Here is a 57671-nt window from a genome sequence, read left to right as displayed (position 1 = left end):
CCGCCGGCGCTGGCGCAGGCCGAAGCCCGGCAAAAACGGCTCCAGCGCACGGTCCAGGCGGACGCCGTCCGCGTCCTGATCCACAATGAAATCCCGCGTAAGTCCCGCGTCGGTCTGAGTTGTCATATGACGACTCTACGCGGTGGCCGGTGCGAGCGCAACCGCAAGCAGCCACGCCGGCAACGGCTGCGGACGCCAAACGTTTTGACGAATTGGCGGAATAGGCCTACTACAAAATCGTTCCAAGTACTCATACGATTCAGGAGACATGCATGCCCTTTGACGTGCTTTGGCTGTCCCGGGCGGACATTGATTCCCTCGGGATCTCCATGCGCGAAATCATGGACGTGATCGAAGAAGGCTTTGCGGCGCTGGGTCAGGGCGAGGTCGAACTGCCCGCCAAGATCGGCGTGCACCCGCGCGAAAACAGCTTCGTCCACGCCATGCCCTGCTACGTTGGCGGCGACCTCGACATGGCCGGGCTCAAATGCGTTTGCGGCTATCCGCAGAACAGCAAAAAGGGCCTGCCCGCCATCACCGGCATCTGGACGCTCATCGACCCGGAGACCGGACTCATCCGCGCGGTCATGGACGCGGGCTGGATCACCGCCTGGCGCACCGGCGCGGCCTCCGGGGTCTATGCGCGGCACTTCGGCGATCCCGAGACCGAAACCGTCGCCATCATCGGCCTGGGGGTGCAGGGACGCATGAACCTGCGCACCATGGCCGAGGTGTTCCCGCACATCAAGGAAGTGCGCCTGCTGGGCCATGCCCCGGCCCACGGCCCGCGCTTTGCCGACGACATGGCCCCGCTCTTGCCCAAGGCGCGCTTCGTCACCGGCGCCGATGCCAGGGAGGCCGTCACCGGCGCGGATGTGGTCATCACCTGCACGCCCATTTCCGACGACCCGCAACGCTTCGTCAAAGCCGAATGGCTGAAGCGGGATGCCCTGGCCATCGCTGTGGACTATGACGCCGCCTTCGAGGCTGAGGTCATGAGCGAAGCGGACTGCTTCACCACGGACGATACGGCCCAGTATCTGTGGACGCGCGAACACGGCAAGTATTTCAAGAACGGCTACCCCGGCGAAACGGGTCTGCACTCGGACATGGGCGAAATCTGCGCGGGCAGGAAGACCGGCCTGCGCACGGGGCGCAGAGCCGCGGTGCTCATGGGCATCGCCCTGCACGATGTCATGACCGGGCATCTCATCTACGAAAAGGCCCTGGAGCGCAAAGTCGGCTCCTGGGTTGAGTTGTAAGGCGGCGGCGTGAAGTATCAAGGCTACATCTACGTTTTGTGCGCGGCGTTCCTCTGGGCGCTCATCGGCCCCCTTTCCAAGCAGGTCATGGCCCTGGGCGTATCGCCCCTTGAGGCGGCCTTCTGGCGCTCGGCCTTCGGCTGGACCTTCTTCGCCACCCACGCCTTCTGCACCGGAGCCTGGCGGCTGCAGCGCAAAGACGCGCCCGCCGTGGCCTCCTTCGGCATCATCGGCGTCTCCACGCTGTTCGGCGCGTACATCCTGTCCATCAGCATGGTGGGCGCGGCCATGGCCTCGGTGCTGCTCTACACCGCCCCGGCCTGGGTGGCGGTGCTGGCCTGGCTCACCCTGGGCGAGAAGATGCACGCCCACAAGCTCATCGCCCTCAGCATGACCCTTATTGGCGTGGCCTGCGTCAGCATCGGTCCGGCATTCGTCTCCGGCAAGGGCCTGGGCGCGGTGAACCTGCCGGGCATTCTGCTGGGGCTGTTGTCCGGCTTCAGCTACGCCACGTATTATATTTTCGGCAAACGCTACCTGGGCCGCTACGCCACGCCGACACTGTTCCTCTATGCCCTGCCCGTGGGCTGCCTGGGTCTGCTGCCCTTTGTGACCTTCACGGCAAAGTCGCCGGAGACCTGGCTGACCCTTGTGGCGCTGGCCGTGACCACCACCTACGGCGCGTACAGCGTCTATTACGCGGGCCTGCGGCGGCTTTCCGCCACGCGCACGGCCATTGTGGCCACCCTGGAGCCGGTGCTTTCCGCCCTGTTCGCCTATGTCTGGTGGGGCGAGCGCTTCGACGGCATGGGCTATGCGGGCAGCGCGCTGATTCTGGCCGCGGTGCTGTGCACCATCCTGGGCGGCAGCAGGCAAGGCGCTCCCCAGCCGGCGGCGGCCGCCAGCCCGGAGACAAGCTCGTGAGCACGCCCTTCCGCCAGGTGAAGGCCTCCGCCGGTTCCGGCAAGACCTACGCCCTCACCCTGCGTTTTCTGGACCTGCTGGCCGGATCGGCCGAGGACGAGGGCCAGAGCCTGGGCTACGCCTGCGTGGCCGGACAGGGCAACGCCGCCCAGCGCCGTTACACCTGGCCGGAAATCCTCGCCGTAACCTTCACCAACAAGGCCGCGGCCGAAATGCGCGAGCGCGTGCTCAAGGCCCTCAAGCTGCGCGCCCTGGGCGACGCCACCGGCCCCGGCCAGGGCCTGGACGCGGCCAAGGCCCGGCGGCTGCTCATGGACATTCTGCGCCACACCGAGCACCTGGGCATCCGCACCATCGACAGCCTGCTCTCGCTTTTGGTGCGGCTCTTCGCCCTGGACCGCGGCCTTAAGCCGGACTTCGACACGGTGTTCGACGAAGGCAAGGCCATTGGCGACCTGCTGGAGCGTTTTCTGGCCCGCTGCGAGGCGGGCGGCCCGGAACGCGCGCTCTTTGAGCAGGCCGTGCGCACCATGATCGACCACGAGGACAAGGACGGCTTCTGGCTGCAGGAATCTTTGCGCGAGCGGCTCATCGAGCTGACGCGCCTGCTGCTCTCCCTGGCGCCGCAGCTCGCCATGCCGCTCACCACAGACCAGACCCGCCTGGCCGATCTTTTGACCCTTTCTTACGCCGAGATGCAGGCCGCGCGCGACGCCCTGGCCCATGTGCTGGACCACGGCGACTTGGCCTGCCACGCCAACTTCTCCAGCCTGCTGCGCAAGTGCGAGGAGGCCGAGCTGTTCGGCGGCTTGCCCGACTCCGCCTATTTGAGCAAAGAGACCCTGGCGGAATGCCTGCTGGCCAAGAGCCGTCCGCGTTGCGGCGACGAGGCCGAACGGGCCTTTGCACAGTTCAAGGCCGCCTGCGCGGAGTACGCCCGCAGCCAGACCATCCTCCGGCCCGCCTACGCCCTGGCGCCGAGCGTGCAGATTGGCCAGCAGCTGCTGCGCGACCTGGACGCCGTGCAGCGCGAGAAAGGCTTCGTCTTCGGCTCGCAGATGGCGGGCATCGTGGGCGAGGTGCTGGATGGGGAATTCGGCGTGCCCGACGCCTTCTGCCGCCTGGGCGACCGTTTGCACCACCTCCTTGTGGATGAATTTCAGGACACCAGCCGCGCTCAGTGGAGCGCCGCCATGCCCTTGGCTTCGGAGTGTCTGGCCAAGGGCGGCAGCCTTTTCTACGTGGGCGACGTGAAGCAGGCCATCTACGGCTGGCGCGGCGGTGACGCCCGGCTCTTCGACGAAGTGGCCGACGACGGCGAACTGCTCGCCATGTCCGGCGGGCTCACCCAGGACAACCTGCCGCACAATTGGCGCAGCAGCGCGGAAATCATCGGCTTCAACAACGGCGTGTTCGGCCGCATGGGCAGCGAGACCACGGCCCGAGACCTGGCCGATGCGCTGCTGCAGGGCGCGCCGGAAGACGTGGCTGACGGCTTTGTGCAGCGCCTCACAGCGGCCTTTGCCGACTCCCGCCAGGAGGTGCCGCAAAAGGACGACCGCCGCCCCGGCCGCGTGCAGGTGCGCCTGCTGCCCATGGGCAAGGCCGACGAGGTGCTGGAGGCCGGGCTCGACGCCCTCGTGTCCACGCTCAAGGAGGACATTCTGCCCCGCCGCCGCCTGGGCGATGTGGCCGTGCTGGTGCGCACGGCCGCGCACTCCGACCTTGTGTGCGAACGCCTTGTGCGCGAGGGGCTGCCCATCATCACGGAAAACAGCCTGCAACTGGCCCGGCACCCTGTGGTGCGGCAGCTGGTGGCGCTTTTACGTTTGCTCGACGCCCCGCCCGATGACGTGAGCTTTCTGACCTTCCTGTGCGGCGGCGAGGTGTTCCTGGCCGAATCGGGCCTGAGCGTCGCGGAGATTCTGGACTGGGCCAGCCGCGACCGGCGCGGGGGGCTGCTCTCCCGCTTCCGCGACGACTTCCCCGAGGTCCACACGCGCCTACTCGCGCCTTTTCTGCGGCAAACCGGTCTCATGCGGCCCTATGACTTGGTGCAGGCCGCGCTGCATACCTATCAGGTGCTGGCGCGCCACCCGGAGGCGGAGCTCTACGTGCGGCGCTTCCTCGAGGTGGTCCATTTGGCCGAAACCCAGGGCATGGGCTCCTTGCCGCGCTTTCTGGAGTTCTGGGACGAGACGGGCGTGGAGGAGAAGGTGCCCCTGCCCGAAGCCGCCGACGCCGTGCGCATCCTGACCATCCATAAATCCAAAGGCTTGCAGTTCCCGGTGTGCGTCATTCCGTTCCACAACTGGTCCGCCGGGCCAAAAGCCGAACTCGGCGTTGTGGAGATCAACGGGCACAACGTGCTCACGCGGCTCACCAAGACCTTGGGACGCCCATATTACGCCAACCTGGCCCAGGGGCTGGCCGAACAGGCGAACCTGCTCTACGTGGCCTGGACCCGCGCCGAGGAGGAGCTGTACGCCTTTGTGCCCGCCACGGGCGACAAGCAGCGCCTGGGCCCGGTGCCGGTGATGCTGCACCACCTGCTGGACATTGCGCCGGAAGACGCCGGGCTGGACATCGGCGCCGCGCCGGTCTGCGCCCAGGCCGCGCCCTGCGAAACCACGCCGCTTGCTACCCCGGCCTTGCCGGACGTGCCCCGCGGGGCGCAGACGCCGGACTTCCGGTCCTGGCTGCCGCGTCTGCGGGTCTTCCGGCACTCGGTTGAGGACGCGGGCTTTGACGAACGCGCGCGCGGCAAAGTGGCGCACAAGGCCGTGGAGCTCCTGCGTCCCACGGGCGAAGACACGGCCGACGCCCTGCGCGCAGCACGTCTTGCTCTGGGAGAATTTCCGGAATTGCGGGCACTTGCGCAATCACAGCGAACAGAACTTCAAGCTCAGGTTGAGGAAATGCTCTGCTGGCTTCTTTCCCGGCCCGAGGCCCGGCAACACCTGGGCCATGCGGGCTCGGAGCTGACCATCCTGGCCGAGGACGGCAGCTTTCTGCGTCCGGATCTGCTGAATTTCACGGAGGAAGGCCCTGTGGTGCTTGAGTTCAAGACCGGGCAGGCCTCGCCGGAGCACGCCAAACAGCTGCGCACATACCTGCGCCTGGCCGCGGCCATTGCGCAAGGCCGCGGGCACGCCTCACAGACGCGGGGCTTTCTGGTCTACCTGGACCGCCGCGTGGTCGAGCCTGTGCTGCTGGTGGAAGGAGGCGCGGCATGAGCGGCCGGCTGATCCACATCGTTCCCTGGAACGCGGATTTCATCACCGCCCTGGCAGAGCGCCTGACCGAACCCGCGCGCCTGCCGGACCTGGCGCGCACGCGCATCGTGTTTCCGCACAACCGCCCGGCCCGGCACCTGCGCGCCGCTTTGGCGGAGCGCCTTGCCGCACCCGCGCTGCTGCCGCGCATGCAGTCCCTGGACGAATTCGTGCACACCCTGCGCCAAGATCTGGCCCCGGACGCCACTCTGCGCGCAGGCAAGCTGGACCGCATCGGCGCGCTGTACGCCATTGTGCGCGAGCTGGGGCTGCAGGGCGGCCCTCTGGCGGCGCTGGACGCCACGGCCCGCGATTTCTTCCCCTGGGGAGCGCGGCTCTCCGCATTGCTTGAGGAAATGGCTGGGCAAGGCGTGCGGCCCGCGGCCATCCACAACCTCGCGGGCGAGGTCTCGCCCTGGGCCGAGGCCCTGCTCGGGCAGCTCGACGCCATCGGCGCGCGCTACCACGAGGAACTCGCCACGCGCGGCTGGACCACCTCCGGCCAGGACAGCCTGTGGCTCTCCGAGCATTTGGACGAGGTCGGCGAGGCGTTCACGCGGGAGCGGCTCATCTTCGCCGGGTTCCACGCCATGAGCGGCACAGAGGACTTGCTGCTGCGCAGGTTGTGGGACCGGCAGGCTGCGGAAATTTACTGGCACACGGACCCGGCCCTGGCCTCCGGTGGAGAAACCGCCTGGGCAGCGCGGGAGCACAAACGCTGGCTGGAGCGCTGGCATGCCCGCGCCGTGCTGGTGCCCGATGCGCCGCAGTGCGCGCCGCAGTCCGCCTCCCAGGTGCGCCGCTTCTTTGAGGGCTTTGATCTGCACTCGCAACTTTCCGTGCTGGAGCGCGAGCTGGCCGCCCTGCCCGACACCGGCTCCACGGCCATCGTCCTGCCCGATCCCGGCGCGCTGGTGCCCGTCATGCACCACCTGCCCGCCGTGGAGGCCAACATCAGCATGGGCTATCCGCTGGCGCGCTCGGCCTTGTCGCAGCTGGTGGAGACCGTGCTCACCCTGCACGAGAACGCCGACGCCCACGGGCGCTATGCCTGGCGCGACCTGGTGGCCCTTGTTCGGCACCCGCTGTTGCGCATGCTGCGCGTGCAGGCTCCGGGCAACGACGCCGAGGCGGACACAGGCGAGATGCCCCTCAAGAGCGCCTATGTGGCCTGGGAGCGGCACATCCGCTCGTCCGGGGCCATGCAGGCGCCGGAGGAATGGCTGCTGACGTACGACGCCGACAATTTCAGCGCCACTGAAGACGAGGTGCGCGCCCTGCACGCGGAGGTGCTCACCGCCTGCTTCCACAATTTCCGGGGCATGACGACCCTGCGCCAGACGGGTCAGGCCCTCGACGCCCTGTGCTCGCTTTTGCGCAACCGCGGGGGCGACACCTGGCGCACGCATCTCATCGACGCCGAATGCCTGTTGCGGCTGTGGCAGTCCGTTGTGCCGGAGCTCACCGGCAGCATTCTTGCGGATGAGCGCTACGACCAGGGCCTGCTCTTCATGATCCTGCGCCACCTCATCGACGCCGAGCGCGTGTCCTTTGAGCCGGAGCCCCTGGCGGGCATGCAGGTGCTGGGCATGCTGGAGACCCGGCTGCTCACCTTCACACGCTTGTTCATCCTCGACGCCACAGAGGACAAACTGCCCGGCGCGAGCCCGCCGGACCCGCTGCTGCCCGATCCCTTGCGCCAAGCCCTGGGCCTGCCCGGCCGGCGCGAGCGCGACAACGTGGCCGCGCACAACTTCTTCCGTCTGCTCATGGGCGCGCGGGAAATCACGGTTCTGTACCAGGCCGGCGTGCGCCCCGGCGCGCTGGAGGGCAAAAGCGAACGCAGCCGCTACGTGGAGCAGATGCTCTGGGAGCTTGAGCAGCGCCAGGGCGGCCTCGTCAAACCCCAGCCGCTGGGCAAGGCCGGAGCTCCGCTGCAGGCCGTGAGCTTTCCGGTCAGCCCTATCCTGCCGCACCAGCCGCCCATAGCCGCAACGCCGGCCCTGCGCGCCAAGCTTGCGCGCCGCCTGGCGGACAAGGGCGTGACGCCTTCGCACCTGGAGGTCTGGCTCGCCTGCCCCAAGAAGGCGTTCTACGCCCAGGTGCTTGGTCTGCGCCCCTTGCAGGAGGTGGCCGACGACGGCGACCGCGCCCAGTTCGGCGACATCGTGCATCGCGTGCTCAAGGACTTTTTGGCCCCGCACCTGGGCGCGGCGATATACGGCGGCATGCTGGACGCCAAGGCCTTGCTCGCAAGCTTCGAGACAGCTCTCGACGAGGGCGCGTTCTCGCTCCAGATGCCCTACGACGCCCGCGTGGCCCTGCTTGCGGCCGGACGCGAGCGCCTGACCCGCTTTCTGTCCAACGTTCCCGCAACCACGGTGGTGGCGCTGGAGCTTCCCGTCTTGACCAATCTGCCGCTGGCGGGCATTGACGGGCAACCGCTGATAGTTTCCCTGCACGGGCGCATCGACCGCGTGGACATGCGCGCGGGCGGGCATATGGTGCTGGACTACAAGACCGGCGGATTCAAGTCCGGCGGCGCGGAAACCTGGCTCGACGAGGCGCTGTTCAACCGCCTGGCCGAGGCGCCGCCCGGCTCGCCGGAGGCCGCGCTGCTGCTGGATGAAATTTCGGAATCAGGCCTGGACCTGCAACTGCCCTTGTATCTGCATCTGCTTGCTGCGGAGGCGGCGTACAAGCCCAGCGACGCGGCCTGGATCGAACTCAGAAGCGACGGCTCGGAACGGCCGTTGTTCGGCGACAAGGCGACGCCGGAAGAACGCGCCCTGGTCATGACGCGGCACGCGCCCACGCTTGCCCGTTTTGCGCTGGAGCACGCCCTGGCCGCGCCGGAGTTTGCGGCGCGCCCTGGCCGCCACTGCCAGTGGTGCGACTTCAAAGGCCCCTGCTGCGCCTAGAATTCAGGAGGAACTGTTCATGAAAGTTGCGGAAGGAACCATCGGACGCGTGTTCGTGCTCCGGTTGGAGGACGGCGACAGGCTGCCGGACTGCGTGGAGCAATTCGCGGCGCAGCGCGGCGTGTCGCAGGGCTTTTGCGCCCTGGTCGGCGGCATCGGCGGCGGCACCATCGTGGTCGGCCCGGAGGACACGGTCAGCATGCCCCCGGTGCCTGTGCTGCTCGGCCTTGTCGGCGGGCACGAGGCCGCGGCCGTGGGCACGCTCTTCCCCGACGAATCCGGCCAGCCCAAGCTGCACATGCACGCCACCTTCGGACGGGGCGAAACCGTCAAGACCGGCTGCATCCGCCCCGGCATCGACATCTGGACCATTGGCGAATTCGTGCTTATTGAATTGCTAGGCACCAATCTCATCCGCAAACGCGACACGGCAACGGGCTTTGAGCTCCTCGCCCCCAAATAGTTATTGTCCCCCAAACAAATGGAAGCATGAAATGATCACGGCAAGCATCCTCATCTGCGGCGCGGGCATCGTGGGCCTCACCGTGGCCCGCGACCTGGTGGCCTCGGGGTTCGACGACATCCTCATCATCGACAAGGAGCCCGAGGCGGGCAAGCATGCTTCCGGCCGCAACAGCGGCGTGCTGCACGCGGGCATCTACTATGCGCCGGGCACCCTGCGCGCCAAGTCCTGCCTTGAGGGCAACTTCCGCATGAAGCAATACTGCGAGGAACGCGGTCTGCCCCTGCTCAAGACCGGCAAGGTCATTGTGGCGCGCGACGAATCCGAACTGCCCACCCTGCGCGAGCTTTACACCCGCGCCAGCCAGAACGGAGCCAAGGTCGAGCTCATCGACGACAAGCAGCTGGCCGAGATTGAACCCAACGCCAAAAGCGCGGGGCAGGCGCTTTTTTCCCATTACACGGCCGTGGTCGACCCCAAGGCCATTCTCAAAAGCATCCAGGCCGAGCTGCTGGGAACCGGCAAGGTGCGCATCCTGTTCGGCGCGCGCTTCACGGGGCTTGGCCAGCGCGAGGGCAAGCGCCTGAACGTGCTGACCACCGCCGGGCCCATCTCATGCGCCTTCTTCCTCAACGCCTCCGGCGCGTATGGAGACGTTGTGGCCCATGCCTTCGGCCTGGGGAAGAACTACCAGCTCATCCCGTTCAAGGGCATCTACAAGAAGGTCAAAGCGGAAAAGGCGCACATGATCCGGGGCAGCATCTACCCCGTGCCCAACATCAAGAATCCGTTCCTCGGCGTGCACTTCACGCGCGGGGCGCACGGCGACGTGTACCTCGGCCCCACGGCCATTCCGGCATTCGGCCGCGAGAACTACGGCATCCTGTCCGGTCTCGACGCCGAAGCGCCGAGCATTCTGTTGCGCGATGCGCTGCTTTTCCTGCGCAACAAGAAATTCCGCGAGGTCGCCCTTGAGGAACCGCGCAAATACAATTTCATGTATTTCTTTAACGACGCGAAAAAACTTGTGAAAGAACTCAAGCCTTCGGACATCGAGTCCTGCCCCAAGGCGGGCATTCGCCCCCAGCTTGTGGACGTGAAGAAAAACGAACTGGTCATGGACTTCGTCATCGAAGGCACGGACGAGAGCGTGCATGTGCTCAATTCCATCTCTCCGGCCTTCACAAGCTCGCTGTTCTTTTCGGAAATGCTGCTCAAGGACTACCTTGCGCCAAAGCTCGCCCGACTCTAGGCCCCTGCCCTTGCGACACCTTGACAATTAGCTTAAAACAAGAAACAAGGCGTCAACCAAAAAAGAGGTCCCTCTCATGAAACTTCCTGAACTTCATTTCGGCGACCAGATCGCCAAGCTGCCCATCATCCAGGGCGGCATGGGCGTGGGCATCTCCCTCTCCGGACTGGCGACCGCTGTCGCCAACGAAGGCGGGGTCGGAGTCATTGCCGCCGCCATGATCGGAATGGGAGAGCCCGACGTGGGCCAAAATCCCACCGAGGCCAACATCCGCGCCCTGCGCGAGGAAATCCGCAAGGCCAAAGAACGCATGACCCAGGGCTTGCTGGGCGTGAACATCATGGTGGCCCTCACCAACTTCACGGACCTTGTGCGCACGTCCATCCGCGAAGGCGCGGACGTGATCTTCTCCGGCGCGGGCCTGCCCCTCGACCTGCCCAAGTACCTGCGCGAGGAATTCACCGGCGAACTGGCCGAGAAGGCGCGCACCAAGCTCGTGCCCATCGTGTCCTCCGGCCGGGCCGCGGCGGTCTTGTGCAAGAAGTGGCTCTCGCACTACAATTACCTGCCCGACGGCTTCGTCGTGGAGGGTCCCAAGGCTGGCGGCCACCTTGGCTTCAAGCCCGAGGAAATCGACAACCCCGACTTCCAGCTGGAAAAGATCCTGCCGGAAGTGGTGGAAGCCGTGAAACCCTTTGAAAACAGCAGCGGCCGCCGCATCCCGGTCATCGCCGCGGGCGGCATCTACACCGGAGCGGACATCGCCAAGTACCTGCAGATGGGCGCTTCCGGCGTGCAGATGGGCACCCGCTTCGTGGCTACCCACGAGTGCGACGCCGACCAGGCTTTCAAGGACGCGTTCGTCAAGGCCCGTCGCGAAGACGTCACCGTCATCAAGAGCCCCGTGGGCATGCCCGGACGCGCCATCTTCAACGACTTCCTCCTGGCCGTGCGCGAGGGCCGCAAAAAGCCCTTCAAGTGCCCCTTCCACTGCATCAAGAGCTGCGACATCGCCACCACGCCCTATTGCATCTCCCAGGCGCTGGTGAGCGCCAAGCGCGGCATTTTGAAGCATGGCTTCGCCTTCTGCGGCGAAAACGTCTGGCGCGTGGACAAGATCATGTCCGTCAAGGAACTCATCGGCGGACTGAAACAGGAATTTGACGAGTTCTGGGCGCAGAAGAAAGCCCAGTTCATCACAAAATAAGCCGCAACGAAGCAGGAGAACGAATGAGCAATCCCAATGTGCTGATCGAAACCCCCATGGGCGAAATGCTTGTGGAACTTTGGCCCGACAAGGCCCCGGAAACCGTGGCCAATTTTCTCGCCTACGTGGACGAGGAATTCTACGACGGGCTCATCTTCCACCGCGTCATCAAAAACTTCATGATCCAGGGCGGCGGCATGGACATGATGATGCGCGAGAAAAAGAACAAGGCGCCCATCAAGAACGAGGCCCGGGCCGACACCCCGAACGAGGCCTTCACCCTGGCCATGGCCCGCACCATGGACCCGAACAGCGCCACCAGCCAGTTCTTCATCAACGTGAAGGACAACGATTTCCTGAACTTCACCGCCCCCACGGCCCAGGGCTACGGCTATGCCGTGTTCGGCAAAGTGGTCGAGGGCCAGGACGTGGCCACCAAGCTGAGCACCGTGCGCACCAAGAGCTACCTCGGCCACGACGACGTGCCCTCGGATCCCATCACCATCATCAGCATCCGCCGCTTCGAAGTGTAGCAACGCGGCCCGGCACGCCGACCAGACAAACGCCAAGCGGCGCGTCCCCTTTCGAGGCGGCGCGCCGCTTTTTTATGTCCATGGTCCGTTTGGCGATGCGGCTGGAACCCGCATCAGAAGGCGTCTCGTTGTCGAGCCCTGCGCAGCCCACGCAGAGGCGGCCGCCGTTGCTCTGATGCGAAATGTTCAGCCTTTGAAAAATACGCCCGGCGGCGACGCCCAGAAAACCGGCTCCGCACCATTGCGTCCGGCAACGGGTGGATTCTCTTCCATGCTCCGAGAAGACCGCAATGCCTGTGCGGCCAAGGCAGCGGGCGCACACTGAGCCCGGCCAATCCTCTTCGGGACCATACTGAGCGCGTGCGGGGCCCCGCAACACGGCGGGCCTATCCTGCCAATTCCTCTTCGGTGCAGACCGCGAAGCCGTCCTGCTTCAAGACCGCGGCCAAAATGCCATCGCCGGGAATGAGCACGCCGGAAAATCCGCCATCATAGACGCGGCCAGCCCCACACGAGGGCGAGCGGGACTTGAGAATAGCCCAGCGGCAGCCAGCGGCCAGCGCCATACTCAAGGATTCCCGCGCCCCACGCTCAAAGGCGTCCGTCACGTCCCGGCCCGAGCGGCACACGGCCCTGCCATTGCAGAGTTCCACGCATTCGCGCGGCGTGGCCAGACCGCCGAGCACCTCCGGGCACACCGGCACGGCGCGCCCCTGCCCCAGCAGGCGCAGCACGGCGGCATGCGGCGCGGCTGTGCCGTCATAGCGGCAGGGCTGCCCAGCCAAACAGGCGCTCACCAGCACCGGCGAAGCATCGGCATCATTCAGCAGCGCGATGATCTCGTTTCGGTCCATGCACTCTCACTTGACCTTGCGGGGCGTCTTGCCCGCGCCCTTGCGCGTCGAATTGGCGTTGACGGGAGCGGCATTGCCGGGCTCGATAGTAGCCGAATCGGCCGGACGATGCATCTCGCTGGCAGCCGCCGAGCCCTTGCGCGCCTCGTCCGCTTGCGTCGCGTGGTCTTTGCCGCCCGCCTTGTCGGAATACGGATGCGCCTTGTCGTACACTTCCATGATGCGCCGCAGGTCCAGATGGGTGTACCTCTCCGTGGTGGAAAGCCGCGCATGGCCGAGCATCTCCTGCACGCTGCGCAGATCCGCGCCGGCTTGCAGCAGGTGGCTGGCGAAGCTGTGGCGCAGGGTGTGCGGGTGCACGCTCTGGCTCACGCCCGCGTCCACGGCCAGGCGCGACACGATGCGCAGGGCCTCCCGCCGGGAGAGCGGCCCGCCGCGGGCGCCGAGGAAAAGCGCCTGTTCAGCTTCCGCAGGGCGCAACGCATCACGCTCATCCAAATACTCCGACAACCGGTGCCGCGAGGCCTCGCTCAAAGGCGCGAGCCGGTCCTTGCCGCCCTTGCCGCGCACGCGCACAAAGCCCCGGTCCGCGCGCACGTCGTCCACGGTCAGAGAGAGGGCCTCGCTCACACGCAGGCCGGAGCCGTACAAAAGCTCCACCAGGGCCAGGTCGCGGATGCCGGCGGGACCTGTGCGCACCGGCGCGTCCATCAGGGCCGTAGCCTGGTCCACATTGAGGGCGCGGGGTTGGCGGCTCTCCTGTTTGGGATTGCGCAAACCCGTGAGCGGCGTTTTGGCCAGCAGATGGTGCCGGATGAGGTAGCGAAAAAACGAGCGCAAGGTGGAGAGCTTGCGCGCCATGCTGGATTTTTTCTGCCGCAGGCGGTGCAGCTCGGCCAGAAAGCCGGTGGCGTCCTCGCGGGCGATGGCCTCAAAGCCCTCCAGACTCTTGTTCCGGCGGGCCAGGAAGAGCTGGAACTGCTCAAGGTCTGCGGCGTAGGCGCGCACAGTGGCCGGGCTGTAGCCCTTTTCCACTTCCAGGAACGCTAGGAATCCGCGCGCGGCCTCCGGCAGTTGGACTCCCGGCTCGTGGCCGCCTTCTGCGCCGCCCTGGCGGGTGCCCTGCCGTGTGGCCGGGCGTTTAGTCGCTTCGCCTGTCGAGGACATAGCTGCTCTTCGGATTTTCCTTGGCCTTCTTCTTGAGCCCCATGGCGATGGCCGAAGCCTCGCCATAGTGTTTGAGCCGGCCGCCGGTGTTGAACACCACGGCGATGGAGATGGCCATGAGCGGGAAGGTGCGCACCTCGCCCTGGCGGTCGGTGGAGATGATGCACTCGCGGTCGCGGTCGTCCGCATCGTAAAAATGCGGCACAATGGCGTCAAAGGCCTCCACGACGCGTTTGCAGGCTTCCTCGGCTATCTCCGCGGGCACGATGAACACGAAGTCGTCGCCGCCCACATGGCCCACAAAGCTGCGCACGCCTTGAAAGCCGCGGATGGTGTTCACTATGACCCGCGCGGACATCATGAGCACCTCGTCCCCGCGCGAGAACCCGTACTTGTCGTTGAAGGACTTGAAGTAGTCGAGGTCGCAATACGCCAGGGCGAAATCGTCCTGACGGTCGATGAGGTCCTGAATACGGCTGATGATACTGGTGTTGCCCGGGAGTTTGGTGAGCGGGTTGGCGTCCATGGCGCGCGAGGCCCGGCACAGGGTCAGATGCACGCGCTCCCTGGCCTCGTCTTTGGTAAAGGGCCGCACAAGAAAGTCGTCCGCCTCGATCTCGTTCCAGTTCCAGCCCTGCTCCAGGTCCTTGTGGTCGAGGCACAAAATCACCGGCAGCTGCCGGTACACGTTTTCGCTTTTGACGATGGTGGCCACTTCGGTGCTGGGAATGTCCCGCAGACGGTTGTCCACCACAAGGATGTCCGGCGGCTCGTTGAAGATGACCTCCATGGCCCGCCGACCTTCGGTGATGACGGTCCATTCCACCTCCAGCGGCTGCCAAAGGCTCTGAAAAAGCGCGGCCAGCTCGGCATCCGGCGTGAGCAGAATGCCGCGCTGCTGGCGTTGGAACAATGGTGTTGTCACGCTGCCTCGCTTTAGGCCTTGTCCTTGGGTGGGGCGTCGTCCTCCGGACCGAAGGTGACGCTGGAGACCTCGCCGAGATTCTCGGCGAATCCGTCCAATACTTCGTCCAGGTCGCCGAGCTTGAGGCCGAGGATCTTGAGAGCCTGGTCGGAGAGGGGCGAGATCTGGTCGTCGCCGCCGCTGCCGAACTCGAAAAGCCGCACGACGAAGTCGCCCACGTGCGCCGCGGCCGCATGCTGCGGGTAGAACTGGGCGCGTTCCGGAAAATGGTGCGAACTCATGGCCTCTTTGATGGTCGGGGGCAAATGCCAGTGCTGCGCAAGCCAGGCGTTGATGCGGTCGTGTCCGAAGCCCAGCACGGCCTTCTCGGCCTCGAACCAGCGCAAGTCCTGTGAGCGCACGGCCTCGCCCACGGCCTTGTGCAGCTCCGGCAGCTGCACCGCGGCCACGACCTTGCCCAGGTCGTGCAGCAGGCCGCACACGCTGAACTCCTCCGGATCCTTGAGCTTGGCCTTGCGTGCCACCAGGCCGGTGGCCAGGGCGCAGCCGATGCTGTGCTCCCACAAGCCTTCCATGTTCTTGCTCATGATGTCGAACACCGAGGTGGAGATGATGACGCCCCGGATGACGTTGAAGCCGAGGAGCACCAGGGAGTGCTGCACGGAGCCGATGCGGCCGGGAAAGCCGTACACCGGCGAGTTGACCATCTTAAGCACCTTGGCCGAAAGCACCTGGTCGCGCGAGATGACCTTGGCGATGGCTTCGATGGAGGTGTTCGGGTTCTGCACCAGGCGCGAGACCTCCTCAAGCACCTTGGGCAGCGTGGGCAGGTCGCGTATGGACAGAATCTGTCCCTTTGCGCTGGTCTTGAGATCCTCTTCCACCGCCTACCCCTTCTCTGCCACAGCCGCGTCGGCGGCGGCCTTGATGGTGAAATACTCGCGCAGGTGACGCTTCACCTGCCCCATGAAGGGGTCGGCTTCCATGCGGCGAAAGAGATGGTCGAGCCGCAGCACGCGCTCGGAAGGGTTCTGGCTTGCGGCCACAGCGTCGCCCACGACGAACACCTTGTCGATACCCATGCCGTCGAGTTTGCTGATGAGCGAGTCGGAAAGCTCCACGCCGGCGGCGATGATGGGCATTCCGTTGGCCTTGGTGATGGGCTTGGCCAGCTTCATGCCGGCCTTGGCCAGGGTGAGGGGAATCTTCTGCATGCTGCGTCCTGTTCTTTTGGGGGTCGGGTCAAACTACGCAAGGCTATAGTACATGCCCGGCCACTGGCGTACAAGCCCTTGCATCTCAAGAACCAGCAGGCGTCGGCTCACTGCGGCGCTGTCGGCTTCAAGAGCCTGGATGAGCGTGTCGATGTGCGTCTTGCCGTCGAGGGTAAGGGCGTCCAAGAGTGCGCGTTCGTCTTGCGTGATGTTTTCAGGCACGGCCTTGGGCTGGCGGGGCGGCTCCGGCGGGGCGGGCGCCGCCGCTGCATGCGCCGCGGCCGATTGCGGCTGGAGCGGCTCTGCGGCGGGCAGGCTGGCCGGCACTTTGGCGAGCTCCGCCGCGAACTGGTAGCGCAAGGCGCGGATGATGTCCTCGGCATTCTCCACCAGGGCCGCGCCCTGCTTGATGAGCTTGTGGCACCCGGCGAACGTCGGCTGTCCCAGCGGCCCAGGCAGGGCGAAGACCTCCCGCCCCTGCTCCGTGGCGAGCCGCGCGGTGATGAGGCTGCCGCTGCGCGAGGCGGCCTCGGCCACCAGCACGCCAAGGGAAAGGCCGCTGATGATGCGGTTGCGGAAAGGAAAATTGCGGGCTTCGGGCCTGGTGCCCGGGCCGAACTCCGTGACCACGAGGCCTTTGGCCTCCAGCGCGCGGCGCAGGTCCTCGTTTTCCGGCGGATAGTGGATGTCGAGCCCGGCGCCCAGCACGGCGATGGAGCTGCCCACATGCTTGAGCGCGGACTGGTGCGCCTGCCGGTCGATGCCCGCGGCCAAGCCGGAAACGACCGTGACGCCGAAGCGGGAAAGATCGGAGCTGATGCGCTCCACGGACTGCAAACCAAGAAGCGTGCATTCGCGCGCGCCCACAACCGCCACTGCCGGATTTTTCAGCAGGCTCATGTCGCCGCAGAGGTACAGCAGAATGGGCGGGTCGGGGATTTCCTTGAGCCGGGCGGGAAAGCGCGGATCGAACCAGGTGATGAGCCGCAGGTTCGCGGTGCGCGCGGCGCGGTATTCGGCCTCGGCATCGGGCCGCCAGGGCTCCTGCATGAAGACATCGGCGCGGTTGCGGGGCAGCACCTTGCGCGCGGCCCAGTTGCGCGCGTCTGAAACAGCTTCGAAAGCGCTGTCGTAGGCGGAGAGAATGCTCCTCCAGGAGCGCGGCCCCAGGCCAGGGGTATGCCGCAGGGCCAGACAGGAGAAGAATTCCTTGGCGGCGTCCAGGCTCATCGGCGGCCCCTTATGCCCGGCAACGGGGCTTAGCCGCCCAGCTCCGCGAGCTTCTTGCGGGCGGCCGGCGCAGGCTCGGACTTGGGGAACTCGCGAAGGAGCGCGCGCAGATACAGCGTGGCGTTGTCCTTCTCACCCATCATCACATACGACATGCCGATCTTGAGCAGGGATGCCGCGGCCTTGTGGTGCTTGGGGAAGCGCCGGGTCACGTCCTTGAAGGTCATGATGGCCTGGGCGTAATTCTTTTCCTGGAAGTAGCTCTCGCCGATCCAGTACAGGGCGTTCGGCACCAGGGCGCTCTGCGGGTCCACATCCAGGAACTCCGTGAGGACCTTGCGGCCTTCCTCGGGGTGCTGCTCGGAGCGGACGAGGGTCATGCCCTGGTCGTAGAGGCTTTTGACCGGGGCCGGGGCGGCGGCGACTGGGGCGGCGGACGGAGCGCGCGCGCCCGTTTCGGCGGCGACCTCGGCCAGGGCCTGCGCAGCGGGGGAGAGTTTGCCGGCCGGAGCGGAGGACAGCGGGGCCGCGGGGCGCAAGGGCGCCTGGCCAAGCTGCTCCTGCATGCGCGCAAGGGATTCCTCCACTGCGCGCATCCGGTCCTGCAGCTTGCGCTGCTGGTCTCGTGAGCGTTCTTCCTGCTCGCGCTGCGTTTCCTTGAAATTGAGGAAGTTCTCTTCCAGGCTGCGTAAACGCCATTCCTCGCTCAAGCCGCGCTGAGCGTCCATCTTGCCGGCGCAACCCGTAAGCGTCAGCGCGCACAGCGCAACAATAATGCAAGGCTTTCGCATTCGAGGCTCCCTGTTCACAATTCCTTAGGCTACTGCAGTATTTTTTGCAAGATTGGCCTGCGCTTCCGCGCGCGAGAAATGCCCTTGCCTCAAGGAATAAAATCCGGCAAAAGAGAACAAAATGCAAGTAGTCGAGGCCCCCCAGTATGTCGCCTTCAGAACTGCTTCCCATCGTCGGCGCCCTGAGCGGACCGGCATTCTTTCTCATCTTCGCGCTGGCCGCGCTTGGCGCGCCGCTCTTGGCGCTGGTCTGCCTTCTGGCGGCTGCCCTGCGCAGCACCGCCCACCCGGAGGCCTATGCCCGGCGCCTGCTGCGCATGGCCTTGACCTGCGCGGTTCCTTCCCTGCTTGTTTTCGCCGCCGCGGGGGCCTTGGCCGCATACCGCACGGAGTGGCTGGCCGACTGGGTCCGGGCGGCGCCAATGGGGCCGGGGCTCTTCGCCGTCGCCGCGCTGGCGTTCTGCGCGTCCCTGGTCACCATGCGCTTGTCACGCCCGTCAGCACGTCACGGCCGCCAAAACAGCCCCCTCGGCCAAGCCTTCATCCTGACGCTGCTCGCCGCCACCATCCTGTGGCTCGGCCTGGCGCTGGGCATAAGCCTGCAGGACCAGGCCCAGGCCATCTTGCGCTCTCCCATGGCCGACGGCATCGGCGTTGCGCCGCTCATGACGCCGGATGTAACCGCCCTGCCGAACCTCTGGACCGCGCTGGCCGCCCTTGTGGCCCTTAGCGCAGCGGCAGCCGGCGCCATCAGCCTCGAATATCTGCTGCTGCTGCGCGACCGCGAGCCCTTTGGCCGCGACGCCCTGGCGCACGTGCTGCGTCTTGCGGCCCGGTGCACGCTGCGCGCCGCCCTTCTGGCCGGGGCTTTTCTCCCCGTGCTGTGGACGCACCTGCCGGCAATGCCCGCGCTGCAAGGCGGCGAGACGGCCGCCAAATCGCTGCTTGGCATATGCGCAGCCGCTTGCGTGCTGCTCTGCGTTTTCTCCGGCATCGTGGCGCGCAGTGCAAGACCCTGGGACAAGCCGCTCTCCATCCATGCCGCCGTGCTCGTTCTTTGGGGCGGGCTCACGTCGCTGCTCTCCGTCGCCCTGCTCTGCCATTACGCCGTCTAGCCCACGCGGCACTGCCAAACGCCACAGCTCTTCGCGCACCCTGTTGCGACGCATAAAAAAAGGCGGCCCGAAAGCCGCCTTTGCGTTGTGAAGCTGTTGCGAGCCTAGTCGTGCGTGCCCTGCTTGGTGGTCACCGTGGCCAAGCGGTACACCTCATGCGGATCAAGGATGAGCACCACGCTGCCGTCGCCCATGATCGTGGCGCCGGAAATGCCCCGGATCTCGAAGCCGTTCAAGTACTGGCCAAGGGGCTTGATGACGATTTCCTGGCGTTCCAGCAGGCGGTCCACCACAACGCCGAGCCTGCGGTCGTTGTCGTGGATGATGACCACGGGCAGGATCTCGCGGTTGTCCGCGTTGCCTGGCAGGCCCAAGAGCTCCGAGAGTTCCACGATGCCCAGCACCTCGCCGCGCAGGGTGAGCGCCTTGCGGTGGTTCACCTCGCTCAGGCGTTCCACCTCGATCTTGGTGGTCTCGGACACGGCGTCCAGCGGAATGGCGTAGACGTCCTTGCCCACCTGGACCATGAGCGCATCAATGATGGCCAGGGTCAGCGGCAGGGTGAGCGTGAAGCGCGAGCCGCGGCCCACCTCGGTGTTGATCTGGATGTTGCCCTTGAGATTCTTGATGTTGTTCTTGACCACGTCCATGCCGACACCGCGTCCGGACACGTCGGTGATCTTCTCGGCCGAGGAGAAGCCCGGCGCGAAGATGAGATCGACGGCTTGGCGGTCGTCGAGCAGTTTGGCTTCCTCGGCCGTGACCAGCCCCTTTTTCACGCCGACCTGGCGCATCTTCTCCGGGTCGATGCCGCGTCCGTCGTCCTCGACCTCGATGGCCACGGAATTGCCCTTGTGATAAGCGCGCAGCCAAACGTGGCCCGTGGGGCTCTTGCCCGCGGCAACGCGCTCTTCCTCGGACTCCAGGCCGTGGTCCATGGAATTGCGGATGAGGTGGACCAGCGGATCGCCGATCTCCTCGCCCACGCTCTTGTCGAGTTCCGTCTCCTCGCCCTCGGTGATGAGTTCGACCTGCTTGCCGCTCTTGCGCGAAAGGTCGCGCACGAGGCGCGGGAAGCGCGAGAACACGGTATGCACCGGGACCATGCGCACCTTCATGATGGTGTCCTGCAGGTCGTCGGAGATGCGCGCCATGGCGTAGGTCGTCTCTGTCAACTGCTGAGCGACGACGGCGACTTCCTCGTGGCCGTCCTCCAGCGCGCGGGCGAGCATGGAATAGCGGTTGCGGTTGATGATGAGCTCGCCGATGAGGTTCATCAGGTGGTCGAGCTTCTGATGATCGACGCGGATGGTCGTGGCGCCCTTCTGCTGGGGCTGCTGCCCGGCCTCGAAGGCGGCCTGGGCCGCGGTGGGCGGCGCAAGCTTGGGAGCGGATGCGGCAGGCGCCTCCGGCTTGGCTGCGGGCTTGGCCGCTGGCTTCGCGGCAGGTGCAGCAGGCTTGGCGGCCTCCGCCTTCGGTGCTGCGGCAGGTTCCGCCTTCACTTCCGGCTTGGCGACTGGCTTGGCGACTGGCTTGGATTCCGGCTTCGGCGCTGCAGCCTCGGCCTTGACCACCGGCTTGGCGGCGGGCGCAGCCTTGGGCGCAACAGCTTCAGCCTTGGCCTCGGCCAAGGGAGCCGGCTGCGGCTTGGCCTCGGGCTTGGCATCCGGTGCGGCGGCGCCAGCGGGCTCCCCGCCCTTTATGCGCGCCAGCGCGGCCAGGACCATGTCCTTGAGGATGGAGATTTCCTGCGACAGGATGTCGAGCATGAGTTCAAAGCCCATGTCCGACTTGCGCGCCTGGTCCACGAGGCCTGCGGTGCGCTCGGCATAGCCTTTGACCTCGGCCAGGCCCATGTAGCCGCAGGAGTTCTGGAGCGTGGTCAGGCTGCGGAACAGGCCGTCGATGATGTCGCGCTGGTTCGGATCCTGGCGCAACATGTCCAAGGCCATGTCCAGGCTCTTGTGCTGGTGCAGGGCGGTTTGCTCAAAAATCGCCACATCTTCCGGATCGTAGCCCGGAGCGGGTTGCGCGGGCGCTTGCGCGGCATCATCCGGCGCCTCGTCCGAAGCGGGCGCGGCGGACGTCGGAGCGGCCTGCTCCGGCGCGGCTTCCTCCGATGCGGCGGCGGGCGTGGCCGAAGCGGCAGCGGAGCCGCCTTCGAACTCAGGCGCCAGCACGGCCATGTAACGCTCCGGCACGCTGAGCTCGCCGGCGTCGGTGCTGGCCTGCAGCACGGCCGCAAGCAGGGTGATGTCTTTGGGCGTGGCCTTGCCGGACTCGATGTCGATGCGGCCGAGAAGCTCCTCGATCATGTCCACAACGGCCAAAAGCAGATCGATGATGCCGTGGCTTGTCGGCATCTCGCCCTTGCGGACGCGGTTCAGCAGGGTCTCGGCCTCATGGGTCAGGGCGTTGAGCTCCTTGTAGCCGATGATGCCGCTGTTGCCCTTGATGTTGTGGAAATACCGGAAAATGTCGTTGACCAGCTCGCCGCTGCCGTCCGGATTCTTTTCCAGCTCAAGCAGGCCCTGGTTCAGGTTGCCCACCAGGTCGCGCGCTTCCTCGAGAAAGTCGTTCAGGTGCCCGTCGCCCACTGTGGTCAGCACATACGGCGTGGGATCGAAATCCGGCGCCGGCTCGTACACCACGTTCTGCCAGCGGATGGTCAGCGGGCCGCTGGGGGCGTTCTCGGCCGAGTCGTCGGCCAGATCGGCAAAGGTCTCGATCACTGGTTCGGGATCAGGCTCGGGCGCGAGTTCAGAGAGCGCTTCCGTCTCGGCTTGTGCATCAGCCCCGGTCTCGGCTTGCGCTTCGGAAGCGGCGGCAGGCGCAGTTGCCGGCCCCTCAGCCTCGCCGGCAAGGGTGCTCTCGATGCGTGCGATGATGCTCGCCGTGTCCACATCGCCTTCCTGGCCGGTGGTCTCAAGATTCTCCACCATGCTGCGCAGGGCGTCCGTGGCGGACAAAATGATGTCCATGATGCCGGAGGTGACGGACATGGCGCCTTGGCGCAACTCGTCCAGAATGTTCTCGGCCTTGTGGGCCAGGCCGTTTATTTTATGCAGGCCCAGAAACCCCGAAGCTCCCTTGAGCGAGTGCATGGGCCGGAAGATCTCGTTCAAAAGACCGAGATTCTCCGGGCTCTTCTCAAGCTGGAGCAAATTGGGTTCTATGGTCTCCAGATGCTCCTTGGCTTCGACGAAGAAGTCTGTAAGGATTTCCGGATCAAGATAATCTTGGCTCATTTAGGACACCTGCCTGCTCTGGCGTTTCCGCCGACCGACTCATTGCTGGGCGCGCTGTGCCTCGCCCCGGGCGCGGACAGCAGAATCAACCCAAAAGCATTTTCACGTTGCGGACCATCTTCTCCGGCTGCGCGGGCTTGACCATGTACAGGTTGGCCCCCAGCGTCAATCCGGTTTCAATGTCCTTGTCTTGGCCTTCCGTGGACAGGACGATGATCGGAATATCCCGGTACGCCTCCTGTTCGCGGACGTTCTTGATAAACGTGAATCCGTCCATGCGCGGCATGTTCACGTCGCTCACGATGAGGTCCACCTGCTCCGCGGCGTACAGCTTTTCCAGGCCGTCCAGCCCGTCTTCCGCCGTGGTGACCTTGAAGCCTTCCTTCTTCATGATGAAGGCGACGAGATTCCTTACAGTCTTAGAATCGTCCACAATCAGAATATGTTTAGGCATGTGTCCTTCCCCCTTGCAGCACGACCTGGACCAGGTTGTCGATGGACAGGATGCTGATGAGTTTCTCGCCGGATTTGTAGAGGCCCATGAGCAGGTGCGTGTGGACGCCGACGTTGCCCTCCACGTTCCATTCAAGATCGTCGCCGCTGGCCTTGTACATGGTGGAAACCGCGCCGATCATCAGGCCGATTTGCAGCCCGCGATGCCGGCAGACGACGATGAACCGGTCTTCCTGCTCGCCTGGTATGCCCAGCAAAAGCCGCAGGCTCACCAGCGGCGTCACGCGGCCGCGCAGGTTGATGATGCCGGCTATGCTGGCCGGCGCGGTGGGCAGCTTCGTCGGTTTGACGAAACGGATGACCTCCTGGATGACCGTGATGGGCAACGCGAATTCGCGTCCGAGCAGAGAAAAGCTCACCAGCCGGATCTCCGCCTGGTTGCGCATCATCTCGTCGGAATGCTCCACGCCGGAATCCGCCACGCCAGGCGCCGAGATGCCGGCCACGACGTCTTCGCCGCGCGGATCAAGCCGCTTGGCCTCGGCCAGCACCTTTTCGCGCTCAACGCCGAGGTACTTGTCCAGAAAGGCCGTTTCCGCGCCGGTGAGCGCCCGGCCCGCATCCGTCACGTCGGGCAGTTGCACGTCATCGACAAAATATTGTTCAGGCGTTTTCATTCGCTCGTATCTCTTTTGCCAGCTGCATGTATTCCAATGACCCGCGGGTCTTGGGATCGACCTCAAAAATAACCCTGCCGCCTGCGCTCGACTCCCGAAACTTGGTGTCGAAATGAATCACCGTCTGAAAGACCTTCTCGCCGAGCTTGTCGCGCATGAGGCGCAATATTCTCCGGCAAGCCGCCGTGCGCTGGTCGAACATGGTGGCCAGGGCCATGTAGCGCACCGGTTTTGGCAGAACCCGGTTCAGCAGCCGGATGGTGTCGAACAGGAGCCTGATTCCGTACAGCGCGAGAAAATCCGTCTGGATCGGAATGAGCACCATGTCCGAGGCCACGATGGCGTTCACCAGCAAAATGCCCACGTGCGGCGGGCAGTCCACCAGCATGTAGTCGTAGTCCTCGCGCACCAGGGCCAGCGTTTCGGACAGGATGAGCCCCTTGTTCACACGCTCCTTCAGGTCCACCTCGAGCTCCGAGAGCCGTATGTGCCCGGGCACGAAGTCGAAGCCGCCGGAGAGGCCCGTCTTGAGCGTGCGCGTGAAAAGCGTTCTGTCCGCCGTCTCTGCTTGGAAAAGATCGTATGCCGTGGCTTCGAGCGTCTCTGGGAAAAACGAGAGATGCACCGAGGCGTTGGCGTGCGGGTCCAGGTCCATGACAAGCACCCGCTGCTTGAGCAGGGCCAGGGCAGCAGCCAGATTCAACGTGGTGGTGGTCTTGCCCACCCCGCCCTTCTGGTTCGCTATGGCAATGACCCTGGCGCTCAAAAAATCACCCGTCGATCTGGCCGAAGGCACCGGCGCGCGCGCGCATCAGGCCTCCTTCTTGTACATGATGGCCCCGGGATAATGGATGGGCTTGAAGGAGCGCGTGATGTTGTGCAACGACTCCGAGTGCCCGATGAGCAGATAGCCCCCGGGCAGGAGGTTGTCGTAAAACGCGCCGATGACCTTCTTCTTCATTTCGTCATCGAAGTAGATGATGACGTTGCGGCAGAACACCAGCTGCGAACGCTCCACGCGCTTCAAGGCCGCGCGGTCGGAAAGGTTCAGCTGCCCGAAGGAGATGAGGCGCTTGAGCTCCTGCTTGACGCGGAAGTTCTCGCCGTCCTTCTCAAAATAGCGTGTTACGATTTCCTTGGGCGTGGTGCGCAGGGTATACTCGTTGTACAGGCCCTTGCGCGCGGCTTCGAGCACGCGCTCGGAAAGGTCGCTCGCGGTGATGCGCACGTCCCAGCCGGCCAGCTCGCCCTTGAGCACCTCGGCGATGATGATGGCCAAGGTGTAGGGTTCCTCGCCCGTGGAGCAGCCGGCGGACCAGATGCGCAACTTCTTCTCGCCCTTCTTCTTCTGCTCGGCGATGACCTCGGTCAGGATGTTCTCTTGGAACACCTTGAGCTGCGGCGGGTTGCGGTAAAAGCTGGTCTCATTGGTGGTAATGACCTCAAAGAGCTTGGAGAGCTCGGTCTTCTTGTTGGTGTCGTACTGCAGATAGTGGTAGTACTCGCCAAAGTTCTTGAGGTTCAGGAGCTTCAGCCTGTTGGCCAGGCGGTTCTCCAGCAGATACTTGCGGTTGTCGGCAACGTATATGCCGCACTGCACGTAGATGAAGTCGCGCAGCTGGACGAACTCGGCATCGCTGATTTTGAGTTCCGCGCCGGTGGCCCCTGTGGTTGAAAAAAGCGCAACCATTTAGATATCCCTTTCCTGTTCGTCCTGGATCCTGGCTATGGCCGATTCCGCCGCCTCCATCAGTTCGTAGTCCTCGCCGCCGGAGATGGACAGAAGCGCCTGGAAGGCCGCGGTGCCGCCAATGCTTCCAAGACATTCGATGGCCCGGATGGCCACCAGCTTGTTGGGATTCTCAAGGTGGGCCACAATGTCCGGAATGGCCTCTGCGATCTTGTGCTGGCCGATGACCTCAAGGGCGCGGACCTTGACCCAGTCGTCCTCGTCGCTCAGGGCATGGCGCAGGTGGGGAACGATGTCGGGAGAGAAGCACTGGCCCATGATCTCGACCACGGTCTGCCGCACGTCGCGGTTCTCGTCCATCAAGCGTGGCGCCAGCAGCTCCACGAAGACGTTGCTCTCGTAGCACTGGGTGGCCACAGCCTGCAGCGCGTGCTTGCGGATGTCCGGGTTTTCGTCCTCAAGGGCGATCTTGAGCAGGTCCAGATTGGCGGCCGCGTCGATTTTCCCAAGGGCGTACACGGACATGAGCCGCTTGATCGGATCATTGCCGTTGAAGAGCACGCGGAAGCGTTCCTGCATGTCCTCGCCGCCGATGGCGACACAGGCCTCAAGGCCGGCCTCCTTCACGTCGTCGTACTGATGGTCCAGCAGATCGAAAAGAATGTCCGATGCCGGGGCGTAGCGCAGCTTCTGGCCCAGGAAGCTGGCCGCGGACTTGAGCACCTTGCCGTCGTTGTGCTTGGCCAGAAGGTCCATGAAGAAGTCGACGCTGCCCTTTTCCGCAATGCGCGCCAAAATGGCGACCGTGGCCCGCTGCACGGTGATGGAGTTCTGCCAGAAGGAGTTGACGAGCACGCTCTCGACTTCCGGCGAGGAGATGCGCCCCAGAACCTCTACAGCCAGCAGCGCCGATGCGGTGTCCTCGCTGCGCAAGGCGTTCTTCAGCACCGCGGTGACACCCATCTGGGCCAGACTGTCCAGGATGTGGTCCAGGCGATCCTGGTCCTGGTCGGGGTCAAGCTTGGCGGCGATGGCGAAAACGCCGGCCGCGGCGTCGTCGCCGCCCATGACCGCGAGCCCGGTGATGGCGGCGTCCTGCACTTCGGTCTCTTCGTCCTCCAGGGCCACGAGAAGGTATTCGCGGAAGTTGGCGCGCGCGTCCTTGGGCAGCAGGTTCACGAGCTTGGCGCCCAGAATCTTGACGATGGCCTTGACGATCTTGTTGCGCAGCGCGGTGGGCGACGACTCCATGCGGCCAAGCAACAGCGACACAGCTTTGACGTTGCCCATGTCGCCCAGGGCGTCGATGATCATGGAGACGACAAGCTCGGAGGAGTGGCTCATGGCCTTGACCATGGCGTCGATGGAACTGGCGTGGCGAATCTTCGCCAGGGCCTCGATGACGGAGTACTGGACCCACTCCTCGTCGCGCATGGCCTGGTTCAGGCACTTCGCGGCCTCGGGCAGGCCCAGGTCGCCCAGGCTGACGGCGGCCTGATAGCGCACGTTGACCTCGGGGTCCTTCAGCAGGGCCTCGCACAGGGGCGCAACGGCCATGATGTTGCCGGCGGAGCCCAGAATGTCCGTGGCGAAGATGCGGATGTCCACGTCTTCTTCCTTCAGAAGCGGAATGATGGATTGCAGCTCCTGGCTGCCGAGCGCCCGCAGGATGTCCATGGCGCCGTTGCGCACAGGCGCGTCGTCGGAGCGCAGCAGCGGGATGACGCCGCTGACGACCTCCTTGCCGCCGATCTTGCGCAGGGCGTTGTCGGACGATTCCTGGACGCCGATGTTGCTGCTTTTGAGCATCTCGACCAACAGAGGCACCGCGTCTTCGCAGTGTTCCTCGCCGGCCAGGTAGGCCCCCTCGCGCAGCACGTCCGTTTCGGCACTTTTCAGCATCGCCAGGATTTCTTTGCAGTCAGTCATCTGCTTGAACCCCTCCAGGGTCTAGTCCCACCAGTGGATGCGGCGGAAATTGAAATCGAATCGCCCGCGCAGCCTACAAGTACAAGTTATTCATGATGGCTTGGGCCATGTCATCAATATCAACAATTTCATCCGAAAGTCCAGCATCAACGATTGCCTTTGGCATCCCATAGACCACGCACGTGGCGTCGCTTTGGGCCAAGGCGCGGCCACCTTTGACTTTAAGGGCGCGGATTCCCTCCATGCCGTCGTTGCCCATGCCGGTAAGGATGACGCCGAGGGCGCGGCGGCCGACGGCATCGGCGGCGCTGCCGATGAGCACGTTCGCCGAGGGTTTGTACAAGGCGCTGGCGGGTTCGGTGGTGATCTCCAGATCCACGCGGCTCACCATCTGCTTGAGCAGGAGGTGCTTGCCGCCCGGGGCGATGAAGGCGCAGCCGGGTTTCAGACGGTCGCCGGCCTCCGCTTCTTTGACGGAGATTTGGCACAGGCCGTCCAAACGCTTGGCAAAGGGACCCGTGAAGGCCGCGGGCATGTGCTGCGCAATGACGATGCTGGCGGGAAAGTTGGCGGGCAAGGCCGAAAGCACCTTTTGCACAGCCGGAGGGCCGCCGGTGGAAACGCCGATGACGACAACGTCGCGCTTGGCGGAGCCGCTGGGCAGCGTGGCCGGCCCCGACGGCCTGGGAGTCCTGGCGGCCGTGGCCGCCGGCGCGCTGGCGGGCGCTGGCGCGGGAGTGCGGGCGATGATCCCGCCGGTGCGCGGCCGGGAGTGCATCATTCTGCGCGCGGCCACAATCTTGACCTTGGAGATGAGGCTCTCCTCGATCTTGACGATGTCGAGCGAAACCTTGGAAAGCTGCTTGGGGATGAAGTCCACGGCGCCGAGGTCCAGGGCCTTCAGGGTCGCTTCCGCGCCCTCGTTGGTCAGCGAGCTGACCATGAGCACGGGACGGGGCATCTCCATCATAATGTGGCGCAGGCAGGTCAGGCCGTCCATGCGCGGCATCTCTATATCCAGGGTGACGACGTCCGGGTTGTGCTTGCGAATGAGCTCAAGCCCTTCCTCGCCATCACGGGCCGTGGCCACAACGTCGATTTCCGGGTCCTTGGCCAGCATGGTGCTGATGGCCTTGCGCATGAACGCCGAATCGTCGACGACAACAACCTTGATCACGAAGTGCTCCTTTGAATGGCAGGGCGGGGTTGCCCTAAAAAATGGGTACTACATACCCCGCCCCAAATGCTACGTAACGCTCTCATAAATTCTTGAAATTGTCCAACAGAGACACTTTGCAAAGAATTGCGTAAATATGTGCCCGAGGCTGTTCAAGCACTTGCCTTTTGAATTTGATTCAGCTAAAAGCCGACGTCTCAACAACGGGATGTGGCTCAGCCTGGTAGAGCGCCGCGTTCGGGACGCGGAGACCGCTGGTTCAAATCCAGTCATCCCGACCACAAAAGCAAGCCCCTTACGATCATGCGTCGTAAGGGGCTTTTTTGCTGCGCTCGAACTCCCCGCCCCCGGCTTTGCAGATGCGGCGTTCATCACTCCAGCCCGCACCGGCAGCGCCCCGTAAAACCCGCCAAACCAGCCAGTGTGAACCATCGACATAAATAGTGCCCCCCGGGCACTCTGCTAGGACATCAGCGGACCGTGGCTGTGTGCATCGGCCATATGAGACGCTGTCGACATCCCTTGGTCCACACTCGGTATCCGGTGAAAACAACGCGGTTCATGGCGTGAGTAATGCGTCGGAAAGCACAACGGAAGCTGTCAGGAGATCGCCCCTCGGGGCACCACAACGAGCTCACACCCCGGGACAAAACGGCTCCCCATCCTGAAAATGACGCCGGGGGATAACCCAAAACCATGCCACCAATCCGTTGAACTGCAGATTTATATATGCTAGCATTGCTATATAAGACTTTGAACATAAATGCGTGGCATAGCGACAAATGATCCACGGCATGAGCGCCAGCGGTACAGCGGCACCTGCGTTGGTATTTGAAAGGAGTTCAGCGTTGGGAAACCGCAAAAAACGCCAAACGCGATGGTAACCCTAAAACACAATCCCGATCCTTACAAAAATCCATGATGCATCGAAATCAATATTTCCTGTACTACGCATACGCATATAGTTAAAATATCAATAAATATTAGTACTCTGCGTATGAGCCAAGCATGCATGTGCACAACAAGATGCCCGAAAAGATAAATAGCGTAACATAATTTAAAAAAGCGATTGCTAAGTCTGAATCGTAAGAGTGACAAGGAATAAAAACAACACGCCAAGATACTGTTCGTACAGGCGTAGAAGACATTATCGCGCTGGAGAATGAGTTAGTGGTTATGCAATATTTGTTTAAAAATTATTGGCAAGACCAAGATGCTTACACAAAATGCGCCATACTGATATCGTTAAGTTTTGTTGTGTTCGCATATCTACCGACACTTCAATTCGATTATGTCACGCAAGACCAATGGAGAGCATTCCGTTACTCCGGAGAGGTACAGACCCCGCTTAGCCGATGCAAAGCTTGCTATTCAACAATATCGAGCTACTATACGCAAACGGGACGGCCTTTTGTCTGGTTAACAGAATGCCTAGAACACACTTACGTTTCAACAATTTCAGATTTTAAAGTCCTAAGACCAATCTCGCTTGCGGCTGTTCTTGTAACAATCCTATATTTAGCAATGACATTCCAAAGCTACAACATGAATGTCCAGATTGCGTCGATTGCAGGCGCTGTATTCGTCATGACTCCTGGATATTCTTTCATGTACTTTCAAGGTTTGACTGCTTTTATGGTATTGCTCTCAATCCTTCTCTCGACGGCTTCGTACAGACATTATGTCAAATGGATCACACTCAACAGGCAGAAACATTATCATATATTAGCATCATCCGCATTTTTTATTGTAGCCAACATGATATATCCATCATATTCATTTATCATCTTACCACTTTTGATATTTAGCTTTTCTACTGATAATGATTCTACGATAATCACAAGAATACAAAAACTTGCAGTTGGGTTGCTATTTTTCTTCATATTGTCATGCCTTTATTATGGTATTGTAAGATTCATCATTTACATCATGACAATGTTTAAAGGCACGCTGCAAAGCCTTGGTCTTTATGATGTTGATATTCAATTGACGCCTGAAGTCATTTTTCGCAGAACCAAGCAAGTCGCATTATATTGCTTTGCAATGCCTCCCCTCAATTTCGCAACAGGAAAAGGGTGGACTGTTGTCATTCTTGCCGCATTCAGCATAACTTCCGGAATCTTCTGTTCAAGCCAAGACGCAATAAAGAAAAGGATATTTCGCATTTTAATGGATGCAGCGATCGTATTCGCTGTTAGCTTCTGCGTTATATTGGCATCAATTTCACCTTGGATTTTCAGCAATATGGACAGCCTAAGGACACGTCATCTTATACCTGTCTACTTATTTCTAAGCTTTGCAATTGTCTGGGTAAGCGCAAAAATCGCAGAAACACTTTTCAAGCATTCCTCTTTTCAGTCACACTTACTCGTCTTATTCGTTATTTTGCTGCCAATATCTGTTGTGCAAAACAAGAATTCATTTCTAGAGGTCGTTACAACTCGTTCAGAAATAGAGAGTCTTAGAATAAAACTGAAAGAGTGGGCTCAGGACAAGCAATGGCTTACAAACAGGTATATTCTGGTTATTCAGCCAAGCACATGCAGACCAACAGGGGTCGCCGGTGAGATTTGCGATAAATATGGCAACGACAATGCCATTTTTGCTTCTTCAAAAAATACGGTCTCAATCCCTTGGATGATCAACGCAGTGATACGAGAACACATAGATAAACGTGAATTCAATCAAATTGATTGCGGTTCCAATACCAATCTGTGTGTCAGCACAATGCTTAAAAATCCGCATAATGTCATTATCGGATATTCTGATGGTGCAAAGCCATTAACATGTCCGGTTCAACCGTATTTGATAAACCTGTCTGCATTGACAGACAATCCAGTTACTCCAGTTATCAATGTCGTTGAGCCTCCAGCCATATCCGTTACATCAATATTAAAGGATTTCAATGGAGACGGCTTATTGGCATCAACAGAACCGGGATGGCATTCACAAGAGAAACAATCATACCCGCAAGCGGTGACGATTGATTTCAAAAAGAACAAGCACATTGAACGCGTCGATTTTCTGCCACAAGACAGATTTTTGGAGCGCATGCCGAAGCATGTCAAGATAGAGACCAGCGCAGACGGCATAAAATGGACAAATTCCGGGAACTACAGCAATATCTGTGCGTCTGACAGTGTCGATGGCTGGCACGAGGAAAAGCTGCCGAACGCTGTTGATGCAAGAGTCCTTCGAGTTGTAATATATTCCAACTGCGGCGATCAAAATCTCCTCACACTTCGCGGGATACGAATCTGGCCTTCTACCAGTGTCGAGTAATGCAGCACTTGTCTTACACCGTATTACCAATCAACAAATTGCTTTAAAAAAACAGCGACCATCGCGGCGCACATGGCACGGATTCACAGAGGCAGGGACACACAGCCTTAAAGCTCGACATCTCGCCAACATCGCCCTAAACTGTTCACAAGTTGAGATCGAGTTGCATCTCACAGTACTCACAGGCAAAGGACCAACCGCATGGCCATTGTGCTTCTGCTCCGCCACGGAGAAATCGCCCAGGAAAGCCCGCGCAGGTTCGTGGGGCAAAGGGATCTGCCCCTGACGCAGCCGGGCCTTGAGCAGGCTCTGCGCTGGCAAGACGTGCTGACCCGAACGCCTCTTGCCGGCGCCTGGTGCTCCAGCCTTGGCCGCTGCCGCAAAACGGCCCGCTTGATTCTCGAACCCCGGGGGCTTGCCGCAACGCCCGTTGACGCCCTGCGCGAAATCAGCCTCGGCGCGTGGGAAGGTTTGAGCGTGGAGGAAGTGCGCCAGCGCTTCCCTGGTGATTACGAGCGCAGGGGCGCAGATTTGGCCGGCACAGCGCCGACAGGTGGCGAAAGCTTCGTCACGGCACAGCAACGAGCCTGGGCAGCTCTGGAGGCGATACTCTCCCAAGCGGAAGGAACAATGCTCGTGGTGGCCCACGCGGGCATCAATCGCGCGCTCATCTGCCGCATGCTCGGCATCCCGCTGGCAAGGCTCTTCAGCCTCGGGCAGGACTATGCCGCCATGAACATCCTCGAATTCACGCAGGGCAAGGAGCCTGTGCTACGGGCTTTGAACCTGCCTCCGCAAGCAGCCGCAGCCCACCCCGCGCTGCCGTGCGCGTAGGGCGCTTCCACGCCGGTTGTCTTGACCAACAAAACGACGCTTGCGCATACCCTTGACAACGAACGTGCCCCATTGCGCTCCCCCTGCTCCACCAGCCACATTACCCGCTGATTTTACTATGCTACTTGCTCAATAACTCTTTGATGGATCGCCCGGCGGCTTATCGCTAAGGGTTCCTATGTTATTCATAACATAGCAACTCGTTGAAATAAATTTGACCTATATTTTAAAATAAGCCAAAGATGGTATTCATAGTCGACAGATTGCGGAGCAGCTTGCGGCCGGGTTCGTCGATGGCAAGCGACAAAGGAGGATTCATGAACATTTCGCGTCGAGGGTTCATTAAACTTCTTGGGGCGGGCACAGCCTGCTTCGGGTTATCCAAGCTGGGTTTGGACGTTAAGCCCGCCTTGGCATACTCGACCAGCCTCAAGACCGCCGGGGCCAAAGAGGTCGTCTCCATCTGCCCCTACTGCTCCTGCGGTTGCAACATCATCATGTTCGTCAAGGACGGCAAGTTCATCAGCTCCGAGGGCGACCCCGACTACCCGGTGAGCGAGGGCTCCCTGTGCGCCAAGGGTGCGGCCTTCCGCGCGCTGCACATCAACGAGCACCGCATCGTGAAGCCGTTGTACCGCGCTCCCGGCGCGACCGAATGGGTCGAGAAGGACTGGGACTTCATGCTCGGCACCATTGCCCGCCGCATGAAGGACACCCGCGACCGTGACTTCAAGGCCAAGAACGACAAAGGCCAGGCCGTCAACCGGCTCGACACGGTGTTCCACCTCGGCAGCGCCCTCATGGACAACGAGGAATGCGCCGTCACGGTCCAAATGCTCAGAAGCATGGGGGTCTACCAGATAGACCATCAGGCAAGGGTCTGACACAGCCCCACTGTTCCGGCTCTGGCAGAGTCGTTCGGACGCGGCGCGATGACCCAGCATTGGATTGACATCAAGAACTCTAACGCGATTCTCATCATGGGCAGCAACGCTGCCGAGCATCACCCCATCTCCTTCAAGTGGGTGCTGCGCGCAAAGGACCAGGGGGCGAAGGTCATCCACGTCGACCCCAAGTTCTCGCGCACTTCCGCGCGCAGCGACTATCACGTGCCCCTGCGCAGCGGCACGGACATCGCCTTCTTGGGCGGCATGCTCCGCTACATTCTGGAAAAAAACCTGTTCCAGAAGGAATACGTCACCGAATACACCAACGCGAGCTTCATCCTTGGACCGGACTACAGCTTCAAGGACGGCCTATTCAGCGGCTTCGACGCGGAAAAGCACGTGTACGACCGCAAGAAGTGGGACTTCGCCCGCGATGAAAACGGCGTTTCCAAGCGGGACAAGACCCTGCAGGATCCCCGTTGCGTGTTCCAGCTTTTGAAGAAACACTACGACCGCTATACCATCGACCTGGTGAGCCAGGTGACGGGCGTGAGCAAAAAGAACCTGCTCATGGTCTATGACACCTTCGGCGCCACGGGCAAGCCGGACAAGGCCGGCACCATGATGTACGCCCTGGGCTGGACCCAGCACACGGTTGGCGTGCAGAACATCCGCCTCGCCTGCATGATCCAGCTGCTTTTGGGCAACATCGGCGTGGCGGGCGGCGGCATCAACGCCCTGCGCGGCGAGCCCAACGTCCAGGGCAGCACCGACCACGCGGTGCTCTGGGACATTCTGCCCGGCTACCTGCCCGCGCCCCTGGCCACCCAGCCCACCCTGGCCGAGTACAACAAGTCCATCGCGCCGAAAACGGCCGATCCCATGAGCATCAACTGGAAGGCCAACCAGCCCAAATACGCCGTCAGCCTCTTCAAGGGCTGGTTCGGCGAGGCGGCCACCAAGGACAACGACTTCGGCTACGGCTGGACGCCCAAGGTTGAGCCCGGCGAGCAGTACGCCAGCATGTTCATGTTCGACCGCATCTACAAGGGTCAGATAAAGGGCGGCTTCATCTTAGGCCACAACCCGGCCCAGAGCATGCCGAACAGCCACAAGATCAGAAAGAGCCTGCAGAACCTCGACTGGCTCGTCATGGGCGAAGTGCACCTGACCGAGACCACGGACTTCTGGCGCGGCCCCGGCGTCGATCCCAAGAAGGTCAAGACGGAGATGTTCCTGCTGCCCTGCTGCCACCGCGGCGAAAAGGACGGCACCACGTCCAACTCCGGCCGTTGGCAGATGTGGCACTACAAGGGCATCGAACCCATGGGCCAGAGCAAGAGCATGGGCGCCATCGAAGTGGATATCTTCCAGGCCGTGCGCGATCTGTATAAGAAGGAGGGCGGCGTCTTCACCGAGCCCATCCTGAACCTTGACCTGGACCGCGCCTACGACGCCGAGAAGACCGCCATGAAGGTCAACGGCTGGTTCACCCGCGACTGCGAAGTGAACGGCAAGAAGTTCAAAAAGGGCGATCAGGTGCCCAGCTTCGCCTTCCTGACCGACGACGGCAGCACCAACAGCCTGTGCTGGATCTACACCGGCAGCTTCCCGGAAGTGGGCAAGAACCTGAGCAAGCGGCGCGACCACACCCAGACGGCGATGCAGGCCAAGCTCGGGCTGTACCCGAACTTCTCCTTCGCCTGGCCGGTCAACCGCCGCATCATCTACAACCGCGCCAGCGTCGACCCCAGCGGCAAGCCCTTCAACCCGAATCTGCCCGTCGTTTTGTGGGACGGCACGAACTGGGTGGGCGATGTTGTGGACGGCGGCGGACCTCCCATGGCGCAAAAGGGCGGCAAGTACCCGTTCATCATGCACACGGAGGGTCTGGGCCAGCTCTTCGGCCCCGGCCGCGTGGACGGGCCCTTCCCCGAGCACTACGAACCGGCCGAGACCCCGCTGGCCAAGAACCCGTTCTCCAAGCAGATGAGCAACCCGGCCATCCGCTGGATAACCAGCGACATGGACGTGCTGGCGAAACACGCCGACCCGCGCTTCCCCATCGTCCTCACCACCTACAGCCTCACCGAGCACTGGTGCGGCGGGTCGGACTCGCGCAACACCAAGGTGCTGCTTGAGGCCGAACCCCAGCTCTATGTGGAAATGAGCCATGAGCTGGCCAAGGCCAAGGGCATCAAAAACGGCGATGTGGTCGAGGTGGAAAGCATCCGCGGCAAGGTGCAGGCGGTGGCCATGGTCACTGTGCGCATCGTGCCCTTCAAGGTCATGGGCAAAACCGTGCACCTCATCGGCATGCCCTTCGCCTTCGGGTGGACGACACCCGGCGTGGGCGATTCCACCAACCGGCTCACTCCCACCGTAGGCGACCCCAACACCTACATTCCGGAGTACAAGGCGTCGTTGGTGAACATCCGCAAGGCCGTCAAGGTCACGGAGCTTGAGAGATAACCGCCGGCCCGGCGGAGGCCCTCGGCACAAGGGGGCTTCCGCCGGGCGGGCGCACAAGGGAGATGCGCCATGCCCAAAGCGTTTCTGATAGACACATCGCGCTGCACAGCCTGCCGAGGCTGCCAGATCGCCTGCAAGGAGTGGAAAGACTTTCCAGCCGTGCATACGAAGCAGACCGGCACGCACCAGAACCCGCCCGATCTTGGGCCGTACAACTTCAAGCTGATCCGGTTCAAGGAATATAAGATGAAGGACCGCGTGGAGTGGCTGTTCTTTCCGGAACAGTGCCGCCACTGCGCCGAACCCGGCTGCAAGGCCGGCGCGGACGCCATTCTCGAAGGCGCCATCATCAAGGACGAGGCCACCGGTGCCGTGCTGTACACGGACCTGACCAAGAAGTTCACGCCCCAGCAGGCCGAGGACGTGCGCACCATGTGCCCGTACAACATTCCCCGCTGGGACCCGAAGGCCGGCGGACTGACCAAGTGCAACATGTGCATCGACCGCGTGCAGGCGGGCATGGTCCCGGCCTGCGTCAAGACCTGCTGCACCGGCTGCATGAACTTCGGCGAGCGCGAGGCCATGCTCAAGCTTGGGGCGGAACGCCTGGCAAAGGTCCAGAAGACCTACCCCAAGGCCCAGTTGCTCGACGCCGAGGAGGTCAGCGTGATCTTCCTGGTCACCGAGGACCGCAAGCTGTATCATGAATTCGCCGAGGCGAGCCCCAAGGCGCCCGGAATGAACCGCCAGGAGTTCCTGGCCAAGCTGGCCAAGCCCCTCAGACCGCTGCTCGGCTAGCTGCAAACGCAGACGCAACACGGGCCGTGTTGCCGAAAGGCAAGACGGCCCGTGCCCTATTTCGACAGCACAGGAGGTTTCATGCGCAAGACCTTGCAGGACCAGGAGCGGCTGTGCGGCGTGGATGCGGCCCTTGCGGAGATCAACGCCCGTCGCCCGGCCATGGCCGACATCACCACAGCCTTCGCCACTCTGCTGCGCGCCCGCCAGGCGGTCAGCGCCGCCCTGCCGGAAACGTCCATCATCGGCGGCACGGTTTCCTCCAGCGCCCTGGCCCAAGGTCTGCCCCTGCTTGCGCGGCTCTTCGACACGCTGGCAAAGCCGCAGTCAGAACTGCTGACACGCTTCCTCTCGGCTTCGCGCATCATGCTGCCTGCCGCGGCCCAGGCGTTTCCTAGCCTCGCCAAGGACATGGCCAAGATCGCCGTGCTGCTGGACAAGCCGGGCAAAGAGGCGGACCAGGGCGCGGACCTCGCGGCTCAGCTGCTTGCGGCAATCGGACCGGATGCCGAGAACGCCGCACGCCCGCAGACCATCGAGGACATCGCCAAGCGCCTTGGGCTTTCGGCCCCGGCCCTGCACATGTGCGCCACGGAAACGTTCCTCGCCGTTCTCGGGCACGAGGCCGCCCTTCTGGAAGACATCGTCGACCAAGAGGCTTGGCGCCGCGGTTACTGCCCCGTGTGCGGAGGCGGGCCGGACGTGGGCATATTGAAGGAGGGCAAGGAGGACTCGGAATTTCTTATCGCCAAGGCGGGCCAGCTGTGGCTGCACTGCGGCCAATGCAGCGCCTTGTGGCGCTACCCGAGGATGCGCTGCGTGGGCTGCGGCTGCGAGGATCCGGACCGCACCGAACTGCTCATGGCCGAGGGCGACACGCGCGGCGAGATCGAACGCGCGCACCTGTGCCAGAACTGCCGCAGCTATGTGCTCACCGTGAACCTGGTGGACCGCGTGGACCGCGTGAACCTGGAGATGCTGCCCGCCAGTCTGCTGCACCTGGACATTCTGGCTCAAGAGCGCGGCTTCAGCCCCATCGCCCCCTCTCCCTGGAACACCTTGTCATAACGAAACAAGTTTCTCACCGGGTGCGGATTCCTTGACGAGCAATGGTCCGCACCCGGCGCAGCTCTTGACGCAGGCCCTTTGTTATGCCAAACAGGGCATAGCAAACACCAACCCAAGGGGCCCGTCATGACCGCCACAGCTCGCGCCACCGCAGAGACGACAAAACAGACCGCGTCCTCATCCACCTGCGTGCCCAGCCTTCCCTTTTGCGGCCTGGGAGATGTGCAGTGTTTGGCAACGCGCATTGCGGCCTGCAGCGGCATGGAGTTCGTCGAACTCTCACCGGCGGCCCAGCCGGTTGCAATGGGCAAGCCCAGCCGACCGTAGCGCCATTGCACCCAATCCATTGACGGCACTTGCGAGCTCGCAGTGTCTTTCTCATTGCTGCGCACATCTGTCGTGTGCGCGACATTTGCACTCCTCACACCGCCCCTCAGAGCCCCCTCCTCCCCCTCCAAGCGATTTAAACAAAAGCCACACCTCAATTTTTATCTCGTTATCCTCATTTTTATAACGCGCATAGTTTGACTTGCTGTGTCTGTTTTGACACAATCAGTGCTAGCAAAATGGTTCTGTTCACGCTCACAGTTTTCGTCACCCAGATGGACCGGCCGCTCCCTCGACCAGCGGCAAGAGGGCTTGATTATGGGCTGCACGACTCACATGCGCGAACTGTCGGTTCACGACGCCATCGGCACCGTGCTTTGTCACGACATCACCCAAATTATCCCGGGCCAATGCAAAAAGGCCTTGTTCCGCAAAGGGCACATCGTACAGCCCGAGGACGTGGAGAGCCTGCTCACCGTTGGCAAGGAGCATCTCTACGTTTTCGACCTGGCCGATGGCCTGGTGCATGAGGAAGACGCGGCCATGCGCGTTGCCCGGGCCGTGGCGGGAAAGGGCATAAGCCTGGGCAAGCCGGGCGAGGGCAAAGTCACCCTCACCGCCAGCCGCGACGGCCTGCTCAAGGTCGACCCCGTGCGCCTGCGCGAGCTGAACGGCATGGACGACCTCGTCATGGCGACTTTGCATTCGAACCAGCAGGTGCGCGCGGGGCAAAACGTGGCCGGCGTGCACATCACCCCACTCGTTGTCGAGGAAGCCAAGATCCGCCGGGCGGAGGACGCCTGCGCGGGCCGCCCGCTCATCGAGGTTCGGCCCTTCAAGGCCTTCAAGGTGGGCATGGTCACCACCGGCAGCGAGGTCTTCAAGGGCCGCATCAAAGACGGCTTCGGCCCCGTGGTTCGCCGCAAGTTCAGCCAGTTCGGCAGCGATGTCGTCAGCCAGCTTCTCGTCTCCGACGATGCGGAGATGACGGTCAAGGCCATTGAGGCTTTGCTGGCCTTCGGCGCGGACTTCCTCGTGGTCACCGGCGGCATGTCCGTCGACCCGGACGACCGCACGCCCGCGGCCATCCGCGACGCCGGGGCGGACATCGTCTGCTATGGCGCGCCGGTTCTGCCCGGAGCCATGTTCCTCCTCGGCTACATCGGCCAGGTGCCCATTCTGGGGCTGCCAGGCTGCGTCATGTACTACAAATCAAGCATCTTCGACCTGGTGGTGCCCCGGCTTCTGGCCGGAGACCGCCTCACACGCGCCGACATTGCGGCCCTGGGCCATGGCGGATACTGCTCCGCATGCACCGAGTGTCGATTCCCCATCTGCCCATTCGGCAAGGGGGCATAGACTGGCCCTTGGCGGGTCAGAACTGCCGCCCAAGCCATTATAGCGTCGATAAAACGCCAAAAGGCAAGGAGGATGGTCATGCTCAAGATGGTGCTCAACGTCAACGGGATACCCCGGCCCCTCGTGGTGGATCCTGAAGACACCCTGGCTGATGTGCTCCGCAACCAATTGATGCTCACGGGCGTCAAGGTCGGGTGCGGCCAGGGCCAGTGCGGCGCATGCAGCGTCATACTGGACGGCAAGGTGGTCCGCTCGTGCATTACCAAGATGAAGCGCGTGCCCGATGGCGCCTGCGTGACGACCATTGAAGGCATAGGCTCCAAGGATTCCCTGCACGCCATTCAGGTGGCGTGGATGGTCCACGGCGCGGCCCAGTGCGGCTTCTGCTCGCCGGGCTTCATCGTTTCGGCCAAGGCCCTGCTGGACGCCAACCAGAAGCCCACGCGCGAGGAAGTGCGCGACTGGTTCCAAAAGCACAGAAACGTCTGCCGCTGCACGGGCTACAAGCCCCTCACCGACGCCGTCATGGACGCCGCCAGGATTCTGCGCGGCGAGATCAAGGCCGAGGACCTGCTCTTCAAGCTCCCGCCCGACGGCCGCATTTGGGGCACCAGCTACCCGCGCCCCAGCGCCCTGGCCAAGGTCACCGGCACCTGGGACTTCGGCGCGGACATGGCCAACAAGATGCCCGCCAGCACCCTGCACTTGGCCCTTGTCCAGGCGCAGGTCTCCCACGCCAACCTGAAGGGCATCGACGCCACCGAGGCCCTCAAGATGCCGGGCGTGCACAGCGTGCTCACCCACAAGGACGTGAAGGGCAAGAACCGCATCAGCGGCCTCATCACCTTCCCCACCAACAAGGGCGACGGCTGGGACCGTCCCATCCTGGCGGATGAGAAGATCTTCCAGTTCGGCGACGCCATCGCCATCGTCTGCGCTGATTCTGAAAAGAACGCCCGCGCCGCCGCGGCCAAGGTGAAGGTGGACCTGGAAGAGCTGCCCGCCTACATGAGCGCGCCTGCGGCCATGGCCGAAGACGCCATCGAGATCCATCCGGGCACGCCCAACGTCTACTATGAGCAGAAGGTCGCCAAGGGCGAGGACACCGCGCCCATCTTCGCCCGCGCCGACGTGGTCACCGTGGAGGACGACTTCTACACCTCCCGCCAGCCGCATCTGCCCATCGAGCCGGACGTCGGCTTCGCCTACATGGACGAGGAAGGAAAGCTCATCATCCACTCCAAGTCCATCGGCCTGCACCTGCACCTGTACATGATCGCCCCGGGCCTGGGCGTTGAACCGGAAAAGCTGGTGCTGGTGCAGAACCCCACCGGCGGCACCTTCGGCTACAAGTTCAGCCCCACCATGGAAGCCCTTGTGGGCGTGGCCGCCCTGGCCACGGGACGCCCCGTGCATCTGCGCTACAACTACCAGCAGCAGCAGAACTACACCGGCAAGCGCTCGCCCTTCTGGACCACCCTCAAGTACGCGGCGGACAAGAGCGGCAAGCTGCTGGCCATGGAGAGCGACTGGTCCTGCGACCACGGCCCCTACTCCGAGTTCGGCGACCTGCTCACCCTGCGCGGCGCGCAGTTCGCGGGCGCCGGGTACGACATCCCGAGCATCCGCGGCGAAGGACGCACCGTGTGCACCAACCACGCCTGGGGTTCGGCCTTCCGCGGCTATGGCGCGCCGGAAATCGAGTTCCCGTCTGAAGTGCTCATGGACGAACTGGCCGAAAAGCTCGGCATGGATCCCTTAGAGCTGCGCTACAAGAACGTCTACCGCAAGGGTTCCACCACGCCCACCGGCCAGGACCCGGAGGTTTACAGCCTGCCGCACATGATCGATCTGCTGCGGCCCAAGTACGAGGCGGCCAAGAAGCGCGCCAAGGCGGAATCCACCGCCGCCACCAAGCGCGGCGTTGGCGTGGCTGTCGGCGTGTATGCCTCCGGCCTCGACGGCCCGGACTCCTCCGAGGCCGACGCCGAGCTGATGCCCGACGGCACCGTGACCATCTACAACTGCTGGGAAGACCACGGCCAGGGCGCGGACGCGGGCACCCTGGGCACTGCCCACGAGGCGCTCAGGCCCCTCAAGATCGCCCCGGACAGAATCCGTCTGGTCATGAACGACACCAGCCTGGCCCCCAACTCCGGCCCGGCCGGCGGCAGCCGTTCGCAGGTCGTTACCGGCCAGGCCACCAAGGTGGCTTGTGAGAACCTGCTGGCGGCCATGAAGAAGCCCGACGGCAGCTTCCGCACCTATCAGGAAATGGTCGACGCCAAGATCGAGACCAAGGTGCGCGGCAAGTGGACGGCCCCGTGCAAGGAATGCGATGCCAACGGCCAGGGCAATCCCTTCTGCTGCTACATGTACGGCGTGTACCTCATGGAGGTCGCGGTGGACGTGCCCACGGGCGCAACCACGGTCGAGCGCATCACCATCGTGGCCGACATCGGCATGGTGAACAACAAGCTCGTCACCGACGGCCAGATCTGGGGCGGCTTGGCCCAGGGCGTCGGCCTCGCCCTCTCCGAGGACTACGAGGATCTGAAGAAGCACTCCACCCTCGCTGGCGCAGGCGTGCCGTACATCAAGGACATTCCCGACGACATGGAGATCATCTATGTGGAGTCCCCGCGCCCGGACGGCCCCTTCGGCGCATCCGGCGTGGGCGAAATGCCCCTGGCGGCTCCCCATGCGGCGATCATCAACGCCATCTATGACGCTTGCGGCGTGCGCATCACGCACATTCCGGCCCTGCCGGAAAAGGTCCTTGCGGGCTTGAAGGCCAAGGGACATTAGCCTCAAAGCGGCACCGCAGAGATTGAACCATTGACCCTGAGGGGCGGACGTGGGACCCTTCCATGTCCGCCCCAAACTTTTCGCAAGATCGGAGGGAGCATGGACCAGCAGACTCTGCGCCAGTGGGAAGGCAAGTGCATTCAGGAAGAACAGCCCTTCTGCCAGGCCGCCTGCCCGCTGCACGTGGACGGCCGCGCCTTCCTCGCCCTGCTCGCCAAGGGCGACGCCGACGGCGCGCGCAAGGTTCTGGAGCGCACCCTGCCCCTGCCCGGTGTGCTGGGCCGCATCTGCGAGGCCCCCTGCGAGGCGCTCTGCAAGCGCCGCGAAGCCGGCGACGCCATCGCCATCGGCCGGATGGAGCGTTACGCCATCACCCACGGCAAGCCGGGCATGAAGCCCATGCGCCTGCCGGGCAAGAAGGGCGAGGCGCTCCTTTTGGGCTGCGGCCCGGCCGCCCTCACCTGCGCCTGGGATCTGCTGAAAAAAGGCTACGGCGTCACCCTGCGCACGCTGGGCCAGCCCCTTGGCGGCGCCCTCGCCTCCCTGCCTGCCGATGTGCTCCCGGCTGACGCGCTGCCGCGCGAACTCGCCACCCTCAAATCTCTCGGGCTTGTTGTGGACGAGCGCCCGGACCAGCCGCGCGCGCTGCTGGAGCAGGCCTTGGCCGAGGGCCGCGCCGTGTTTCTGGAATGGGGCTGCGAGCCCACTGCCGAATTCCCCGCGCGAGAAGCGGTGGACGCCACGACCCTGGCCGGACCCGCGCCCGGGCTTTTCCTGGGCGACTGGCAGGACGCATCGAGCGCAGGCGGCTTCAGCGCCATAACCGCCGCGGCGGACGGACGCCGCGCCGCCTCGTCCATCGACCGGCACTTGTCCGGCGCCTCCCTCACGGCCTCGCGCGAGCGCGAAGGCGTCTCCACCACACGGCTTTACACCAGCCTGGAAGGCGTGGCCCCGGCCTCCCGCATCGCTCCCGCCTCCGGGGAATACGCCGATGCCGAGACAAGGGCAGAGGCCGCGCGTTGTCTGCAATGCCAGTGCATGGAGTGCGTGCGCGTGTGCGACTATCTGGAGATGCACAAGGCCTATCCCAAGGTTTACGCCCGGCAGATTTACAACAACGCCGCCATCGTGCGGGGCCAGCACCTGGCGAACAAGCTCATCAACTCGTGCAGCCTGTGCGGCCTGTGCGAGCGCGTCTGCCCGGAGGGCTTCAGCATGGCCGAGCTGTGCCTCACCGCCCGGCAGGACATGACCGCGCGCGGGGTCATGCCGCCCTCGGCCCATGAGTTCGCCCTGGAGGAGATGGCGGACGCCAACGGCCCGGACTTCAGCCTTGCCAAACCCGACCCGGCCACTGGCGGCGCGGCCTATGTTTTCTTCCCCGGCTGCCAGTTGGCGGCCTCGCTTCCGCACCATGTGGAGTCCACATACGGCTTTCTCCGCCAGCACCTGACCGGCGGCGTGGGCCTCATGCTCGGCTGCTGCGGCATCCCCGCGCACTGGGCGGGAGAGCAAGCGCTGTTCCGCAAGGCCGTGGAAGACTTCGTCGCGCAGTGGCAAGCCCTCGGCCAGCCCAAGGTCATCGCCGCCTGCTCCAGCTGCCTGAACGTGTTCCGGCACCCGGTAATGCGCGAGGCCACGCCGGACCTGACAGCCGTGTCGCTGTGGCGCACGCTGGATGCGCTGCCGCTGCCCGGCATCGGGCTTTTGCCGCGCCCGTCCTTGGCCGTGCACGACCCCTGCACCTCCCGCGACGACCCGGACTTCCGCGCGGCGGTGCGTTCGATCTTGAACAGACTCGGCGTGCCCTTCAAGGAGCTGCCGTTCGCCGGCGAAATGACCGAATGCTGTGGCTTCGGCGGGCTCATGGCCCAGGTGGACCCGGACCTGGCCAAGCGGGTGAGCGCGCGGCGCGCCGGCGAGAGCAAGCGCGACTATGTCGCCGCCTGCGCCATGTGCCGCGACAGGCTCTTTGCGTCGGGCAAGCGCTGCCTGCATCTGCTCGACCTCGTGTTTCCCTGCCAGGACTGCGACCCGGCCGGGCAGCCCGGCCCAGGCTACTCGGACAGGCAGGAGGCCAGAGCGGCGCTCAAGATCCGGCTGCTGCGCAACATCTGGCACGAGGAAGCGCCCGCACCCGCGCAAGCCCTGCAACTCTTCATCAGTCCAGAAGTGCGCGAACAGCTGGACCAGCGCCGCATCCTCGTCTCGGACGTGCGCCAGGCCATAGGCGAGGCGCTTTCCGCGGGCCGCTGCCTGCGCGATGACGAAAGCGGCAGGATCCTGGCCTCCTCACGGCCTCGGCGCGTCACCTTCTGGGCCGAGTTTGCGCCGGATGGTCCAGGCTACCGCCTGCTCCGCGCCTATTGCCATCGCATGATCGTGCCCGGCGCGGGCGGGGCGGACCAGCCGCCGGCCGAGACAAGCGCCAAGGCGAACCGCGTGGACCAGACCTATGTGCCCGAATCCGGCTTGTGGCGCTGCACCGGCTGCGATGCGCCCCTTTCCGCCAACCAGGTGGTGGTGAGCTACCTGGGCAGCGTGTTCACCATTTCGCTGCTCACCTGCCCGTCCTGTGGCCTGACCTTGGTGCCGGAGCATCTCGCCCTGGGACGCATGGCCGAAGTGGAGCAGCTTCTGGAGGACAAGTGATGCCGCAAACGCACAAACCGCTCTTCGCCCGAGCGCTCTTTCAGCATGTGGCGGGAGAGGCCCTGCGTCCCGGCGGCCTTTCGCTCACCGCACGGGCGCTGGACCTCAGCGGCTTGCCGCATATGGCCCTGGTTCTCGACATCGGCTGCGGACGCGGCGCCACGGCGCGGCTGCTGACCGCGCGCGGGCATAGGGTTCTGGCCCTCGATTCCTCTGAAGTGCTTTTGTCGCAGGCCTGCGCCTGCGGCGTCGTGCCCCTGCTGGGCCGGGCCGAGGCCCTGCCCCTTGCGGACAGCAGCGTTGACGCGGTGTTTTGCGAGTGCGTGCTTTCCGTCACCGGCCTTGCAGGCGCCGTGCTGGCCGAGGCCGCGCGCGTGCTGCGGCCCGGAGGCCTGCTGGTGCTGAGCGACCTGTACCTGCGGGAACCGGCCGGAGCGGGCAACGGCAAAGACAGGCAGGACACGCCGCGCGACTGCGTTTCCGGCGCGCTGCCCCTGGCCACGCTGCAAGCGCTGCTGTGCCGGGCCGGGTTCGCCGTGCAGGCGTTTGAAGACCATTCACGACTTTTGGCGGAACTGGCCGGGCGGCTCATCTTCGCGGGCATGCCCCCTGCGGAGCTTTGCCCGTGCTCCGGCTCCCAGGCCGGCAAGCCGGGCTATTTTCTCTGCCTGGCGCGCACCACCATCAACTGAAGGAGACGCGCATGTCCCAGCCGGACACCTCCCCTGACCTGTCCTCGCTCATGGACATTTTGCCCCTGGCCGCGCGCGGCTACTGCTGCAGCCAAATCCTGGGCCTGCTTGCCCTCAGCGCCCAGGGACGCGAGGACGCGACCCTTGTGCGCGCCCTTGGCGGCCTGTGCCACGGCGCGGCCGAAAGCGGCGGCAGCTGCGGCATCCTGACCGGCGGAGCCTGCGTGCTCTCCCTGTACGTGGGCCGCGGCGCGGACGGCGAAACGCCCCATGAACGCGCCGCACTGGTGCTCTCCACCTTCGCGGACTGGTTCATCGAGCGCGCCACCCGCGAATACGGCGGCAGCACCTGCGCCGCCATCCTGGGCGACGGCCCGGACGGACAGCCCGGCAAGCCGGACATGAGCCGCTGCGGCAACCTCCTGGCCGAGGCCTGGGCCATGCTCGTGTCCATTCTGGCGGAAAACGGCCTGGATGTGAGCGTGGGCCGCGATGTCTGAAACCGACACCCTTTCCGCCACGGAGGCCCTGTGCCCGGTGTGCCTGCGCCGTTTGCCCGCCACGCGGGAATTGCGCGGCGACGCGGTCTGGCTTTGCCGGGTCTGCCCGGAACATGGTCCGGCCGAAGCCGTCATCTGGCGCGGCGAGCCCGATTTCGCATCCTGGCGCCGGGCCAAGACGCCATCCGTTCCACCGATGACCGCCACCACCGCCGAGCGCGGCTGTCCCTTTGACTGCGGCCTGTGCCCGGAGCACGGCCAGCACACCTGCACGGCTGTGGTCGAGGTGACCCAACGTTGCGACCTGCGCTGCCCCGTGTGCTACGCCTCCGCCGGCGCGGCGGACGAACCCGACGCCCCCCTGGCGGCCCTGGCAACGCGGCTCGTTGCCCTGCGGCGCGCGGCAGGAGCCTGCAACGTGCAGCTCTCCGGCGGTGAGCCCACCAGCCGCGAGGATCTGCCGGAGATCATCCGCGCGGCGCGGGCGCAGGGCTTCGGGCTGGTGCAGCTCAACACCAACGGGCTGCGCCTGGGCAACGAGCCCGGCTATGCGCAGCGCCTCGCCCTGGCCGGACTCCAGTCCGTGTTCCTGCAATACGACGGCCCGGACGAGGCCTGCCGGGTGCTGCGCGGCCGCCCGCTGCTGGCGCAGAAGCTTGCCGCCCTGGACGCCTGCGCCGAGGCGGGACTTGGCGTGGTGCTGGTGCCCACCCTTGTGCGCGGCCTCAACGAGCATGCCCTTGGGGAGATTCTGGCCCTGGCTCTGGAGCGCGCGCCTGTGGTGCGCGGGGTGCATTTTCAGCCGGCCTCGTCCTTCGGGCGCTTCCCGGACGCCCTTGCCTGCGCGGAGCCTGAAGCAATGTTCCTGGCAATGCGCCAGCAACGACGCGAGGACCAGCGTCTGACCCTGCCGGAGGTGCTGTCGCTCCTGGTGGCGCAATCCGGCGGCATGCTCCGGGCCGAGGATTTTCATCCGCCCTGCTGCGAACATGAGCGCTGCTCCTTCAGCGGGCGCTTTGCGCTGCGCGGCGGGCGGCTTGTGCCTCTGGACGGGGGAAGCTGCTGCGACACGTCAGTCTTTGCTTCTCCCCAGGCTCCAGCCCAGGCCCTCACAGCGGAGGAAGGCGCGCGCCGGGCCAAGGCCTCCGTGGCCGGGCAATGGTCCGCAGCGCCGGCAACGCCGGCCGAGCCCCCGCGCGACGACTTCGAGCGCTTCCTGGCCACGCGCGGGGCCGACAAACGCCTCAGCATCTCGTGCATGGCCTTTCAGGACGTTTGGACCCTTGACCTTGAACGCGTGCGCGGCTGCTGCATCCACACCCAGGCCCCGGACGGACGGCTCATTCCCTTCTGCCTGTATAATCTGACGGCGAGCGACGGCCGGACGCTGTACCGGGGGCGCGTGTGAGCATCGTCCGCAGTCCGCTCGATGCCTGGCTGCAGGCGCACTTGGGGCTGGGGCGGCTTTCCGCCTCCGGCGTCGAGACCTGGCAAATGGCCAAGCTGCGGAGCACCCTCACCTGGCTGCGCAAGGCAAGCCCCTTCCATGCCGCGCGCCTCTCCGGGCTTGATTTCGAAACTCTGCGCGCTCCCGCGGATTTGGCCCGCCTGCCGCGCATGGAGGCAGGCGACCTCGCCGCGCCGGGGCTGCTCACCACCAGCCAGGGCGACATCGCCCGGGTGGTCAGCCTGCCGACCTCCGGCACCAGCGGCCCGGCCAAGCGCCTGCACTTCACGGACGCCGACCTCGAACGGACCTTGGAGTTTTTCGCCGTGGGCATGAGCACCCTGTGCGGCCAGGGAGACGCCGTGCTGGTGCTGCTGCCGGGCCGCCACGAATGGGGTGTGGCCGATCTGCTGTGCCGCGCCCTGCCCGCAATCGGCGCGCGCGCCGTGCTGCCGCCCGAGGCATGGACGCCGGAGTCGCTCCCATTTCTGATCGAGGCGCGGGGCGTAACCTGCCTTGTGGCCGCGCCCAGGCAACTGGCAAAAATTCTGGCGCTCCCGGCCAGCGGCTTTCGCGGGCGCATACGCACCGTGCTCGCCAGCGCGGAGCCTCTGCCGGCCCAACTGCGCGCGGATATCGAAGCCGCCTGGGGCTGCGAGGTCTTCGACCACTGGGGCATGACCGAGACCGGCTATGGCGGCGGCGTGGAATGCTCCGCCCACGCGGGCTACCACCTGCGTGAGGCCGGGCTGTATGTTGAAGTGGCGGACTACGCCACGGGAACGCCCTTGCCGGACGGAGCCCAGGGGGAAATACTGCTGACGACCTTGGGCGAACGCGCCCTGCCGTTGCTGCGCTATCGCACCGGTGATGCCGGGGTGCTGTTGCCGGGGCCTTGCCCCTGTGGCAGCCCCCTGCGACGCCTCGGCCCCGTGCCGGGCAGGCTCGCCGCGGACGGACGCGGCATCGTTCAGCCAAACAAGGGACAGGCCAACCATGAGCACACAATCAGAGGATGGGCAAATCAGCAATGAATGACATTCTGCAACCGCTGATTGAACTTCTGGCCAAGGGGCAGCAGGCCGTGCGGGCCACGATCTTGACCCACGAGGGCAGCACGCCGCGTTCCGCGGGCAGCCGCATGCTGCTGGCCGACGGCGGAAACGGAGCCGACATGCGCATCGTGGCGGGCACTGTGGGCGGCGGCTTGGTGGAGGCCCGCGTCATGGCCCGCGCGCGCGAGGTTTTTTCCCAGGGCACAAAAGCAGTGGAGTCCTTCGACCTCACGGGCGAGCTGGCGGCCGGGGCGGACATGATCTGCGGCGGCCGTCTGCGCGTGTTTATGGAGCGGCTGGAGCCGCAAGCCCTGCCGCTCTTCCAGGCGCTGGCCGCGAGCCTGGAGCATGGCGAAGGCGGGCTTCTGCTCACCCCGCTAAAGGCGGACGAATCCCAGGCCAGTCTGCTTCTGCCCGGCGGGCGTCTTCTCGGCGCGGCGCTTGCGCCTGGGCTTGAGGCCGCGGCGCGCGAACAGGGCGGCGCGATCAGCGCGCCGGTGGTGCTGTCTTTCTCCGGCGCGGACCATGTGCTGGAGCCGTGGACCGCGGCAAGCCCGCTGACCATCCTCGGGGCGGGGCACGTTTCCCTGGCCACGGCGCAGGTGGCGGCCATCGCGGGGTTCCAGGTCCTGGTGCTGGACGATCGCGCGGACTTCGCCAACGCTACGCGTTTTCCCTTTGCGCGCACGCGGGTGCTGGAGAGCTTTGCCGACGCCCTGGCGGGGGTGCCCTGCGGCCCTCTCAGCTTTCTGGTCATTGTAACGCGCGGCCATGTGCACGACGCGACCGTGCTGGCCCAGGCCCTGCGCACCAAGGCCGGGTACATCGGCATGATCGGCAGCAGGCGCAAGCGCGATGCGGTTTACGACCGTCTGCGCGGGCAGGGCTTCATCGATGCCGACTTCGCGCGGGTGCGCTGCCCCATCGGCATCGACATAGAAGCCGAGACGCCGGAGGAGATCGCCGTGAGCATCGTGGCCGAGCTCATCGCCTGCCGGGCGAACATGCGCCAAGGCCAGCGGAGTTTGTGATGCGCCTCGCCGCCGTCGTGCTCGCCGCTGGCAAGTCCTCGCGCCTGCCGCGCTTCAAGCCTTTGCTGCGGCTCTGCGGCCAAACGCTGGTCAAGAGGGCGGCCGAGCTGTTCCGACAGGCCGGTGTCGAGGTTCTCATCGCCGTCACGGGCACGCGCGCGGAGGAAGTCGGCGCCGAGGCGGCAGCGTGCGGCATGGTCCCCGTGTTCAATCCACGCCACGAGCAAGGCATGCTCACCTCTGCCCAGGCCGGCCTTGCCGCGCTGCCGCCAGACATCGACGGCGTTTTCGTGCTGCCGGTGGACATTCCCCTCATCCGCCCGGCCACTGTCAAAGCCTTGGCTGCGCGCCTTGCCCAAAGCACCGCCCAGGTTTTGACGCCGACCTTCCGGGGCCAGCCGGGCCACCCGCCGCTCATCCGCGCCCAGGCGGTTGCGCCCCTTCTGCAATGTCAAGGCGACGGCGGCCTGGTGGGCGCCCTGGCCCGATTGCCGCAGGAGACCGTGCCCGTGGCCGATGCCCAGGTGCTTTTCGACGTGGATGACGACGCGGCCTTTGCCGAAGCCGAACGCCGTGCCGCCCGCCTGGATATTCCGACCATTGAGGAGGCCATGGCCTTGCTGGACCTGCACAACGCGGGCGAACGCGGCTTTGCCCATGGCCGCGGCGTGGCCGATGCCGCGCTGGCGCTGGCGCGGGCGCTGGTGGCCAAGGGGGCGCAGCTAAACCTTGAACTCATTGAGACCGCTGCACTCCTGCACGATATCGCCAAGGGGCAGCCCCAGCACGAGGCGACAGGCGCGCGCCTTCTTGCCGAGGCCGGCTACCCGCGGCTGGCGGAGATCGTCCACACGCACAGGGACATTGATCCGGCCGGGCTCGCAAGCCTTTCCGAGCGGGAGATTGTTTACCTGGCCGACAAGCTGGTGCGCGGCCCAGTGCGCGTGCCGGTGCGCCAGCGCTTTCAGGAAAAGCTTGACCGCTTCGCCGATGATCCCGAAGCCTGCCTGGCCATTCGGCGCAGGCTCGACCATGCGTTGCGCATGGAGACGTTGCTCGAAGCTTGCACAGGCAAAAGCGTGCACGCGATTCTGAAGGACAGCCCTCCCTCCTGACGCCCATTCCCGCCCATCAATAAATATCGCGCCGTAACTACCGGCGAAACCCAAGCGCAGATCGCCGTAAAAAACTGCGCAACTCCTTTGCTTTCCAGTGCTAACGCGGGCACAACCGCAGTGGTCACATTCCGGCATCTTGCTGGCATACAAGCATTTTTTTAATTTTGCTTAATTTTGGAAACAAAGCTTGACAGCCATCAAATACGAATTTAAATAGCGTTTTAATTTTCGTTCTAAATATCATTTTTACTCGCAGGAGAAAACATGGCGGCACCACAAGAACTGGGAACCAAGGCGCGTTTGTTGCAAGCGGCGCGCAAGGTCTTTTCAGAGCACGGACTGGAGAACGCCACCATTCGCGACATATGCGCCCTTGCCGGCGCCAATGTCGCGGCGGTCAACTATCATTTCGGCAACAAGGAGCGGCTCTACATCTCGGTGCTTCAGGACTACATGCAGCGCGAACACGAGCGGCACCCGCACGACGAAGGCGTGACCCCGCAGAGCGATCCCAAGGATCGGCTGCGCACATACATCCGCAGCTTTCTGCTCCAGACCCTCGGAGACGGGAACCTGGAAAACGAGCGTCTGGGGAAGCTGATCAAGCAGGAGTATGTGGAGCCTTCGAAATATTTTGCGGAGATCTTTGAAAAGCACTGCCGCCCGGGGCTGGAGCTCTTGAAGGACATCGTCCGGCAGTATTTGCCGGAGCACACCGAGACCACCATTTCCCGCTGCGCCTCCAGCATCATCGGCCAATGCGTGCTGTTCGACATCGGCAAGGAGGCCCTCAACCTCATGACCCCGGAACTGACGCTCCGCGAGAGTAACATTGAGCACATAACGGACTTTATTTTGGAATTTTCACTCAGCGGCATTGCGAACCTAAACTCGCAGCGCGCACTGAACGAAAAGGCATGACCCACCGGCAACTTGTTATGAAACCGCAATCCAGCAGATCAGGAAATCACATGCGCATCCGTACTCGTTTCACTCTTCCGTTTCTGTTCGCCGCGCTTTTCGCGGTCCTTCCCGCCTGCGGCCAAAACAAGCAGGCCGGACCGCCTCCCGGCGAACCGGAAGTCACGGTGGTCACCATCGCACCCGAAAAATTGACGTTGACGACGGTCTTGGCCGGCCGCACCTCCGCGCATCTCATGTCGGACGTGCGGCCCCAGGTCGGCGGCATCATTCAGAAGCGCCTGTTCAAGGAAGGCTCCGACGTCAAGGCGGGCGAACTGCTTTACCAGATCGACCCGGCGACCTACCAGGCCGCATACAACAGCGCCAAGGCCACCCTTGCCAAGGCAGAGGCCAACGCGCAGCCCTCCAAGCTCAAGGCTGAGCGCTACGCCAACCTCGTCAAGGTCAACGGCGTGAGCAAGCAGGACAACGACGACGCCCAGGCCGCGCACCAGCAGGCCCAGGCGGAGGTCGTCGCGGCCAAGGCCGCGCTCGACACCGCGCGCATCAACCTCGGCTACACCCGCGTCACTTCGCCCATCGCGGGCCGCATCGGCAAGTCCAGCGTCACCCCCGGCGCGCTTGTCACGGCCAGCCAGGCCACGGCCTTGGCCACCGTGCAGCAGATCGACCCCATCTACGTCGACGTGACCCAGTCGAGCGCCGAACTCATGCGCCTGAAGCGCGACCTCGCCAGCGGCAAGCTCAAGAAGGCCGGCAACGGCGGCGCCAAGGTGAAGCTGCTCTTCGAAGACGGCACAGCCTACGCCAACGAGGGCGTGCTACAGTTCTCGGACATCACCGTCGACCAGAACACCGGCGTCATCACCCTGCGCGCGCTGTTCCCCAACCCGGGGCACGATCTTCTGCCCGGGCTTTATGTGCGCGCCGTGCTTGAAGAAGGCATCGACGAGCAGGCCATTCTGGTTCCCCAGGCGGCCGTCAGCCGCGACAGCAAGGGCAATGCCCAGGTTCTGGTGGTCAAGGGCGATGGCGTGGTTGAAATGCGCACCATCGTCGTGGACCGCGTGGTGGGCGACAAATGGCTCGTGGCCAGCGGTCTGGCCGCAGGCGACAAGGTCATTGTCGAAGGTTTGCAGAAGGTGAAGCCCGGCGGCAAGGCCAAGGCCGTCGAAGCCGGCGCAGCGCCCGCGGCGCAGCCCCAGGCCGGTCAAGCCAACGCCACCGCACCGGCGCCGCAGGCCGCTCCTGCCGCCCAGCAGCCCGCAGCCCCGCAAACTCCGGCCGCTCCGGCCAAGGTTGAAAAGGCCCAGGCGCCTGTGGCGCAACCGGCCAAGCCCGAAGCCAAGGCGCAGCCCAAGCCTGAAGCTCAGGCCAAGGCGGAAGCCAAGCCCCATGCGGACAGCGGCGCCGCGGACAAGACTCCGGCCGAAAAGGCCGGGGCCGCCAAGGATTCGTCCAAAAAGCGCGAGCAGTCCGCCTACTCGCCGCCCAAGAACGAACCCTGGCCCACGTCCACCTTGAACGACGCGCCCGGCCATAAGCCCGAACAGCCCGCCGCCCACACGCCCGCGCAACAGTAAGGATCGGGAGCACGCATTATGGCCAAGTTCTTCATCGATCGCCCGGTCTTCGCCTGGGTCATCGCCATCATCATCATGCTCGCGGGCGTGCTGTCCATCGTCAGCCTGCCCATTTCGCAATACCCTAAAATCGCGCCGACGGCCGTCACCATCAGCGCCGCGTATCCCGGCGCGTCTTCCAAAACCGTGGAAGACAGCGTCACCCAGGTCATTGAACAGAAGATGAAGGGCATCGACAACCTGCGCTACATGTCGTCCACAAGCGACTCCTCGGGCCAGGTCGCCATCACCCTCACCTTCGACTCCAACACCGACCCGGACATCGCCCAGGTGCAGGTGCAGAACAAGCTCGCCCTGGCAACGCCCCTTCTGCCCGAGGAAGTGCAGCGCCAAGGCATCACCGTGAACAAGAGCGCTTCGAGCTTCCTCATGATCGTGGCGCTGGTGTCCGATGACCCGAACATGAGCGGCCGCGACCTGAGCGACTACGCCTCGGCCTATCTGCTCGACCCCATCAGCCGCGTGAACGGCGTCGGCGAAGCCATGGTCTTTGGCGCGCAGTATTCCATGCGCGTGTGGCTCGACCCGGACAAACTGAACAATTACAAAATGACGCCCGCGGACGTGAAGACCGCCATCACGGCCCAGAACGCGCAGATCTCCGCCGGTCAAATCGGCGGCACCCCCGCCGTTCCCGGCCAGCAGATGAGCTTCACCATCCTCTCGCAAAGCCGCCTGGAGACCGTGAGCCAGTTCGAGAAGATCGTCCTGCGCGTCAACCAGGACGGTTCCACGGTGCGCCTCTCCGATGTGGCGCGCGTTGAGCTTGGCAGCGAATCCTACGACACCTCCTCGCGCTTCAACGGCAAGCCCTCCACCGGCATCGCCATCAAGCTGGCCACGGGAGCCAACGCCCTTGAGACGGTAAAGGGAGTGCGCAGCGCCATGAACTCGCTGTCCGCCACCTTCCCCCAGGGCATGCACAGCGTGTTCCCCTACGACACCACGCCCTTTGTGCGCGTGAGCATCGAGGAAGTCCTCAAGACCCTGGCGGAAGCAATCCTCCTGGTCTTCCTTGTCATGTATCTGTTTTTGCAAAACTTCCGCGCCACCATCATCCCCACCATCGCCGTGCCGGTTGTTCTCTTGGGCACCTTCGGCGCTTTGGCGGCCTTCGGCTTCTCCATCAACACGCTGACCATGTTCGGCATCGTGCTGGCCATCGGTCTACTCGTCGACGACGCCATCGTCGTGGTCGAAAACGTGGAGCGCATCATGACCGAGGAGGGCCTCTCGCCAAAAGAGGCCACCAAGAAGTCCATGGGGCAGATTACAAGCGCCCTGGTGGGCATCGCCCTGGTCCTCTCCGCCGTGTTCATCCCCATGGCCTTCATCAGCGGCTCGTCCGGCGTCATCTACCGGCAGTTCTCGCTGACCATCGTCTCGGCCATGCTGTTGTCCGTGGTGGTCGCCATCGTGCTCACCCCGGCGCTGTGCGCCACGTTCCTCAAGCCCGTGCACAAAGGCCACACCATGAGCCAGCACGGGTTCTTCGGCGGCTTCAACCGCATATTCGACGCGAGCAGCAGCCGCTACCAGTCCGGCGTGCGCGGACTTCTGAAGCGCAGCAAGCGCGTCATGTTGGTCTACGCGCTCATCCTGGCGGCCCTTGTCGTGCTGTTCCTCCGGCTGCCGTCCTCGTTTTTGCCGGACGAAGACCAGGGCATCATCTTCGGCCTTGTGCAGTTGCCGGCCGGCGCTCCGCAAGAGCGCACCCTCCAGGTGCTGGAGCAGGTCGAGCATCACTTCCTGGGGACCGAGAAGCAGTACGTCAGCTCGCTCTTCACCGTTGCCGGCTTCAGCTTCGCCGGGCGCGGCCAGAACGCGGGCCTGGCCTTTGTGCAGCTCAAGCCCTGGGACGAGCGCAAAGGCCCCCTCGCCAGCGCCAAGGCCATAGCGCAGCGGGCCATGGGCGCCTTCATGGGCATCAAGAACGCCAACGTCTACGCCTTCACGCCGCCCGCGGTCATGGAGCTCGGCAACGCTTCGGGCTTCGACCTGTACCTGCAGGACCGCGCAGGCCTCGGCCACGACGCCCTCATGCAGGCGCGCAACCAGCTCCTGGGCATGTCCGCCAAGAACCCGGCCCTTGTGGGCGTGCGCCCCAACGGCATGGAGGACACACCGCAGTACCAGATCGACATCGACCAGGCCCGCGCAGGCGCCTACGGCCTGGCCATGGGCGACATCAACGACACCCTGACCACGGTTCTGGGCGGCAGCTACGTCAACGACTTCCTCGACCGCGGCCGCGTGAAGAAAGTCTATGTGCAGGGCGATGCGCCCTACCGCATGATGCCCGAAGACATCAACCGCTGGTACGTGCGCAACGCCCAGGGCAGCATGGTTCCCTTCCAGGCCTTCTCGTCCGGCCGCTGGACCTACGGCTCGCCGCGCCTGGAGCGCTACAACGGCATGTCCGCCGTCGAGGTCTTGGGCAACGCCGCACCGGGCATGAGCACCGGCGACGCCATGCGCGCCATCGAGGACATCGCCACCAAACTGCCCGCGGGCATCGGCGTCGAATGGACGGGCCTGTCCTACCAGGAACGCATGAGCGGTTCCCAGGCGCCGGCCCTTTACGGCATCTCCATCCTGGTCGTGTTCCTGTGTCTGGCAGCGCTGTACGAGTCCTGGTCCGTGCCCACTGCGGTCATGCTCGTGGTGCCGCTGGGCGTTCTCGGCTCGGTTCTGGCCACCTTCGGCCGCGGGCTCTCAAACGACGTCTACTTCCAGGTCGGCCTGCTCACAACCATCGGCCTCTCGGCAAAGAACGCCATTCTTATCGTGGAGTTCGCCAAAGACCTTGTGGAAAAGGGGCACGAACTGGTCGAGGCGACACTTGAGGCCACACGCCTCAGACTGCGCCCCATCCTCATGACCTCGCTGGCGTTCATCCTGGGCGTTCTGCCGCTGGCCATCAGCACGGGCGCGGGCTCCGGCAGCCAGCGGGCCATCGGCACCGGCGTCATCGGCGGCATGGTCACGGCCACGGTGCTCGGCATCTACTTCGTTCCTGTGTTCTTCGTCATCGTGTACAGCTTTGCCGCACGCAAAAAGCCGCGCGCCCTGGCCTACGCCGATGGCGATGACGGCGGATCGGAGGGCGGCGCGGAGAACGGCTCTGCCGGTTCGCCGGCGGAGGCCCCTGTGGCGGCCTCGGCAGCGCCTGCCGCACAGGATCAAAGCGCGGCGGTCCAGGCTGCTGATCCGGCTTCCAGCTCAACTTCCAGCTCAACTTCTGGTCCTGCTTCCGGCCCGTCCGGCGAGGTGAAGTAATGCGCAACAAGCGAAATGCCCTGAAGGCGGCCTGCCTGGCCGCGTTGATTCCCGCTCTTTTGGGCGGCTGCACCATGGCCCCTAAGTACGTGCGGCCCAATCCCGCCATGCCGGGCGACTGGAACAGCGGCGTGGCCGCGGCCAGCCAGCCGGGCGCAAAAGCCCAGGATTGGCGCCAGATCATCACCGACCCGGCCATGAAGCGCATTGTGGAGCTGGCCCTGGCCAACAACCGCGACCTGCGCGTCGCCGTGCTCAAGATCGAGAAGGCGCAGGCCCAGCACGCCATCGTGCGCGCGGACCTCTTCCCCAAGATCAACGGCACGGCTGGCTCCACCAGCGCCCGTACGCCGGCCTCGCTCTCGTCGAGCGGAGAAGCGTACACCTCCAGGTCCTACAGCGTCGGCCTGGGCTTCAGCTCCTTTGAGCTGGACCTCTTTGGCCGCATTCAGAGCCTGAAGGCCCAGGCCCTGGAGCAGTATCTGTCCACCGAGGCCTCGGCCAAGAGCGTGGAACTGACCCTGGTGGCCGAGGTCGCCTCGGCGTACCTCACCCTGGCGGCGGACCGCGAGCACCTGAGCCTGGCCAAGGAGGTTCTGGACACCGAGCTCGCCTCCTATGAGCTGACGAGGCAGCGCTTTGAAAACGGCGTGGACAACGAACTCACGCTCTCCCAGGCGCAAACCACCGTGGACTCCGCCCGCGTGAGCGTCGCCAGCTACACGGCCCAGGTCACGGCCGACGAGAACAACCTCTCCGTGCTGGTGGGCATGCCCCTTGGCCCGGAGCTGCTGCCCGCCAAGACCTTGGCCGAGGTCGCTCCGCTCGCTCCCGTGCCCGCCGGGCTGCCCTCCGAGGTGCTGACCCGCAGGCCGGACGTCGTGGCCGCCGAGCACGACCTGAAGGCCGCCAACGCCAACATCGGCGCGGCGCGGGCCGCGCACTTCCCCACCATCAGCCTCACGGGAGACTTCGGCACCTCGAGCAACGCCATCAACGGCTTGTTCAAGTCGGGCTCGCAGGCCTGGACCTTTGTGCCGCAGATCACCCTGCCCATCTTCCACGCCGGAGCCATCAGCGCCGGGGTCAAGTCGGCCGAGGCCGACCGCGACATCTACGTGGCCCAGTACGAGAAGGCCGTGCAGACCGCCTTCAAGGAAGTCTCCGACGCCCTGGCCCAGGGTG

At 64.1% G+C, this 57671-nt stretch carries 42 protein-coding genes and 1 tRNA gene (2 of these 43 only partly in view); 28 read left to right on the top strand and 15 right to left on the bottom strand.

The window, feature by feature from the left end:
• On the bottom strand, positions 1–126 hold the beginning of the coding sequence (locus ACYQ4W_RS04950) for a pseudouridine synthase family protein (protein ID WP_459853533.1). 813 nt of this gene lie to the left of the window's left edge; 126 of the gene's 939 nt are visible here — the first part of the coding sequence; its start codon is at positions 124–126; its stop codon lies off the left edge, out of view.
• Between the two features lie 146 nt (positions 127–272).
• Between ACYQ4W_RS04950 and ACYQ4W_RS04945 the strand changes: the two genes are divergently transcribed.
• The 8 genes from ACYQ4W_RS04945 (at position 273) to ACYQ4W_RS04910 (ending at position 11837) form a co-directional block, all read left to right on the top strand.
• Positions 273–1262 (top strand): ornithine cyclodeaminase family protein, encoded by a 990-nt coding sequence (locus ACYQ4W_RS04945; protein WP_459853531.1) that lies wholly within the window; start codon positions 273–275, stop codon positions 1260–1262.
• A gap of 9 nt (positions 1263–1271) precedes the next feature.
• Positions 1272–2186, top strand: a complete 915-nt coding sequence (locus tag ACYQ4W_RS04940; protein ID WP_459853528.1) for a DMT family transporter — start codon at positions 1272–1274, stop codon at positions 2184–2186.
• Positions 2183–5422 (top strand): UvrD-helicase domain-containing protein, encoded by a 3240-nt coding sequence (locus ACYQ4W_RS04935; protein WP_459853525.1) that lies wholly within the window; start codon positions 2183–2185, stop codon positions 5420–5422. Before ACYQ4W_RS04940 ends, ACYQ4W_RS04935 begins: the two co-directional genes overlap by 4 nt.
• Positions 5419–8382: a PD-(D/E)XK nuclease family protein gene (locus tag ACYQ4W_RS04930; RefSeq protein ID WP_459853523.1), complete on the top strand. Its 2964-nt coding sequence runs from the start codon at positions 5419–5421 to the stop codon at positions 8380–8382. The genes ACYQ4W_RS04935 and ACYQ4W_RS04930 overlap by 4 nt, the downstream gene beginning before the upstream one ends.
• 19 nt (positions 8383–8401) lie before the next feature.
• Positions 8402–8845, top strand: coding sequence for a PPC domain-containing DNA-binding protein (locus ACYQ4W_RS04925; protein ID WP_459853520.1), 444 nt, complete (start codon positions 8402–8404; stop codon positions 8843–8845).
• 31 nt (positions 8846–8876) lie between these two features.
• Positions 8877–10097, top strand: coding sequence for an L-2-hydroxyglutarate oxidase (gene lhgO, locus ACYQ4W_RS04920; protein WP_459853518.1), 1221 nt, complete (start codon positions 8877–8879; stop codon positions 10095–10097).
• Between the two features lie 76 nt (positions 10098–10173).
• A complete protein-coding gene (locus tag ACYQ4W_RS04915; protein WP_459853516.1) occupies positions 10174–11304 on the top strand; it encodes an NAD(P)H-dependent flavin oxidoreductase in 1131 nt (376 codons plus the stop codon).
• Positions 11305–11327: 23 nt separating this feature from the next.
• A complete protein-coding gene (locus ACYQ4W_RS04910) occupies positions 11328–11837 on the top strand; it encodes a peptidylprolyl isomerase (RefSeq protein ID WP_459853513.1) in 510 nt (169 codons plus the stop codon).
• Between the two features lie 386 nt (positions 11838–12223).
• Here the strand turns inward: ACYQ4W_RS04910 and ACYQ4W_RS04905 are convergent, their stop codons facing one another.
• The 7 genes from ACYQ4W_RS04905 to ACYQ4W_RS04875 are packed head-to-tail and all read right to left on the bottom strand — an operon-like array spanning position 12224 to position 18018.
• Positions 12224–12691, bottom strand: coding sequence for a 2-thiouracil desulfurase family protein (locus ACYQ4W_RS04905; RefSeq protein ID WP_459853511.1), 468 nt, complete (start codon positions 12689–12691; stop codon positions 12224–12226).
• Between the two features lie 6 nt (positions 12692–12697).
• Positions 12698–13858, bottom strand: coding sequence for a tyrosine recombinase XerC (locus tag ACYQ4W_RS04900; protein ID WP_459853509.1), 1161 nt, complete (start codon positions 13856–13858; stop codon positions 12698–12700).
• Positions 13833–14783 (bottom strand): GGDEF domain-containing protein, encoded by a 951-nt coding sequence (locus ACYQ4W_RS04895; protein ID WP_459853506.1) that lies wholly within the window; start codon positions 14781–14783, stop codon positions 13833–13835. Before ACYQ4W_RS04895 ends, ACYQ4W_RS04900 begins: the two co-directional genes overlap by 26 nt.
• Before the next feature lie 11 nt (positions 14784–14794).
• Positions 14795–15667: an HDOD domain-containing protein gene (locus ACYQ4W_RS04890; RefSeq protein ID WP_459853503.1), complete on the bottom strand. Its 873-nt coding sequence runs from the start codon at positions 15665–15667 to the stop codon at positions 14795–14797.
• Between the two features lie 3 nt (positions 15668–15670).
• The gene (locus ACYQ4W_RS04885) at positions 15671–15997 is read right to left on the bottom strand and encodes a hypothetical protein (RefSeq protein WP_459853501.1); all 327 of its coding nucleotides are present in this window, start codon (positions 15995–15997) and stop codon (positions 15671–15673) included.
• Between the two features lie 33 nt (positions 15998–16030).
• The gene (dprA, locus tag ACYQ4W_RS04880; RefSeq protein ID WP_459853498.1) at positions 16031–17227 is read right to left on the bottom strand and encodes a DNA-processing protein DprA; all 1197 of its coding nucleotides are present in this window, start codon (positions 17225–17227) and stop codon (positions 16031–16033) included.
• Between the two features lie 29 nt (positions 17228–17256).
• The gene (locus ACYQ4W_RS04875; protein ID WP_459853496.1) at positions 17257–18018 is read right to left on the bottom strand and encodes a tetratricopeptide repeat protein; all 762 of its coding nucleotides are present in this window, start codon (positions 18016–18018) and stop codon (positions 17257–17259) included.
• A 146-nt stretch (positions 18019–18164) separates the two neighbouring features.
• Between ACYQ4W_RS04875 and ACYQ4W_RS04870 the strand changes: the two genes are divergently transcribed.
• The gene (locus tag ACYQ4W_RS04870; RefSeq protein ID WP_459853494.1) at positions 18165–19133 is read left to right on the top strand and encodes a hypothetical protein; all 969 of its coding nucleotides are present in this window, start codon (positions 18165–18167) and stop codon (positions 19131–19133) included.
• 104 nt (positions 19134–19237) lie between these two features.
• On the opposite strand, the gene ACYQ4W_RS04865 is transcribed toward ACYQ4W_RS04870, so the two are convergent.
• From ACYQ4W_RS04865 to ACYQ4W_RS04835, 7 genes are all read right to left on the bottom strand, one after another.
• A complete protein-coding gene (locus ACYQ4W_RS04865) occupies positions 19238–22381 on the bottom strand; it encodes a chemotaxis protein CheA (protein ID WP_459853491.1) in 3144 nt (1047 codons plus the stop codon).
• An 85-nt stretch (positions 22382–22466) separates the two neighbouring features.
• The gene (locus ACYQ4W_RS04860; RefSeq protein ID WP_305574079.1) at positions 22467–22835 is read right to left on the bottom strand and encodes a response regulator; all 369 of its coding nucleotides are present in this window, start codon (positions 22833–22835) and stop codon (positions 22467–22469) included.
• A complete protein-coding gene (locus ACYQ4W_RS04855; protein ID WP_459853488.1) occupies positions 22828–23511 on the bottom strand; it encodes a chemotaxis protein CheW in 684 nt (227 codons plus the stop codon). The genes ACYQ4W_RS04860 and ACYQ4W_RS04855 overlap by 8 nt, the downstream gene beginning before the upstream one ends.
• Positions 23498–24277: a ParA family protein gene (locus ACYQ4W_RS04850; RefSeq protein ID WP_459853486.1), complete on the bottom strand. Its 780-nt coding sequence runs from the start codon at positions 24275–24277 to the stop codon at positions 23498–23500. Before ACYQ4W_RS04850 ends, ACYQ4W_RS04855 begins: the two co-directional genes overlap by 14 nt.
• A 45-nt stretch (positions 24278–24322) precedes the next feature.
• Entirely contained in the window at positions 24323–25201 is an 879-nt protein-coding gene (locus tag ACYQ4W_RS04845) for a CheR family methyltransferase (protein ID WP_459853484.1), read from the bottom strand.
• On the bottom strand, positions 25202–27130 hold the full coding sequence (locus tag ACYQ4W_RS04840; RefSeq protein ID WP_459853482.1) for a HEAT repeat domain-containing protein: 1929 nt from the start codon (positions 27128–27130) through the stop codon (positions 25202–25204).
• A gap of 73 nt (positions 27131–27203) precedes the next feature.
• Positions 27204–28307 (bottom strand): protein-glutamate methylesterase/protein-glutamine glutaminase, encoded by a 1104-nt coding sequence (locus ACYQ4W_RS04835; RefSeq protein WP_459853480.1) that lies wholly within the window; start codon positions 28305–28307, stop codon positions 27204–27206.
• Between the two features lie 204 nt (positions 28308–28511).
• On the opposite strand from ACYQ4W_RS04835, the gene ACYQ4W_RS04830 reads away from it, so the two are divergent.
• The 19 genes from ACYQ4W_RS04830 to ACYQ4W_RS04740 form a co-directional block, all read left to right on the top strand.
• A tRNA-Pro gene (locus ACYQ4W_RS04830) sits at positions 28512–28588 on the top strand.
• Between the two features lie 1264 nt (positions 28589–29852).
• On the top strand, positions 29853–31589 hold the full coding sequence (locus ACYQ4W_RS04825) for a discoidin domain-containing protein (RefSeq protein ID WP_459853478.1): 1737 nt from the start codon (positions 29853–29855) through the stop codon (positions 31587–31589).
• Positions 31590–31790: 201 nt separating this feature from the next.
• Positions 31791–32423, top strand: coding sequence for a histidine phosphatase family protein (locus ACYQ4W_RS04820; RefSeq protein ID WP_459853476.1), 633 nt, complete (start codon positions 31791–31793; stop codon positions 32421–32423).
• A gap of 317 nt (positions 32424–32740) precedes the next feature.
• The gene (gene fdnG / locus ACYQ4W_RS04815; protein ID WP_459853473.1) at positions 32741–35782 is read left to right on the top strand and encodes a formate dehydrogenase-N subunit alpha; all 3042 of its coding nucleotides are present in this window, start codon (positions 32741–32743) and stop codon (positions 35780–35782) included.
• Positions 35783–35851: 69 nt separating this feature from the next.
• A complete protein-coding gene (locus ACYQ4W_RS04810) occupies positions 35852–36580 on the top strand; it encodes a 4Fe-4S dicluster domain-containing protein (protein WP_459853470.1) in 729 nt (242 codons plus the stop codon).
• Between the two features lie 81 nt (positions 36581–36661).
• Positions 36662–37648 (top strand): formate dehydrogenase accessory protein FdhE, encoded by a 987-nt coding sequence (locus tag ACYQ4W_RS04805; protein WP_459853468.1) that lies wholly within the window; start codon positions 36662–36664, stop codon positions 37646–37648.
• 663 nt (positions 37649–38311) lie between these two features.
• Positions 38312–39334, top strand: coding sequence for a molybdopterin-binding protein (locus ACYQ4W_RS04800; RefSeq protein WP_459854463.1), 1023 nt, complete (start codon positions 38312–38314; stop codon positions 39332–39334).
• Positions 39335–39412: 78 nt separating this feature from the next.
• Positions 39413–42142, top strand: coding sequence for a molybdopterin-dependent aldehyde oxidoreductase (locus ACYQ4W_RS04795; RefSeq protein ID WP_459853466.1), 2730 nt, complete (start codon positions 39413–39415; stop codon positions 42140–42142).
• Positions 42143–42172: 30 nt separating this feature from the next.
• Positions 42173–44797: a pyridine nucleotide-disulfide oxidoreductase/dicluster-binding protein gene (locus ACYQ4W_RS04790; RefSeq protein WP_459853463.1), complete on the top strand. Its 2625-nt coding sequence runs from the start codon at positions 42173–42175 to the stop codon at positions 44795–44797.
• A complete protein-coding gene (gene trsM / locus ACYQ4W_RS04785) occupies positions 44797–45489 on the top strand; it encodes a DVU_1556 family methyltransferase (RefSeq protein WP_459853461.1) in 693 nt (230 codons plus the stop codon). Before ACYQ4W_RS04790 ends, trsM begins: the two co-directional genes overlap by 1 nt.
• Before the next feature lie 11 nt (positions 45490–45500).
• Positions 45501–45989, top strand: coding sequence for a DVU_1555 family C-GCAxxG-C-C protein (locus ACYQ4W_RS04780; protein ID WP_459853458.1), 489 nt, complete (start codon positions 45501–45503; stop codon positions 45987–45989).
• Entirely contained in the window at positions 45982–47397 is a 1416-nt protein-coding gene (gene trsS / locus ACYQ4W_RS04775; RefSeq protein WP_459853455.1) for a radical SAM (seleno)protein TrsS, read from the top strand. Before ACYQ4W_RS04780 ends, trsS begins: the two co-directional genes overlap by 8 nt.
• A complete protein-coding gene (locus tag ACYQ4W_RS04770; RefSeq protein WP_459853453.1) occupies positions 47394–48470 on the top strand; it encodes a DVU_1553 family AMP-dependent CoA ligase in 1077 nt (358 codons plus the stop codon). The genes trsS and ACYQ4W_RS04770 overlap by 4 nt, the downstream gene beginning before the upstream one ends.
• A complete protein-coding gene (locus tag ACYQ4W_RS04765) occupies positions 48467–49522 on the top strand; it encodes an XdhC family aldehyde oxidoreductase maturation factor (protein ID WP_459853450.1) in 1056 nt (351 codons plus the stop codon). Before ACYQ4W_RS04770 ends, ACYQ4W_RS04765 begins: the two co-directional genes overlap by 4 nt.
• The gene (locus ACYQ4W_RS04760) at positions 49522–50637 is read left to right on the top strand and encodes a DVU_1551 family NTP transferase (protein ID WP_459853448.1); all 1116 of its coding nucleotides are present in this window, start codon (positions 49522–49524) and stop codon (positions 50635–50637) included. Before ACYQ4W_RS04765 ends, ACYQ4W_RS04760 begins: the two co-directional genes overlap by 1 nt.
• Before the next feature lie 267 nt (positions 50638–50904).
• Positions 50905–51561 (top strand): TetR/AcrR family transcriptional regulator, encoded by a 657-nt coding sequence (locus ACYQ4W_RS04755; protein ID WP_459853445.1) that lies wholly within the window; start codon positions 50905–50907, stop codon positions 51559–51561.
• Between the two features lie 50 nt (positions 51562–51611).
• A complete protein-coding gene (locus tag ACYQ4W_RS04750) occupies positions 51612–53147 on the top strand; it encodes an efflux RND transporter periplasmic adaptor subunit (protein ID WP_459853443.1) in 1536 nt (511 codons plus the stop codon).
• An 18-nt stretch (positions 53148–53165) separates the two neighbouring features.
• Positions 53166–56486 carry an efflux RND transporter permease subunit gene (locus ACYQ4W_RS04745; RefSeq protein WP_459853441.1) on the top strand — a complete coding sequence of 1107 codons (3321 nt, stop codon included), beginning with the start codon at positions 53166–53168 and terminating at the stop codon, positions 56484–56486.
• Positions 56486–57671, top strand: partial view of an efflux transporter outer membrane subunit gene (locus tag ACYQ4W_RS04740; protein ID WP_459853439.1) — the 5' portion only. Its footprint extends 293 nt past the window's final position; only the first 1186 of its 1479 coding nucleotides appear in the window; the start codon lies at positions 56486–56488; the stop codon falls past the right edge of the window. Before ACYQ4W_RS04745 ends, ACYQ4W_RS04740 begins: the two co-directional genes overlap by 1 nt.

The organism is Humidesulfovibrio idahonensis (assembly GCF_054657715.1).
The sequence above is the reverse complement of the archived record's forward strand: the minus strand, read 5'-3'. Positions and strand labels throughout refer to the sequence as shown.

Coding starts and splice junctions, on each gene's coding strand:
- ACYQ4W_RS04855 (WP_459853488.1), bottom strand. CDS start 23,511: ATGAAAACGCCTGAACAATATTTTGTCGATGACGTGCAACTGCCCGAC.
- ACYQ4W_RS04765 (WP_459853450.1), top strand. CDS start 48,467: ATGAATGACATTCTGCAACCGCTGATTGAACTTCTGGCCAAGGGGCAG.
- trsM (WP_459853461.1), top strand. CDS start 44,797: ATGCCGCAAACGCACAAACCGCTCTTCGCCCGAGCGCTCTTTCAGCAT.
- ACYQ4W_RS04820 (WP_459853476.1), top strand. CDS start 31,791: ATGGCCATTGTGCTTCTGCTCCGCCACGGAGAAATCGCCCAGGAAAGC.
- ACYQ4W_RS04745 (WP_459853441.1), top strand. CDS start 53,166: ATGGCCAAGTTCTTCATCGATCGCCCGGTCTTCGCCTGGGTCATCGCC.
- ACYQ4W_RS04900 (WP_459853509.1), bottom strand. CDS start 13,858: ATGTCCTCGACAGGCGAAGCGACTAAACGCCCGGCCACACGGCAGGGC.
- ACYQ4W_RS04865 (WP_459853491.1), bottom strand. CDS start 22,381: ATGAGCCAAGATTATCTTGATCCGGAAATCCTTACAGACTTCTTCGTC.
- ACYQ4W_RS04905 (WP_459853511.1), bottom strand. CDS start 12,691: ATGGACCGAAACGAGATCATCGCGCTGCTGAATGATGCCGATGCTTCG.
- ACYQ4W_RS04755 (WP_459853445.1), top strand. CDS start 50,905: ATGGCGGCACCACAAGAACTGGGAACCAAGGCGCGTTTGTTGCAAGCG.
- ACYQ4W_RS04760 (WP_459853448.1), top strand. CDS start 49,522: ATGCGCCTCGCCGCCGTCGTGCTCGCCGCTGGCAAGTCCTCGCGCCTG.
- ACYQ4W_RS04915 (WP_459853516.1), top strand. CDS start 10,174: ATGAAACTTCCTGAACTTCATTTCGGCGACCAGATCGCCAAGCTGCCC.
- ACYQ4W_RS04805 (WP_459853468.1), top strand. CDS start 36,662: ATGCGCAAGACCTTGCAGGACCAGGAGCGGCTGTGCGGCGTGGATGCG.
- ACYQ4W_RS04840 (WP_459853482.1), bottom strand. CDS start 27,130: ATGACTGACTGCAAAGAAATCCTGGCGATGCTGAAAAGTGCCGAAACG.
- ACYQ4W_RS04795 (WP_459853466.1), top strand. CDS start 39,413: ATGCTCAAGATGGTGCTCAACGTCAACGGGATACCCCGGCCCCTCGTG.
- ACYQ4W_RS04825 (WP_459853478.1), top strand. CDS start 29,853: ATGAATGTCCAGATTGCGTCGATTGCAGGCGCTGTATTCGTCATGACT.
- ACYQ4W_RS04860 (WP_305574079.1), bottom strand. CDS start 22,835: ATGCCTAAACATATTCTGATTGTGGACGATTCTAAGACTGTAAGGAAT.
- ACYQ4W_RS04885 (WP_459853501.1), bottom strand. CDS start 15,997: ATGCAGAAGATTCCCCTCACCCTGGCCAAGGCCGGCATGAAGCTGGCC.
- ACYQ4W_RS04875 (WP_459853496.1), bottom strand. CDS start 18,018: ATGCGAAAGCCTTGCATTATTGTTGCGCTGTGCGCGCTGACGCTTACG.
- trsS (WP_459853455.1), top strand. CDS start 45,982: ATGTCTGAAACCGACACCCTTTCCGCCACGGAGGCCCTGTGCCCGGTG.
- ACYQ4W_RS04845 (WP_459853484.1), bottom strand. CDS start 25,201: ATGGTTGCGCTTTTTTCAACCACAGGGGCCACCGGCGCGGAACTCAAA.
- lhgO (WP_459853518.1), top strand. CDS start 8,877: ATGATCACGGCAAGCATCCTCATCTGCGGCGCGGGCATCGTGGGCCTC.
- ACYQ4W_RS04800 (WP_459854463.1), top strand. CDS start 38,312: ATGCGCGAACTGTCGGTTCACGACGCCATCGGCACCGTGCTTTGTCAC.
- ACYQ4W_RS04870 (WP_459853494.1), top strand. CDS start 18,165: ATGTCGCCTTCAGAACTGCTTCCCATCGTCGGCGCCCTGAGCGGACCG.
- ACYQ4W_RS04930 (WP_459853523.1), top strand. CDS start 5,419: ATGAGCGGCCGGCTGATCCACATCGTTCCCTGGAACGCGGATTTCATC.
- ACYQ4W_RS04780 (WP_459853458.1), top strand. CDS start 45,501: ATGTCCCAGCCGGACACCTCCCCTGACCTGTCCTCGCTCATGGACATT.
- dprA (WP_459853498.1), bottom strand. CDS start 17,227: ATGAGCCTGGACGCCGCCAAGGAATTCTTCTCCTGTCTGGCCCTGCGG.
- ACYQ4W_RS04910 (WP_459853513.1), top strand. CDS start 11,328: ATGAGCAATCCCAATGTGCTGATCGAAACCCCCATGGGCGAAATGCTT.
- ACYQ4W_RS04810 (WP_459853470.1), top strand. CDS start 35,852: ATGCCCAAAGCGTTTCTGATAGACACATCGCGCTGCACAGCCTGCCGA.
- ACYQ4W_RS04945 (WP_459853531.1), top strand. CDS start 273: ATGCCCTTTGACGTGCTTTGGCTGTCCCGGGCGGACATTGATTCCCTC.
- ACYQ4W_RS04750 (WP_459853443.1), top strand. CDS start 51,612: ATGCGCATCCGTACTCGTTTCACTCTTCCGTTTCTGTTCGCCGCGCTT.
- ACYQ4W_RS04925 (WP_459853520.1), top strand. CDS start 8,402: ATGAAAGTTGCGGAAGGAACCATCGGACGCGTGTTCGTGCTCCGGTTG.